52 protein-coding genes (1 of these 52 cut by a window edge) are annotated in these 55,944 nt (G+C 74.7%); 19 read left to right on the top strand and 33 right to left on the bottom strand.

Annotated features, from left to right (window positions below):
- Positions 1 to 1,032 carry the 5' portion of a class I adenylate-forming enzyme family protein gene (locus ACYVO2_RS19130; protein ID WP_461009084.1) on the bottom strand. The gene continues 555 nt to the left of window position 1, outside the view, so the window shows 1,032 of its 1,587 coding nt (coding positions 1-1,032); its start codon is at positions 1,030 to 1,032; its stop codon lies off the left edge, out of view.
- A 199-nt stretch (positions 1,033 to 1,231) separates the two neighbouring features.
- Positions 1,232 to 2,164, bottom strand: coding sequence for an RNA polymerase sigma factor SigJ (gene sigJ, locus ACYVO2_RS19135; RefSeq protein ID WP_461009085.1), 933 nt, complete (start codon positions 2,162 to 2,164; stop codon positions 1,232 to 1,234).
- Between the two features lie 214 nt (positions 2,165 to 2,378).
- On the opposite strand from sigJ, the gene ACYVO2_RS19140 reads away from it, so the two are divergent.
- Positions 2,379 to 2,753 carry a DoxX family protein gene (locus ACYVO2_RS19140; protein ID WP_461009086.1) on the top strand — a complete coding sequence of 125 codons (375 nt, stop codon included), beginning with the start codon at positions 2,379 to 2,381 and terminating at the stop codon, positions 2,751 to 2,753.
- 71 nt (positions 2,754 to 2,824) lie between these two features.
- Here ACYVO2_RS19140 and idi read toward each other — a convergent pair whose 3' ends face one another.
- The 9 genes from idi to ACYVO2_RS19185 all read right to left on the bottom strand — a co-directional run bounded on the left by idi (position 2,825) and on the right by ACYVO2_RS19185 (position 12,280).
- Positions 2,825 to 3,421, bottom strand: a complete 597-nt coding sequence (gene idi, locus ACYVO2_RS19145) for an isopentenyl-diphosphate Delta-isomerase (protein WP_461009087.1) — start codon at positions 3,419 to 3,421, stop codon at positions 2,825 to 2,827.
- A gap of 109 nt (positions 3,422 to 3,530) precedes the next feature.
- Positions 3,531 to 4,451, bottom strand: coding sequence for an aromatic prenyltransferase (locus tag ACYVO2_RS19150; protein WP_461009088.1), 921 nt, complete (start codon positions 4,449 to 4,451; stop codon positions 3,531 to 3,533).
- A 159-nt stretch (positions 4,452 to 4,610) separates the two neighbouring features.
- Positions 4,611 to 5,609, bottom strand: coding sequence for a methyltransferase (locus tag ACYVO2_RS19155; RefSeq protein WP_461009089.1), 999 nt, complete (start codon positions 5,607 to 5,609; stop codon positions 4,611 to 4,613).
- Complete coding sequence (locus ACYVO2_RS19160) at positions 5,606 to 6,769, bottom strand: DegT/DnrJ/EryC1/StrS family aminotransferase (RefSeq protein ID WP_461009090.1); 1,164 nt, start codon at positions 6,767 to 6,769, stop codon at positions 5,606 to 5,608. Before ACYVO2_RS19160 ends, ACYVO2_RS19155 begins: the two co-directional genes overlap by 4 nt.
- A gap of 5 nt (positions 6,770 to 6,774) precedes the next feature.
- Positions 6,775 to 7,329 (bottom strand): cupin domain-containing protein, encoded by a 555-nt coding sequence (locus ACYVO2_RS19165; RefSeq protein WP_461009091.1) that lies wholly within the window; start codon positions 7,327 to 7,329, stop codon positions 6,775 to 6,777.
- A gap of 87 nt (positions 7,330 to 7,416) precedes the next feature.
- Positions 7,417 to 8,517 carry a type III polyketide synthase gene (locus ACYVO2_RS19170; protein ID WP_461009092.1) on the bottom strand — a complete coding sequence of 367 codons (1,101 nt, stop codon included), beginning with the start codon at positions 8,515 to 8,517 and terminating at the stop codon, positions 7,417 to 7,419.
- Positions 8,518 to 9,565: 1,048 nt separating this feature from the next.
- Positions 9,566 to 9,754, bottom strand: a complete 189-nt coding sequence (locus ACYVO2_RS19175) for a hypothetical protein (protein WP_461009093.1) — start codon at positions 9,752 to 9,754, stop codon at positions 9,566 to 9,568.
- A complete protein-coding gene (locus ACYVO2_RS19180) occupies positions 9,744 to 10,286 on the bottom strand; it encodes a hypothetical protein (protein ID WP_461009094.1) in 543 nt (180 codons plus the stop codon). The genes ACYVO2_RS19175 and ACYVO2_RS19180 overlap by 11 nt, the downstream gene beginning before the upstream one ends.
- A gap of 1,319 nt (positions 10,287 to 11,605) precedes the next feature.
- Positions 11,606 to 12,280 (bottom strand): lytic polysaccharide monooxygenase auxiliary activity family 9 protein, encoded by a 675-nt coding sequence (locus ACYVO2_RS19185; RefSeq protein ID WP_461009095.1) that lies wholly within the window; start codon positions 12,278 to 12,280, stop codon positions 11,606 to 11,608.
- A 694-nt stretch (positions 12,281 to 12,974) separates the two neighbouring features.
- Between ACYVO2_RS19185 and ACYVO2_RS19190 the strand changes: the two genes are divergently transcribed.
- Complete coding sequence (locus tag ACYVO2_RS19190; RefSeq protein WP_461009096.1) at positions 12,975 to 13,742, top strand: calcium-binding protein; 768 nt, start codon at positions 12,975 to 12,977, stop codon at positions 13,740 to 13,742.
- Between the two features lie 230 nt (positions 13,743 to 13,972).
- On the opposite strand, the gene ACYVO2_RS19195 is transcribed toward ACYVO2_RS19190, so the two are convergent.
- Entirely contained in the window at positions 13,973 to 15,301 is a 1,329-nt protein-coding gene (locus tag ACYVO2_RS19195) for a class I SAM-dependent RNA methyltransferase (protein ID WP_461009097.1), read from the bottom strand.
- A gap of 183 nt (positions 15,302 to 15,484) precedes the next feature.
- Complete coding sequence (locus ACYVO2_RS19200) at positions 15,485 to 17,521, bottom strand: APC family permease (RefSeq protein WP_461009098.1); 2,037 nt, start codon at positions 17,519 to 17,521, stop codon at positions 15,485 to 15,487.
- Positions 17,522 to 17,790: 269 nt separating this feature from the next.
- Between ACYVO2_RS19200 and ACYVO2_RS19205 the strand changes: the two genes are divergently transcribed.
- Entirely contained in the window at positions 17,791 to 18,456 is a 666-nt protein-coding gene (locus ACYVO2_RS19205; RefSeq protein WP_461009099.1) for a potassium channel family protein, read from the top strand.
- 1 nt (position 18,457) lies between these two features.
- The gene (locus ACYVO2_RS19210; RefSeq protein ID WP_461009100.1) at positions 18,458 to 19,141 is read left to right on the top strand and encodes a potassium channel family protein; all 684 of its coding nucleotides are present in this window, start codon (positions 18,458 to 18,460) and stop codon (positions 19,139 to 19,141) included.
- A gap of 104 nt (positions 19,142 to 19,245) precedes the next feature.
- Here ACYVO2_RS19210 and ACYVO2_RS19215 read toward each other — a convergent pair whose 3' ends face one another.
- The 3 genes from ACYVO2_RS19215 to ACYVO2_RS19225 all read right to left on the bottom strand — a co-directional run bounded on the left by ACYVO2_RS19215 (position 19,246) and on the right by ACYVO2_RS19225 (position 21,584).
- Complete coding sequence (locus ACYVO2_RS19215; RefSeq protein WP_461009101.1) at positions 19,246 to 20,154, bottom strand: DUF3159 domain-containing protein; 909 nt, start codon at positions 20,152 to 20,154, stop codon at positions 19,246 to 19,248.
- Between the two features lie 2 nt (positions 20,155 to 20,156).
- Positions 20,157 to 20,555 carry an OB-fold nucleic acid binding domain-containing protein gene (locus tag ACYVO2_RS19220; RefSeq protein ID WP_461009102.1) on the bottom strand — a complete coding sequence of 133 codons (399 nt, stop codon included), beginning with the start codon at positions 20,553 to 20,555 and terminating at the stop codon, positions 20,157 to 20,159.
- A 162-nt stretch (positions 20,556 to 20,717) separates the two neighbouring features.
- Positions 20,718 to 21,584, bottom strand: coding sequence for an Fpg/Nei family DNA glycosylase (locus ACYVO2_RS19225; RefSeq protein ID WP_461009103.1), 867 nt, complete (start codon positions 21,582 to 21,584; stop codon positions 20,718 to 20,720).
- A gap of 181 nt (positions 21,585 to 21,765) precedes the next feature.
- Between ACYVO2_RS19225 and ACYVO2_RS19230 the strand changes: the two genes are divergently transcribed.
- From ACYVO2_RS19230 to ACYVO2_RS19250, 5 genes are all read left to right on the top strand, one after another.
- Positions 21,766 to 22,347: an NADAR family protein gene (locus ACYVO2_RS19230; protein WP_461009151.1), complete on the top strand. Its 582-nt coding sequence runs from the start codon at positions 21,766 to 21,768 to the stop codon at positions 22,345 to 22,347.
- 29 nt (positions 22,348 to 22,376) lie between these two features.
- Complete coding sequence (locus ACYVO2_RS19235) at positions 22,377 to 22,808, top strand: CU044_2847 family protein (RefSeq protein WP_461009104.1); 432 nt, start codon at positions 22,377 to 22,379, stop codon at positions 22,806 to 22,808.
- A 4-nt stretch (positions 22,809 to 22,812) separates the two neighbouring features.
- Positions 22,813 to 25,038 carry a VMAP-C domain-containing protein gene (locus ACYVO2_RS19240; RefSeq protein ID WP_461009105.1) on the top strand — a complete coding sequence of 742 codons (2,226 nt, stop codon included), beginning with the start codon at positions 22,813 to 22,815 and terminating at the stop codon, positions 25,036 to 25,038.
- A gap of 71 nt (positions 25,039 to 25,109) precedes the next feature.
- Positions 25,110 to 26,066 (top strand): AAA family ATPase, encoded by a 957-nt coding sequence (locus ACYVO2_RS19245; protein ID WP_461009106.1) that lies wholly within the window; start codon positions 25,110 to 25,112, stop codon positions 26,064 to 26,066.
- 2 nt (positions 26,067 to 26,068) lie between these two features.
- Positions 26,069 to 29,188 carry an SAV_2336 N-terminal domain-related protein gene (locus tag ACYVO2_RS19250; protein WP_461009107.1) on the top strand — a complete coding sequence of 1,040 codons (3,120 nt, stop codon included), beginning with the start codon at positions 26,069 to 26,071 and terminating at the stop codon, positions 29,186 to 29,188.
- A gap of 30 nt (positions 29,189 to 29,218) precedes the next feature.
- On the opposite strand, the gene ACYVO2_RS19255 is transcribed toward ACYVO2_RS19250, so the two are convergent.
- From ACYVO2_RS19255 to ACYVO2_RS19265, 3 genes are read right to left on the bottom strand one after another with little or no spacing between them, the layout of a single operon-like run.
- Positions 29,219 to 29,986 (bottom strand): DUF3710 domain-containing protein, encoded by a 768-nt coding sequence (locus ACYVO2_RS19255; protein ID WP_461009152.1) that lies wholly within the window; start codon positions 29,984 to 29,986, stop codon positions 29,219 to 29,221.
- 1 nt (position 29,987) lies between these two features.
- Positions 29,988 to 30,503, bottom strand: a complete 516-nt coding sequence (gene dut, locus ACYVO2_RS19260; RefSeq protein ID WP_461009108.1) for a dUTP diphosphatase — start codon at positions 30,501 to 30,503, stop codon at positions 29,988 to 29,990.
- Positions 30,500 to 31,132 carry a PaaI family thioesterase gene (locus ACYVO2_RS19265; protein ID WP_461009109.1) on the bottom strand — a complete coding sequence of 211 codons (633 nt, stop codon included), beginning with the start codon at positions 31,130 to 31,132 and terminating at the stop codon, positions 30,500 to 30,502. Before ACYVO2_RS19265 ends, dut begins: the two co-directional genes overlap by 4 nt.
- 209 nt (positions 31,133 to 31,341) lie before the next feature.
- Between ACYVO2_RS19265 and ACYVO2_RS19270 the strand changes: the two genes are divergently transcribed.
- Positions 31,342 to 32,223 carry an SDR family oxidoreductase gene (locus ACYVO2_RS19270; protein WP_461009110.1) on the top strand — a complete coding sequence of 294 codons (882 nt, stop codon included), beginning with the start codon at positions 31,342 to 31,344 and terminating at the stop codon, positions 32,221 to 32,223.
- Positions 32,224 to 32,251: 28 nt separating this feature from the next.
- The gene (locus ACYVO2_RS19275) at positions 32,252 to 32,710 is read left to right on the top strand and encodes a DUF3093 domain-containing protein (protein ID WP_461009111.1); all 459 of its coding nucleotides are present in this window, start codon (positions 32,252 to 32,254) and stop codon (positions 32,708 to 32,710) included.
- A 16-nt stretch (positions 32,711 to 32,726) separates the two neighbouring features.
- Here ACYVO2_RS19275 and ACYVO2_RS19280 read toward each other — a convergent pair whose 3' ends face one another.
- From ACYVO2_RS19280 to ACYVO2_RS19295, 4 genes are all read right to left on the bottom strand, one after another.
- The gene (locus ACYVO2_RS19280; protein ID WP_461009112.1) at positions 32,727 to 33,461 is read right to left on the bottom strand and encodes a hypothetical protein; all 735 of its coding nucleotides are present in this window, start codon (positions 33,459 to 33,461) and stop codon (positions 32,727 to 32,729) included.
- A gap of 176 nt (positions 33,462 to 33,637) precedes the next feature.
- Complete coding sequence (locus ACYVO2_RS19285) at positions 33,638 to 33,937, bottom strand: DUF4193 domain-containing protein (protein WP_461009113.1); 300 nt, start codon at positions 33,935 to 33,937, stop codon at positions 33,638 to 33,640.
- A gap of 577 nt (positions 33,938 to 34,514) precedes the next feature.
- Positions 34,515 to 35,687: a sensor histidine kinase gene (locus ACYVO2_RS19290; protein ID WP_461009153.1), complete on the bottom strand. Its 1,173-nt coding sequence runs from the start codon at positions 35,685 to 35,687 to the stop codon at positions 34,515 to 34,517.
- Between the two features lie 118 nt (positions 35,688 to 35,805).
- Entirely contained in the window at positions 35,806 to 36,459 is a 654-nt protein-coding gene (locus ACYVO2_RS19295) for a response regulator transcription factor (RefSeq protein WP_461009114.1), read from the bottom strand.
- A 325-nt stretch (positions 36,460 to 36,784) separates the two neighbouring features.
- Between ACYVO2_RS19295 and ACYVO2_RS19300 the strand changes: the two genes are divergently transcribed.
- Positions 36,785 to 36,967, top strand: coding sequence for a hypothetical protein (locus ACYVO2_RS19300; RefSeq protein WP_461009115.1), 183 nt, complete (start codon positions 36,785 to 36,787; stop codon positions 36,965 to 36,967).
- A gap of 66 nt (positions 36,968 to 37,033) precedes the next feature.
- Positions 37,034 to 37,204 (top strand): hypothetical protein, encoded by a 171-nt coding sequence (locus tag ACYVO2_RS19305; protein WP_461009116.1) that lies wholly within the window; start codon positions 37,034 to 37,036, stop codon positions 37,202 to 37,204.
- A gap of 155 nt (positions 37,205 to 37,359) precedes the next feature.
- Here ACYVO2_RS19305 and ACYVO2_RS19310 read toward each other — a convergent pair whose 3' ends face one another.
- Positions 37,360 to 38,160 (bottom strand): inositol monophosphatase family protein, encoded by an 801-nt coding sequence (locus ACYVO2_RS19310; protein WP_461009117.1) that lies wholly within the window; start codon positions 38,158 to 38,160, stop codon positions 37,360 to 37,362.
- Positions 38,161 to 38,231: 71 nt separating this feature from the next.
- The gene (locus tag ACYVO2_RS19315) at positions 38,232 to 39,362 is read right to left on the bottom strand and encodes a ferrochelatase (protein WP_461009118.1); all 1,131 of its coding nucleotides are present in this window, start codon (positions 39,360 to 39,362) and stop codon (positions 38,232 to 38,234) included.
- Positions 39,363 to 39,689: 327 nt separating this feature from the next.
- On the opposite strand from ACYVO2_RS19315, the gene ACYVO2_RS19320 reads away from it, so the two are divergent.
- From ACYVO2_RS19320 to sepH, 3 genes are all read left to right on the top strand, one after another.
- Positions 39,690 to 41,024: an MFS transporter gene (locus ACYVO2_RS19320; protein WP_461009119.1), complete on the top strand. Its 1,335-nt coding sequence runs from the start codon at positions 39,690 to 39,692 to the stop codon at positions 41,022 to 41,024.
- Complete coding sequence (locus ACYVO2_RS19325; RefSeq protein ID WP_461009154.1) at positions 40,966 to 42,291, top strand: D-arabinono-1,4-lactone oxidase; 1,326 nt, start codon at positions 40,966 to 40,968, stop codon at positions 42,289 to 42,291. The genes ACYVO2_RS19320 and ACYVO2_RS19325 overlap by 59 nt, the downstream gene beginning before the upstream one ends.
- A gap of 446 nt (positions 42,292 to 42,737) precedes the next feature.
- Positions 42,738 to 43,745, top strand: a complete 1,008-nt coding sequence (gene sepH, locus ACYVO2_RS19330; protein WP_461009120.1) for a septation protein SepH — start codon at positions 42,738 to 42,740, stop codon at positions 43,743 to 43,745.
- A 21-nt stretch (positions 43,746 to 43,766) separates the two neighbouring features.
- Here sepH and ACYVO2_RS19335 read toward each other — a convergent pair whose 3' ends face one another.
- On the bottom strand, positions 43,767 to 44,123 hold the full coding sequence (locus tag ACYVO2_RS19335; protein ID WP_461009121.1) for a winged helix-turn-helix transcriptional regulator: 357 nt from the start codon (positions 44,121 to 44,123) through the stop codon (positions 43,767 to 43,769).
- Positions 44,124 to 44,337: 214 nt separating this feature from the next.
- On the opposite strand from ACYVO2_RS19335, the gene ACYVO2_RS19340 reads away from it, so the two are divergent.
- The gene (locus tag ACYVO2_RS19340) at positions 44,338 to 45,294 is read left to right on the top strand and encodes an NADP-dependent oxidoreductase (protein ID WP_461009155.1); all 957 of its coding nucleotides are present in this window, start codon (positions 44,338 to 44,340) and stop codon (positions 45,292 to 45,294) included.
- Between the two features lie 19 nt (positions 45,295 to 45,313).
- On the opposite strand, the gene ACYVO2_RS19345 is transcribed toward ACYVO2_RS19340, so the two are convergent.
- The gene (locus ACYVO2_RS19345) at positions 45,314 to 46,150 is read right to left on the bottom strand and encodes a sulfurtransferase (protein WP_461009122.1); all 837 of its coding nucleotides are present in this window, start codon (positions 46,148 to 46,150) and stop codon (positions 45,314 to 45,316) included.
- A gap of 268 nt (positions 46,151 to 46,418) precedes the next feature.
- Between ACYVO2_RS19345 and ACYVO2_RS19350 the strand changes: the two genes are divergently transcribed.
- Positions 46,419 to 47,231 (top strand): VOC family protein, encoded by an 813-nt coding sequence (locus ACYVO2_RS19350; protein WP_461009123.1) that lies wholly within the window; start codon positions 46,419 to 46,421, stop codon positions 47,229 to 47,231.
- 8 nt (positions 47,232 to 47,239) lie between these two features.
- On the opposite strand, the gene ACYVO2_RS19355 is transcribed toward ACYVO2_RS19350, so the two are convergent.
- The 4 genes from ACYVO2_RS19355 to ACYVO2_RS19370 form a co-directional block, all read right to left on the bottom strand.
- The gene (locus ACYVO2_RS19355; RefSeq protein WP_461009124.1) at positions 47,240 to 47,920 is read right to left on the bottom strand and encodes a thymidine kinase; all 681 of its coding nucleotides are present in this window, start codon (positions 47,918 to 47,920) and stop codon (positions 47,240 to 47,242) included.
- A gap of 53 nt (positions 47,921 to 47,973) precedes the next feature.
- Positions 47,974 to 49,137, bottom strand: a complete 1,164-nt coding sequence (locus tag ACYVO2_RS19360) for an alkaline phosphatase family protein (protein ID WP_461009125.1) — start codon at positions 49,135 to 49,137, stop codon at positions 47,974 to 47,976.
- A gap of 18 nt (positions 49,138 to 49,155) precedes the next feature.
- Positions 49,156 to 49,743: a DUF5998 family protein gene (locus ACYVO2_RS19365; protein ID WP_461009126.1), complete on the bottom strand. Its 588-nt coding sequence runs from the start codon at positions 49,741 to 49,743 to the stop codon at positions 49,156 to 49,158.
- A 181-nt stretch (positions 49,744 to 49,924) separates the two neighbouring features.
- Complete coding sequence (locus ACYVO2_RS19370) at positions 49,925 to 52,687, bottom strand: bifunctional acetate--CoA ligase family protein/GNAT family N-acetyltransferase (protein WP_461009127.1); 2,763 nt, start codon at positions 52,685 to 52,687, stop codon at positions 49,925 to 49,927.
- A gap of 143 nt (positions 52,688 to 52,830) precedes the next feature.
- Between ACYVO2_RS19370 and ACYVO2_RS19375 the strand changes: the two genes are divergently transcribed.
- Positions 52,831 to 53,112: an HPr family phosphocarrier protein gene (locus ACYVO2_RS19375; protein WP_461009128.1), complete on the top strand. Its 282-nt coding sequence runs from the start codon at positions 52,831 to 52,833 to the stop codon at positions 53,110 to 53,112.
- Between the two features lie 535 nt (positions 53,113 to 53,647).
- Here the strand turns inward: ACYVO2_RS19375 and ACYVO2_RS19380 are convergent.
- Together ACYVO2_RS19380 and ACYVO2_RS19385 are read right to left on the bottom strand one after the other, a co-directional pair.
- Positions 53,648 to 54,352, bottom strand: a complete 705-nt coding sequence (locus ACYVO2_RS19380; protein WP_461009129.1) for a GntR family transcriptional regulator — start codon at positions 54,350 to 54,352, stop codon at positions 53,648 to 53,650.
- Positions 54,353 to 54,567: 215 nt separating this feature from the next.
- On the bottom strand, positions 54,568 to 55,935 hold the full coding sequence (locus ACYVO2_RS19385) for a M16 family metallopeptidase (RefSeq protein WP_461009156.1): 1,368 nt from the start codon (positions 55,933 to 55,935) through the stop codon (positions 54,568 to 54,570).
- Positions 55,936 to 55,944: the final 9 nt, after the last annotated feature.

Below are 55,944 nucleotides of genomic sequence, written 5' to 3' on the forward strand. Positions count from 1 at the left end.
GGACCGGCGGAAGTAGGGGCGGCCGACCGCGGGGCCGACCTCGCTCTGCCCGTAGATCTGGAAGAACAGCGCGCCCGGCCGCTCGGACGACTTCAGCAGCCGGCTCATCGTCCTGGGGTGGATCGCGTCGAACGTGCTGCTGAAGTACTTCACCGAGGCGAACGGCCGCCGCGGGTCGTCGGCCAGCCCCTCCCACTCCATCAGCGAGTTGGGCAGCGCCTCGATGAACCCGGGCCGGTGCTCGAGGAACAGATCGGCGACCGCTTCGGGCTCGGCCTCGTTCATGAGCAGGACGGGCATCTCCCGCAGCAGCGCCAGGGCCATCGCCGCGAACATCCGCGAGTGCACGAAGGAGATGTGGATCGCGACGGTCTCCCGCTTCCGCATCAGCGCCAGCAGCCGCCACTGCGGGGTGAGCCGGGCGCCCTGGGTCCGCGGCGTGTGCACCACGAGCTTGGGCAGTCCGGTGGTGCCGGAGGTGTGGGTGATCAGGGAGGGCTCGTCCATCGGCCGGAGCACCGGCTTGACCCGCGGGGCCCCGGCGAGCTCGGCCAGCGACACGGCGTCCGGGCTGCTGCCGGCGACGACGATCACCCGCTTGGCCAGGTCGGCCAGCGGCACGTCGGCCAGCGCGCCGTCGAGCTTGCGCACATCGGTGAGCAGCTTGGGCCGGTCCAGGCGGGCGAGCAGGGCGCCGACGGTCGCGCCGTCCAGGGCGGGCGAGAGCATCACGGGTATCGCCCCGACGCGCGCCGCCGCGGTGGCGAGCACCCACACGTCGGCGTTGGCGCTCTTGTAGACCGCCAGGTGCTCACCGGGCCGGACCCCGGCCGCCCACAGCCGTCCCGCCAGGTCGTCCACGTGCTCGGCGAGCTGGGCCATCGTCAGGCTCCGCCCCGCCTCGGGGAGGACGTCCAGGTCGTGGTCGAGGGTGAGCAGCGCCGAGCCGTTCCTGGCCGCGGCCCGCTGCGGCACCATGCCGAGATGCAGGCCGTTCCTCCGTATCCAGTTGTGGATCACGTAGCCCTTCATCGGGTCTCCTTCGCGGTGTTCGACGGACATGCGGGCCGCCGCCGGGTCGGCGCCGCGCGGGGGGCGCGTTCGACGAGCGCCGAGGTGACGTCGGCCGGTGCGGAAACGACGGCCTTGCGGATGCTTCGGGGACGACCCGGAGGGGTCGTCGGCGGTCAGGGCGGGGTCCGCGGCGGACCCGGGGAGGCGGGGGCGCGCATCAGGCCGCCCACGGCCGGAGCTTGTCGGGGTTGCGGACCGCCCAGACGTGCTTGATCCGGTCGCCCGCGAAGGCGAACGCCAGCACCACCACGGTGGCTCCGCCCTGACGGGCCACCAGGCCGGGCCGGCCGTTGACCGTGCGTTCCAGGACCGCCAGGTCGGGCGCCAGGCCAGCGATGTCGATGAAGGCGCGCGCGACCTGCTCGCCGCCGTGGATGGGGCGGAGCTCGGCGCTGACGAGGCCGCCGCCGTCGGCGACCGTCGTCGCGTCGGGGTCCAGGAGGCCGATGAGGGCGTCGATGTCCTTGGCCTCCCACGCCTGCTTGAAGTCCCTGACGATCCCGGCGCGCCGGGCCGCGGGGACGGCGGGAGCCTGCGCGGCGCGGACGCGGCGGCGGGCCGAGGAGGCCAGTTGGCGGCACGCCGCCGGGGTGCGGCCGACGATCTCGGCCACTTCGGCGAAGGAGTAGTGGAAGACGTCGTGCAGGATGAGCGCCACGCGCTCGGCCGGGGTCATCGACTCGAGCACCACGAGGAAGGCCATGTCGATCGACTCGTCGAGGGTGACCCGGTCGGCCGGGTCGGTCGCGACGCCGCCCGCCCGCCCGCTGATCCACTCCGTGCGGTCGGGCACGGGCTCGGGGATCCACTCGCCGACGTAGCTCTCCCGCCTGGCCCGCGCCGAGCCGAGCAGGTCCAGGCAGATGCGGCCGGCGACCTTCACCAGCCAGCCGCCGGGCGAGGCGATGGCCTCCTGCTGCCGCGGGGACATGGCGTACCAGCGGGCGCACGTCTCCTGCACCACGTCCTCGGCGTCGGTCAGCGAGCCGAGGAGCCGGTACGCGAGATTGATCAGCCGGCGCCGCTCGCTCAGAATCGCGCTCAGGCCGGGGTCGAGCCGGCCGGTGTCCGGCTCGGCTTGCGTGCTCATGCTGTCGCCGACTCCCTCGGTCGCTTCCGCACCCACCGATCCGCGGAGACCTCGCTCCGCGGCCGACGCGTCACCTCACATTGCGTGGGCCTGCGTCGTCGTACTGCTGAGGGGATTCGGCCGCACCTCCCCGGCCGTCCCCGCCCGGGACCCCGATCACCACCTCACGGCTCCGGCACCGGAGCCGCTCACCAACCCTGCATGGAGACCTCTCATGAACGTCACACTGTGGATCACCGCGGGCGTGCTGGCCGCGGCCTTCCTGGCCGGCGGCGCCATGAAGATGGCCCAGCCCAAGGAGAAGCTGGTCGCCTCCGGCATGGCCTGGGCCGACGACTTCGGCGACACCGCCGTCAAGGGCATCGGTGCCCTCGAGGTCCTGGCGGCGCTGGGCCTGATCCTGCCCGCCGCGCTGGACATCGCGCCGGTCCTGGTGCCACTGGCCGCCCTCGGTCTGGTGGTGGTGATGGCCGGCGGGTTCCTCACCCACCTGCGCCGCCGCGAGGCCCAGGGGATCGCGGTGACGCTGGTCCTGCTCGCCGTGTCCGCCTTCGTGGCATGGGGCCGCTTCGGCCCGCACTCCTTCTGACCCCGCCCGGGGCGCCGGGTGCGCCCCCGGCACTCGTGCCGGGGGCGCGCCGCGGCGCCGCCGACATCCCGTCAGCGCGCGGCGGCGGGCCCCGTCGCGGACCCGGCGAGCGCCGCGGCCACCGGCAGGCGTCCCGCGGCCTCGGTGGCCACCGCGACCACGCCGTGCAGCCAGGGGGCATACCGGTCCGGGTGGTCGGCCATGTCCTCGCGCAGCAGGTCCGGCTCCACCCAGCGGACGTCGGCCACCTCGGCCGGGTCCAGGTCCAGGGGCGCGTCCACCGGCACCCGGCCGACCAGCACGTGGTCGTACTCGTGCTCGACCCGACCCGTGTGCGGGTCCTCGGCCCGGTACAGGTACACCCCGGCCTCGTGCAGCGCCACCTGACGCACCCCGATCTCCTCGATCAGCCGCTGGGCGGCGGCGTCGAAGACGGTCTGGCCGGGCGCCGGGTGCCCGCAGCAGGCGTTGGCCCACCGCAGCGCGAACCGGGTCTTCACCTCGGCCCGCTGCTGGACCAGGACACGGCCCAGTTCGTCCAGCAGCATCACCGAGAACGCGCGGTGCAGCGTGCCCGGCGCGGTGTGCGCCTCGGCGACCGTGCAGGAACCGGCGACGCCGCCGTCCTCGTCGACGAGTTCCACAAGCTGCGATTCCCTGGCGACCATTGTCAGGTCACCTGCCCCTCCCGTGATCCGGGCGGCAGCGCACCGACCGGAGATGTGTACGAATCGACGGGCGTCCCGGCGGTCGTGCCGGTGTCCGCCCGGGCGTGCGCTATGCGGGCTCCTTGGCGGAGTCGTCCAGCAGCATCAGGTTCAGCATCCGGGGCCGCCACTGGTAGTACGACTGGAGCTTGTTGTACTCCCCCTTGGGCGACGAGGTGACCGCGTAGACGTACCTGCGGTCGGCCGCGTCCACCGTGGACGGGGCGGTCTTGACGAACCGCTCGACCGCCGGCTCCAGCGGAACGGGCAGCGCCGTCGGGTCCGGGGTCATCACCGCCAGGGTGAGCCGCTCGACCTTCGGGGAGTCCCAGCTCAGGGTGGTGTAGATGCCGAACGCCACCTCGCCGAGGCTCAGCATCTGCTCGCTGGGCTCGGGCAGCCCGTGCTCGCGGAGCATCGACCGGACGGTCTCCCGCTCGAAGACCTCGGCGGGCGGCTCGCCGAAGTACATGTTCACGGTCCGGTTCTTGTGGTCGATCCCGATCAGGCTCACCTTGTCGTCCAGGCCGTGCCGGGCGAAGAAGGGCACGTTCTCGCCCACGCTGCGCGGCATGGACGGGATGTCGGCGAGCTTCGCCAGGTCCTGGAGGTCGTCCGGGGAGAAGAACGACCAGGTCTTCTTGAAGCCGCCGACGACGCCGAAGTCGATGCCGTAGCAGTCGACGGGGAAGCGCTCGCGGATGTCCGCGAGCAGGGAGCCGACGGGGTGGTCCGTCTTCTCGGCGAGGCCCTCGGACACGGCGAGGTCGAGCGGATCGACGTCCCTGGGGAGCATCGTGAAGCGGCAGTCGAGCTCTCCGGCGCGGCGCTCCCCGGTCGCCACCCGGAAGGCGATCACGGACTGCGGGAGCGCGTCCCCGTACGCGGTCAGGAACGGCTGGACCTTCTCGGGCGAGCAGGGCGCGTCCACCAGCCGGGCCGCTTCCTCGATGGCCGCGTAAAGACCTGCCGTCTCGGCGGTCTCGGACATTCATCCTCCAAGTGCGTTCACGTCTGTTGCTTGAGGCCCGGTCTACGGCGGGGCGTCGTTCGGCACGGTGCGTTCGGCGGGGCGCCGGGGGCGCGGCCGGCCGGTCCGCCGCGGCGGTGACCGGCGGACGGCGGCGGCTTCCCCGGCGGCGCGGGCGGGCTACCGGGCGAAGACCAGGGTGGCGGGCGACGGCGTGGCCCGGAACGAGATGTCCTGGAAACCGGCCTTGGTGAGCCAGGCCTCGTAGTCGGCCCGGCGCCAGGTCCCGCCCTGCTTGCTCTTCAGCAGCATCTCCGAGGCGAAGATCAGCGGGAAGGGCGGGCCGCTGCGGTCGTCGTCCACGATGAAGTCGCAGATGACCAGGGTGCCGCCGGGCTTGAGGGCGTTCTTGAGCCGGGTGAGGATCGCGACGTTGTCCTCCGGCCCCTCCTGGTGGGCGATGTGGGAGTACACGGCGACGTCGTAGGCGCCGGTACCGAAGTCGGTGGTGTGGAAGTCACCGTCGACGCAGGTGAACCGGTCGCCCACGCCGCGCTCGGCCACCAGCCTGCGGGCGATCGCGTTGATCGGCCCCCAGTCGAGCTGGGTCGCGCGGGCGGCGGGGTTGCGCTCCAGCCAGATCGCCGAGTAGATGCCCGAGCCGCCGCCCACGTCGAGGATCGAGATCTCCCCGGCGTCGGCCAGCCCCAGCACGTCGGCGGCGACCTCCGCCACCGGAACGGACTGCCCGGCGATGGCCGGGACCACCTCCGCCCAGTGGGGGTTCTCGGCGACCTCCGTGGTCACGTCCGCCACCGGCCCCCCGGCGCGGACCACGTCGGGCAGGGCCGCCAGGCTGCCCATGTGGGTCAGCTTGAGCTTGGCGAAGGTGCTCAGGCAGGCGGGCTTGCCCTCGACCAGGTAGGTGGCCGCCTCCTCGGTGTTGCGGTAGCTGCCGCCGTGCAGCTCCACCAGGCCCAGGCTGACGAGGCCGTCGAGGAGGGTCTGGGCGCCCCGCTCGGAGATCCCGGCCTTGGCGGCCAGCCGGTCGGCGGTGTCCGCGCCCGCCTCCAGGTGGGTGAACAGCGCGTGGCTCGCCGCCGCGCCGAGGATGCCGGTGGCCCAGTAGCCGTTGATCAACTGCATGACCCGGTCCGGCGTCGGCTGATTGCTCTTCATGCTGCCCCCTCCTGGTTCCTGCCCGGACGCGCGTGGGCGCGGAGCGTGCCGCGCAGGGTCTCCGCGACCCGTTCGACCTGGTTCATGCTGAGCTCGGCGTGCATGGGTATGGCGAGGTTGCGCGCGAACAGGTCCGCCGAGACCGGGCACACCTGCTTGGTGTCGTACACGGGCTGCACGTGGCACGCCCATGTCCCGTGCCCGCAGCCGATGCCCTGCGCGCGCAGGTCGGCGGCCACCCCCGCCCGGTCCACGCTCTCGTCCAGCGTCACCATGTAGGACTGCCAGGCGTGAGTGCGGTCCTGCGGCACGTGCGGCAGCGTGAGGAGCTCCTCGTCGGCGAGGAGTTCGGCGTACCGCGCGGCGACGGCGCGGCGGCGCTCCAGCAGCTCGTCGATCCGGCCCAACTGCACCTGGAGGATCGCGGCGGCGATGTCGGACAGCTTGTAGTTGTAGCCGATCTCGGTGAACTCCGGTATCGGCAGGCCGACGACCTTCGCCTGGTCGAAGATGCTGCCGATGCCGAAGGACGACCGCACCCGCGCGTCGGCCGCGAGCGCCGGGTCGGCGGTGAGCAGCGCCCCGCCCTCACCGCTGCTGGCGCCCTTGCGCCCGTGGAAGGACAGGCACGCCACCGGGGCCAGCGCCCCGGCCTCCCGCCCCTGGTACGTCGCGCCGACCGCGCAGGCGGCGTCCTCGACGAGGAACAGGCCGTGGCGGTCGGCGATCGCCGTCAGCTCCGCGTAGTCGGCGGGCAGGCCGACCGTGTCCACCGCGATCACCCCGACCGTGCGCGGACCGACCAGGTCCGCCACCGCCTGCGGGTCCACGGTGCCGGTGTCGGCGCGCACGTCGGCGAAGACCGGGACCGCGCCCACGTAGCGCACCGCGTGGGCCGGGGCCGGGAAGGTGTAGTCGGCGACGATGACCTCGTCGCCCGGCTCCACGCCGAGGGCGAGCAGGGCCAGGTGGAGCGCGGCGCCGCAGTTGCTCAGCGCGACCGCGCCGCCCACTCCGTACCGCTCGGCGAGCTGGGCCTCCAGCGCCTTGCCCCGCGGGCCCTGACCGGCCGGCCAGCCGGAGGAGAACACCTCCGCGACGGCGGCCAGCTCCTTCTCGCCCAGACTCGCGTACACCAGGGGAATCGTGTCCGTGGACATCTCCGCTACGCCTCACCTTCTGCTCGACGGGAATTCGGGGAAGAGGGCGGCTCGTAGCGGAGCGGCGTGATCTGGTTGACGTCGTAGCGGTCGCGCAGCCGCTGCACCGCGTCGGGATCCACCGCCCCGCCGGCCGCCCAGATCTCGGCGATCTCCTCGAAGTAGCGCTCGTGATCGGGTGACGGGTAGCTCTGGAAGAGCATGCGCGCAGGCTTGTCGGTGGAGTTCCGGAACGCGTGCGGGCAGCCGGGGGGAACGAACATGCAGCTTCCCGCGCCCGCCCGGACGACGCGGTCCCCGCCGGCGGACTCCCACTCGTGCCAGCGGTCCTCCGTGCGCTTGGCCGGCTCGAACGCCAGCAGGTCCAGCTCGCCCTCCAGCACGTAGAAGAACTCCTGCGAGTGGTGATGGCTGTGCGCCCCGACGTCGAAGCCGGGCGGGACCACCACCTCGAAGGTCGAGACGACCGAGCCGTGCGCCTCGGTGACCTTGAAGGTGACCTCCTGCGCGCGTGTGACCAGCTTTCGACCCTGACCGGGTGGGACAATGAGGCCCGTCATGCGATTCGCTTCCTTGTCGTTCTGTGCTCTTTCGGCCCGAGGCTGTGCTCTGTCGGCCCGAGGCCGGACCGCCTGAGCCCGAATGGCTCAGGGCAGGACGCTGACGGACGCCGCCGGAGTCCGGTCCATGGCGCTCGGCACGTCGGCGGCCCATCGGCCCACCGCCATCTCGGCCGTGATGCCGGGGCCGAAGCCCGCGATCATGCCGGTGGCGCCCGGCATCGGCGCGTCCTCCTCGAAGAGCCTGCGCAGCGCGTCGAGCACGACGGCGCTGGCGATGTTCCCGTATTCGGTCAGGGTCGCCCAACTGTGGCGGAACATCTTGCGATCGACGTCGAGGAATTTGCTGAGGTCGTCGAGAATCCGCGGACCGCCGGCGTGGATGATGTAGAAGTCGAGATTGCGGACGTCCCAGCCGTGGTCCGTGGCGAGTTCGCGCAGCACCGGGGCGAGCGGTTCCATGGTCCCGGGCACCCGGCGGTCCAACTGGAAGTGGAAACCGGTGGACCGCACGGCGTAGGAAATCCAGTCCTCGGTGTTCGGGATGAGGTAGGAGGCATTGCGCTCCAGCGCCACACCGGTGCCGCCGCTGCCCCGCACGACCGCGGCCGCGACCGCGTCACCGAACAGCCCGTCCGAGAGCAGCGAGCCCACGCCGTCGTCCTCGGGCTGGTAGCACAGCGAGCACAGTTCGCACGAGACGATCAGGACATTGCTTCCGGGGTAGGCCGTGCAGAAGTCGTGGGCCCGGTTGATCGCCGCGCCGCCCGCCGCGCAGCCCAACTGCGCGATGGGTATCTGCCGGGTGTCGGACCGGAATCCCATGGCGTTGATCAGCCAGGCGGTGAGCGACGGCATCATGAAGCCGGTGCACGACACGTAGATGATCGCGTCGATGTCCCGCGCCGTGAGTTCGGCGTTCGCCAGGGCCTGTTCTATGACGCCGGGGCACCGCTTCTTCGATTCGAGCTCGTAGATGCGGTTGCGTTCCTCGAATCCCGGGTGGCGGAGCGTTTCCTCGATGGGCTGGACGATGTGCCGCTTCCGCACTCCGGTGTTCTGGATCAGGCGAAGCGCCAAAGGAAGCTGCGGCTTTCCGGCGTGTACTCCTCGGGCAAACTCCAGCGTCTCTTCCATGGTGATGACGTATTCCGGCACACTCACCGACGGCTTGCACAGTCTAGGCATGTCTGGAATCTACTTTCTTTAGAGTCTGCCTTCTGAGGTGAAAAGCTTCCTCACAGTCTCCCGATGCTGCCCGGTCGGGCCACGGCAAGGTCAGCCGTAACGGGGCTGCCACAGCGCACCTCCAGGATGGGGCTCGGGTATACACCCAGCACCGTCCCTCATCCCGCTAGCCATTGGCTTGATACCGCCTTGACTTGCCGTCGGTTCGAGGCAACGACCACCGAGGCACAGGCGGCTGCTGGTAGGGCGCGGCGCCGGTCGCGGGGCGCGGACCTCGGCGCGGTCCCCCGCCCGGGCGCGCGGGGCCGCGCGGCCCACCGACGGGGACGAGGGGCTGCCGCGGGGAGCGCGGCACGGGCGCGTGTGCGGGCGTGGACACGCACGACGGCGAAGGCGGTAGGGGCCGCGGCCGGCGCGGCGGACACGGCGGTGCCCGGGAGAGGTTCGCCGGCGCTCGCGGAAGTCGGCACGGGGGCCAGGCGCGCGATCGCGCCCGGCATGGGGCAATCAGGGGGTTTCACCCGGCCACTGCCCCTGCTCGGCGCCGTTCCGCGGCCGGGGACACGGCGATCCGCCCTCGCACCGCCTGGAACCATCCAGCGCGATGAGGGCGGACTCAGGGCTACTATTATATGTATAGATTCTTCGCTGCTGGTTGTCAACGATCGCACGTGTCGGTCCGTCACCCGCGGACTCCCCCTCACGAGCGCCCCGGGCGTTCCTCCGGACACCGGGTCGCGCCGCCACTGATGACAGGTCAGGTGCACCCGGGCGGTCGTGCTCGCCCCGGGTGTCGCAACATTTCGGTCATGGTTACGGGACACGGCGGCCAGCGGCCGCGGCGGACGCCGAGCACCGGGCGGCGAACCCCTCCTGCGCGCCCGGCCGGCCGGTCCGGCCGGACCCCGGCGCACCGCCGCGATCCCGTACGTCCACCCGGGTGAACCACCCGTGATCTGCGGGAACGCGGCGCCGGAGCTCCCCGCCACCCGCGGGGCCCGTCCGGCGGGTCCGACCCGGCGGCAGGCCACCGCGTCCTCGTCGTCCCCTACTCGTCCCTGGCTAATTGGTCGAGGGTGGCCGTGACATCGTCGGGATGGTAATAGGCGCGGCCAGTGTGCGTGTAGCGGCGCCACTGATATGTGTGCGCATAGCGGTAGACGGTGCCCTTGGGAATCCGCCAGACGGAGGCGATGTCATCGGCGGTCAGGCCGGCCGTCGCGATCTCACGCTTCAAGCACTCTCTCCTTGGCTCGTATCTGGCGGGCGAGCCTGGTCCACCAGGTGACCGGCCAGGAATGGCCGGGCGAGATGGTGCAAGCGATTTCGGAGGGAAGAACCTCGCCCTGCGGGCGGATGAAAGCGACCAGCTCACCACCGCAGTCGCCGTAGGGGCAGCCGCCGATCGGCACCCGCCGGACGCTGTTCGGATAAGCGATGCCGCGTGCGGTCCGCGTGAGTTCCTGGATCTCGCCCGCCATGTCGCCCGCGGCGGGGTGGCGGATCAGCCACTCGACATGCCGGCACAGGAATCGGGCGAGTGCCGGGACGTCCCGGGCCGGGGGATCCAGTCGGTGTTCTTTCACGACCAGGCCCGCCCAGGACGCCAGGACCGTACGCATGGCCGCTCGCACCTCGGCGGCCGCGGGATTGATGGTTTGCGTGGTGGCGCTTTTCCGGGGAACCTTCCGTATCACCCGCACCACTTCCGGGCCCGCGCCCGTGCCGCAGTCGGAATAGAGTGCCGGAATGTTCAGCAGATTCTTCACCAGACGGTCCCGGCACATCGTGCACAGGAATCGTCCGTCACCCGTACTTCCGGGTCCTTTTTCTGAATTTCGGCATGCTGCGGCTTGACACAGCCCCCGTCTTACCACTTGACATAGCCCCCGTCCTAACCAACATGAGCATGCCCTCGGGCCACTCAGTCGTGAATTGGCGCCTGCGCACCCCCTGACGCGCGGAGGATGCACGGGGCACTTACAGGACTGGGAACGGGCCGTACAAGGGCGGCAAACTCGCCATACGTTGGCCGGTCCACGATCTTCGAGAGCCGCAGCACTCGTCAAGGGGCCACCGGCATCTGCCGATGTGACAGGAAGCACACCGGTCGTGAATTGATCGTCCGTCAATCCTCTGGTATTCGGCGGCAATTCGGTCGATTATGGCGGGATCACCATAGCCCGGATGAGTGCGACGCCCGTCCGCCGGCGAATCGGCAGGTCGGCCCGCCGGGCGGATGGCCGCCCGCCGGCACTGCCGGCGCGCCGCCGGCGCGCTGTCGCACCGCGGCCGGTGCGGGACCGGCCAGATGTCGACCCGGTCAGGGCCCGCGCTGCGTAGCCGCCGCGGCCCATCCCGCCCGACGGCGCGGTGCAGTCTGCGCAGACGTTCCGGCGGCACCCCGCCACCCGGCGCCCCTCGCGCCCGCCCGCCTTCCCCGAACCGCCCCGGCCACACCTGGCGGAAGGCGGCCAACCCCCCTCCCCGACACGCATTTCCGCACCGGACGCGAACCCGGGGCGGCGGGACGGCTTTTCCGCCACCCGGCAGGAGTTCGGGACCAACCGCTATACGGCTTTGCCGTCCCAGCGCGGCAGAACCAGGCCCCCGATCCCACGGGCCGATCCCGTGCGCCCGCACCGCCGACGAGGTGAACACAACGCCCTCAGCCCCCGGTCCCGGACCACTCGAGTGGCGCGTCAATTGCAACCTGTCGCCTCATCGACAAAGGCGCACGGAACCGCCGCCGGTCGGTCAGCCGTCCCTTTCCGCGGATTGCGGGATCGCCACGCACTCCACATGCCGCGTCATCATCCCTGGGCCGCCGACCGGGGACCGGCCCTCCGCCCCCCTCTTCAGCCCCGCGCGGGTCCCTCGCCGCGGCGTCGTCGGCGAGGGTCGGACCACCTGCGCGGGTACGCCGGTGCGGCTGCCGCGCGATCGGGTGTGCTCGCACCGGGAGCACGGGTAGCCCCGTCGGGGCAGAGTGACCACATGGGTCCCCTGCCCCGACGGGGCTCGGTCGGCCGGGCGGCGGGTTACCGGCGCCCGGCGAAGCCCGGTGCCGTGTGCGGCGCTCTCCGGCTCAGCCGAAGTTCACGTCACTGCACCACATGTAGGCCTGGTCGAGGTGCGAGGCCTGCCAGATCACGAACAGGATGTGGTGTCCGGTGTAGCCCGATGTGTTGACGTTGAAGCTGATGTTCTGCGCCGGGGCGTAGCGGCCGGTCTGCGTGATGAAGTCGAGGTTGCCCCAGCCCAGGGTCTGGGTCTTGGGGTTGAAGCCCTGCTTGCTCACGTAGACCTTGAAGTAGTCGGCACCGTGGGACGCCTGGTCGTAGAGCTGGACCGTGAAGTTGTTGCTGACGTTGGTCGTCTTCCACGCCCCGGGCTTGTTCAGGCTGGCGTTCCGCGAGAGGTTGTTGCTGCACAGGGTCCCGTCGGGGGTCCGCGCCTGGAACTGGCCACCCAGACCGTCGCGCAGCGCGCTCATCCAGTTCCACATGGTGTCGGGATTGGCCTGGAACGCCTGGTAGCACATGGGGTCTTCGGTCTGCATGGCCGGGCTCGTGTGGTTGCTGCCCCACGTCTTCCAGCACTGGTACGCGCGGGTGGCGGGGTTGATGATGGTGCCGTGGGCCTGGGCGGGGGCCGACCAGGCCAGTGCGCCGACAACCATGGCGAACAGCATGACGAGCGCCTGGAGCGGACGGCGGACGGCGGACCGGGAACGCCCGGTTGATGGGCTCTGCATACGCATGTGGGGGGAACTCCTTCCAGGTGCGAAGCACTATGGGAGCGCTCCCAACGGTACGACTCGTCGGTGAAATGTCAATGAAACAAACGCAGTTGATTACCGGGGTGGGCGGCGAGCAGGGAATCTGCCGAGAGCCGGGAGTCGGCCCCCTTCCCGAACCCGGAAAGCGCGGAGGCGACCTGGACCGGCGGGCGGGGCGATGCCACGGAGGGACGTTCGCGGCACGGCGACGGGACCCGGTCCTGGCGTGGGGCTCCGGTCTCGCCGGGCAGGTTGCCTGGTGGGAGCGGTGACTGCATGGCGCGTCGGGCGGGGAACGCGGCCGACGTACACAGATCGACCTCAGCGCGCTCCAACGCACCCGGGCCGCCGCCGCGGCCTCGAGACGCTCGCCGAGCAGGTGCCGGAACACTTCCCCGGACCGTCGGCCGGGCCATGTGGCGCGGCCCCTGACTGGTCACGCCCGGGTCCGTTCACCGCGCGAATCCTGCCACGACGACACAGGGAGCACCCCTGACCAGCAGAAACCAACCAATCACAGCCGGCGGGGCATCGTCTCCCCATGACGACTCGTGAATACGGGGTCTTGCAGATCCTCCGGACCATCAGGGGAGACTGCCCCTCACGACCGTCCGCCCGGTCCCCCGGCAGCACCACGCCAAGCGGGTCGACCGTCCCCCCACCGAGATGAGGTCTCATGAACCGAAACCGAGCCACTGTCAGCGCGGTCGCCGTGACCCTGTTCGTCGCCGGCCTCGCCGCCGGCCCGGCAGCAGCCGCCCCCGCCGAGGCGAAGGCCCGCGTCGGCGCCGACTGGACGACTCAGTCGATCGTCTTCACCGCCGCCACAGGACAGACCAACGACCTCAACATATTCTCCATGTACACCGGTGACGGGGTCCGGCGGATCGGCATCAGCGACGTGGTCCCGCTCGCACCGGGCGACCACTGCGCGTACTCCAGGCCCGAGGACACCACCTCCGTCGTCTGCGAACTGCCCGTCGGCAGCTCACGGCCCGACAGGATCGACGTTTTCCTCGGCGACGGCAACGACACGATCGCCGCCTTCGACCCCGGGATGGGCACCGTCAGCGGCGGCCCCGGCGACGACGAACTGCACGCCCACACCGCACGCACGGTGCTGGGCGACGCGGGGAACGACATGGTCATGGGACACGCGGCCCTGCACGGCGGCGACGGCATGGACCACCTGATGGGTGACAGCAGCAACCAGCGGATGTGGGGCGGCCGGGGCGACGACATGATCGAGGGCTACGGCGGTGACGACACCGTGCACGCCGGTCCCGGCGACGACCACGCCATGGGCGGGGACGGCCGCGACATCCTCCTCGGCGGCCCCGGCAACGACACACTGCACGGCGAGGGCGGCGACGACCTCGTCTGGGGTGGCACCGGAAAGGACACCGTCGACGGCGGACCCGGCCGCAACATCGTCCTCCCGTAACCGCGCCTCCCTACCCGAAGGCCCTGGCCCGCGGCGCGAACAGCGTCGCGGGCACCGAACCGCCACCGTCGGCGACCCGCCACCCGAGCCGCGTCACCCCGCCGACGCCGCGGGCGGCAAGTCTCCGCGCGACCCGCGCAACCGGCCCGGAGGCGGGCCGGTGCGCGCGGATCGGCATCCCGCGGGCCGAAACCGGGCCGGACCCATCGAGGTCGCCGCGGAACCGCGGGTCAGGCGGCCTTCTCGGCCGGCTCCAGGATCGCCACGCACTCCACGTGCTGCGTCATCGGGAACAGGTCGAACGCGCGCAGCGACGCCGGGCGGTAGCCGTGTTCCGCGAAGAAGGAGAGGTCGCGGGAGAGGGCGGCGGGGTCGCAGGCCACGTAGGCGATGCGGCGGGGGGTGAGGCGGGTGATGTGGGCGACGGTCTCACGGCCCGCGCCCGCGCGCGGGGGGTCCAGGACGACCAGGTCGCACTCGGTGATGCCGGTGCGCGGCAGGACCTTCTCCACACGGCCCTGCTCGATCACGACATTGTCCAGGTCGCGCAGGTTGTGCCGGGCGTCCTCCACCGCCTGGCGGGAGGACTCCAGGCCGAGCACCGCGCGCACCCGCTCCGCCAGCGCGCCCGCGAACAGGCCCACGCCGCAGTACAGGTCGAGCGCGGAGTCGCCCCGCCGCGGGGCCAGGCCCTCCAGCACCGCGGAGACCAGCGTGTCGGGGGCGGCGGGGTGGACCTGCCAGAAGCCGCCCGCCCCGGCCCGCCAGGTGCGGCCCGCGGCGCGCTCCCGCACGAAGGGGCGGCCGTGGACGCGGTGCACGCCCCCCTGCTCGTCCACCCGCAGCACCGACACCGGCCGGTCCAGCTCCACCAGCGGCAGCCTGCCGCCGGGACGCGGGGTGATCACCACCTGGCGGTCGCCCGAGCCGGTGGCGGCGATGGCCTCCACCGTCGCGATGTCCGGCCAGCTCCGCGACTCCACGCCCAGCTCCTGCACGCCGGGCGCCGCGATCAGGCAGCGCGAGATCGGCTGCACCTCGTGGGAGCGGTGGCGGCGCAGCCCGGCGCGGCCTTCGGCGTCCACCGCGTACTGCACCCGGGTCCGCCAGGCGGGGACCTGCCCGGCCGGGACCTTGTCGTCCGGGTGCGGCTCCACGCTGCCGTCCCAGCCCGCCGCCTGCGGGGTGAGCCCGGCCAGGCGGGCCAACTGCTCGGTGATCACCTCCACCTTCAGGCGCCGCTGGGCGCCGGGGGTGGCGTGCTGCCAGTCGCAGCCGCCGCACCTGCCGGGCCCGGAGAACGGGCACGGGGCGGGGATGCGGTCCCGGGAGGCGGTGATGATCTCCACCGCGTCGGCCCGCAGATAGCGGGACTCCTCGGTGCCCTCGGTCACCTCGGCGACGACCCGCTCGCCGGGCAGGCTGTGGCGGACGAACAGCACCCGGCTGCGCCCGTCCTCGCCGGGGGCGGTCCTGGCCACGCAGTGCCCGCCGTGCGCCACGGGGCCGACCTCGACCTCGTACCGTTCGCCGACCAGGGAGCGGGGGTGGTTCTGCACGGAGCTCTGCTTTCGGGGTCGGGGCTTTCGGGGTCGGGGCTTTCGGGTCGGGCTTTCGCGTCGGGCCCGCCTTCGGGGCCCCGCCGGACGGGGCTTTCGGGTGCGCGGGGCGCGGGCGGGCCGAGGTGGGGAGGGTTCAGTGTACGGCGGGGCGGTGGCCTCCGTGGGCGGGGGTGGGCCCCGTCAGGCCGTGTCCTTCGGGCCTCCACGGGCGCCGGCGCGGGGCTCGCCGCGGCGCACCGAGCCCGGCGCGGCCCACTCGCGCGGCGGCCTGCGCCGGGCGGACGAGGCCAACTGCCACGGCACGGAGGTGACCATCACGCCCGGCTTGAACAGCAGACGGCCCTTGAGCCGCAGCGCGCTCTGGTTGTGCAGCAGGTGCTCCCACCAGTGGCCGACGACGTACTCGGGGATGTACACGGACACCACGTCGCGCGGGCTGGAGCGGCGCAGGTTCCGGACGTAGTCCACGACCGGGTCGGTGACCTCGCGGAACGGGGAGTCGAGGATCTTCAGCGGCACGTCGATGCCGCGGTCCTCCCACTCCTTCTTCAGCGCCGCGGTCTCGGCCGGGTCCACGTTGACCGTGACCGCCTCCAGGGTGTCGGAGCGGAACAGCTTGGCGTAGGCCAGGGCCCGCAGCGTGGGCTTGTGCACCTTGGAGACCAGGACGATGGAGTGCACCCGGGACGGCACGATGCCCTCCTCGGCGGTGCCGGCCGCCGCCAGCTCGTCCGAGACCCGGCTGTAGTGCTGCCGGATGCCGCGCATGATCAGGTAGAAGACGGCCATGGCGACCAGCGAGATCCACGCGCCGTGCGTGAACTTCGTGATCAGCACCACCACCAGCACCAGGCCGGTGAAGAACGCGCCGAAGCCGTTGATCGCCCGGGAGCGCACCATGCGGCGCCGCCGCTCGGGGTTGGTCTCGGTGGCCAGCAGGCGGTTCCAGTGCCGGACCATGCCGGTCTGGCTGAGGGTGAAGGAGACGAACACGCCGACGATGTACAACTGGATCAGCCGGTTGGTGTTGGCGCCGAACGCGTACACCAGCACCCCGGCGAAGGCGGCGAGCAGCACGATGCCGTTGCTGAACGCGAGCCGGTCGCCGCGGGTGTGCAGTTGGCGCGGCAGGTAGCGGTCCTGGGCGAGGATCGAGCCGAGGACCGGGAAGCCGTTGTACGCGGTGTTCGCGGCCAGGAACAGCACCAGCGCGGTCATCACCGCCAGGTAGATGAACATCAGCGAGCCGTCCCCGAACACCGCGGCCGCCACTTGGGCGATCACCGGCTCCTGGTGGTAGCCCTCGCCGGCCGGCTGCCCGTCGATGAGGATGTCCTTCGCCGGGTCCTCGGCCATGCGCACGTCCGAGTACAGGGCGAGCCCGATGACGCCGCAGAACATGGTGACGGCGATGCCGCCCATCAGCGCCAGCGTGGTCGCGGCGTTCTTCGACTTCGGCTTGCGGAACGCGGGCACGCCGTTGCTGATCGCCTCGACGCCGGTGAGCGCCGCGCAGCCGGAGGAGAAGGTGCGCAGCAGCAGGAAGACCAGCGCCAGGCCGGTGAGCCCGGTCTGCTCGGCGTGGATCTCGTAGTCGGCGGTGGGGGCGCGCATCTCGTCGTCCAGCACCAGGGCGCGGAAGACACCCCACGCGATCATGCCGAAGACCCCGGCCACGAAGGCGTAGGTGGGGACGGCGAACACCGAGCCGGACTCGCGCACGCCGCGCAGGTTCATCAGCATCAGCACGGCGATGATGGCCAGCGCCATCAGCGTCTTGTTCTCGGCGAAGAACGGCACCGCGGAGCCGAGGTTCTCCACGCCGGAGGACACCGAGACGGCGACGGTGAGCACGTAGTCCACCAGCAGGGCGCTGGCCACGGTCAGGCCCGCGCGCCGGCCCAGGTTGGTGGTGGCGACCTCGTAGTCGCCGCCGCCGCTGGGGTAGGCGTGCACGTTCTGCCGGTAGGAGGCGACCACGGTGAACATGAGCACCACCACGGCCGCGGCGATCCACGGGCTGTAGTGGTACGCCGACACGCCGGTGACGGACAGCACCAGCAGGACCTCGCCCGGCGCGTAGGCGACGGACGACAGCGGGTCCGAGGCGAAGACGGGCAGGGCGATCCGCTTGGGCAGGAGGGTCTCCCCCAGGCGGTCGCTGCGCAGGGCCCGGCCGATGAGGATCCGTTTCGGCAGGTCGGTCAGTTTGGACACGCCCTGGATCGTAAGCGGTCATCCGTACGGGGACACAGCCGCACCGGCGGCGAGCCCGCAGGTGTTCGCAGCGCGTTCCGCGCCGCGCGCGCCCCTCTCCCGCGCGGACGCGGCGGGTGTGTAGCTTGGGCGGCTGTCTGAGAACCTGGAAAGGCCCGCGGGAGCTCGCCGAGGAGTTCTTGCCGGACCTTGTGAGAACTTTAGGCAGATTTGGGGCTGCCTTGGCAGCGCCTTGGCGTGCGGATCGGCACTGAGCCGGAAGGACGGTCGTGCACATCGTCATCATGGGCTGCGGGAGAGTGGGAGCCGCTCTCGCGCAGACCCTGGAACAACAGGGGCACACGGTCGCGGTGATCGACCAGGACCCGACGGCGTTCCGCCGCCTGGGTGCCGGGTTCGCCGGGCGGCGGGTCACCGGCGTCGGTTTCGACCAGGACACCCTGCGCGAGGCGGGCATCGAGGAGGCCGGGGCGTTCGCCGCGGTCAGCAGCGGCGACAACTCCAACATCATCGCCGCCCGGGTGGCGCGCGAGATGTTCGGCATCGAGAACGTGGCCGCCCGGATCTACGACCCGCGGCGCGCCGAGGTGTACCAGCGCCTGGGCATCCCCACGGTCGCCACCGTCCGCTGGACCGCCGACCAGATGCTGCGGCGGCTGCTGCCCGCGGGCTCGGAGGCGCTGTGGCGGGACCCGAGCGGCGGGGTGCAGCTCGCCGAGGTGCACGCCTCCTCCGCCTGGGTGGGCCAGCGGATCAACCGGCTCCAGGAGGAGGCGGGCGTGCGGGTGGCGTTCCTCACCCGGCTCGGCGAGGCGATGCTGCCGACGTCCGACACGGTCCTCCAGGAGGGTGACCTGGTGCACGTGATGATGCGCACCGACCAGGTCGCCCAGGTGGAGGCGGTCTTCGCCAAGGGTCCCGAGGGGGGGCACTGAGATGAGGGTCGCCATCGCCGGAGCGGGCGCGGTCGGGCGCTCCATCGCCGGGGAGCTGCTGGAGAACGGCCACGAGGTGCTGCTCGTCGACAAGGCGCCCAGCGCCATCTCGGTGGAGCGGGTGCCGCAGGCCGAGTGGCTGCTGGCCGACGCCTGCGAGATCACCTCGCTGGACGAGGCCGCGCTCCAGCGCTGCAACGTGGTCATCGCCGCCACCGGCGACGACAAGGTCAACCTGGTCGTCTCGCTGCTGGCGAAGACCGAGTACGGGGTGCCCCGGGTCGTCGCCCGGGTGAACAACCCCAAGAACGAGTGGCTGTTCAACGAGGCGTGGGGGGTGGACGTGGCCGTGTCCACGCCGCGCCTGATGTCGGCGCTGGTCGAGGAGGCCGTCAGCGTCGGCGACCTGGTGCGGCTGCTGCGCTTCAGCCAGGGCGACGCGAACCTGGTGGAGCTGACGCTGCCGCCGGAGGCCGCGCTGGTCGGCACCCGGGTGGGGGACGTCACCTGGCCGGAGGACACCGCGCTGGTGACGATCATCCGGGGCCGCCGGGTGCTGACCCCGGGCAAGGACGACGCGCTGGAGGCCGGCGACGAGCTGCTGTTCGTGGCGGCGCAGGCGCGGGAGGAGCAGCTCGAGGACCTGCTGTCGGTGCAGCGGGGAGTGGGCGAGGACGAGGAGTAGGCCGCGACAGGCAAGAGTGAGGGCCCGGGAGCACCGCTCCCGGGCCCTCACCTTTCGCGTCCGCCTCCGCCGGTGGCCGCCGCGGGGCGTTCGGCGGGGGTCGTTCAGCGGGGCGCCGCCCCGTCGGTCTCCTTCGCCGCTCCCGGCACGGGCCCGGCGGACGGGGCTGCGGTGGAGGGGGCTGGGGTGGACGGGGCGGGGGCGGACGGGGCGGCGGCCGGCGCGGCTTCGCCGTCCTCCGCCGCGGCGTCCCCGGTCCGCGCCTCGCCGTCCTCGCCGTCCTCGCCGTCCTCGCCCTCCTCGTCGTCGTACACCACTTTGATCGGCGGCGGCGCGGTCGCCAGGATCCGCCAGGTGATGTACAGCGCCAGCAGGTACGGCGGGATGCCCAGGGCGACCTTCAGCCAGCCCAGCAGCGTCGCGTCGTGGGCGAAGTACACCGGGAACAGCACGGCGGGCTTGATCGCGGTGAGCCCCGCCCACACCCAGGTGGCCTTCAGATACGCGCGGTACCGGCCCGGGTTCTTCTTCTTCCAGGTGAGGTTCTCGCCGAGGATCGGCCCGAGCAGCACGCCCACCATCGGCCAGCGGACCAGCGCGGAGACCACGAAGGCGCCGGTGTAGGCGACGTTCCAGATCAGTCCGGGCAGGTAGAAGTTCTCCGCCCGACCGGAGCGGGTGGCGATGAACGCGCCGATGGCGACGCCGAACACCCCGCTCAGGGCGTGCTGGAGGGTCTCCCGCCGCAGCAGCCGCACCACCGCGAACGCGGCGGCGAGGCCGAACGCGGACCACGAGGAGGTGCCCACGTCCTTGGTGATGGTGAAGACGAGCACGAACACCAGGCCGGGCAGGGTGGCGTCGATCATGCCGCGCACACCGCCGAACGCCTTGACGAGGGTGGCGGCCGCCTCGCGGTTCGCCGCCTCCGCGGCTTCGCGCCGCTCCCGCTCGTCCGGCTCCTCAGCCGTGCCCGCCGCCGGGGCGGCCGTGCTGTCCTGGGCGTTGGCCATGCTCACTCCTGACCCACCGGGCGCAGTTCGTATCGGGGATTGAACAGCACGGGACGGCCCCGGTTCATCGAGATCCGGCCCGAGGCGATCAGCCGGCGGCCGGGCTCTATCCCGGCGATGGCCCGGCGTCCGAGCCAGACCACGTCCAGGGCCGCCGAGCCGTCGAACAGCTCCGCCTCCAGCGCGGGCACACCGGCGCGGGGGCGCAGCGTCACCGTGCGCAGCGTGCCGGTCACGGTGACGACCTGCCGGTCGCCGCAGGTGGCGATGGGTGTGCAGCCCGCCGCGGCGGCGTCCTGCTGGAGCTCCGCGGCCTGGAGCTCCTCGGGGGAGGACGCCAGCCGGTCGAGCATCCGGCGGAAGCGTCCCTTCGGGCGCTCGGATCCGGTCGCACCTGTCATGCGGGAAGGGTACCCGGATCGGCCGGGGAGGAGTCAGGGCCGCGCGACGCCGGGGGGTGGCGGGGTGGTGGCCGCGTTGACGTGCGGCGGGGGCCGGCGGCCGCGCCGGGCGCGGGCCGCCGCCCGGGCGCCGCTCCCCCTCCGGCCCGCCTCACCCCGGTCTCACTTCAGCAGCCGGGACAGGCGCCGGTCCGCCAGGGTGCGGCCGCCGGTCTGGCAGGTGGGGCAGTACTGGAGGGAGGAGTCGGAGAAGCGGACCGAGCGGACGGTGTCCCCGCACACCGGGCACGGCTGCCCGTCCCTGCCGTGCACCCGCATGCCCTCCCGCTTCTCCGCCTTCAGGTTCCGCGCCGCCACCCCGGCCGCCCGCTCCACGGCGGCGCCGAGCACCTGGCGGATCGCGGTGTGCAGACGGGCGGCCCGCTCCTCGTCCAGGGAGGAGGCCATGGCGTACGGGGAGAGGCGGGCGGTGTGCAGGATCTCGTCCGAGTAGGCGTTGCCGATGCCCGCGAGCACGGCCTGGTCGGTGAGGAACGTCTTCAGCCGGTGGCGGCTGCCCGACGCCAGGGACGCCAGCCTCTCCGCGGTGAACGGCTCCGCCAGCGGGTCCGCGCCCAGCCGGGCCACCCCGGGCACCCGCAGCGGGTCGCGCACCACGTAGGCGGCGACGGCCTTGGTGGTGCCCTGCTCGGTGACCTGGAAGCCGGACCCGTCGTCCAGCACCACCCGCAGCGCCACCGGGCCGCGGGCGCGCCGGGGCCCGGCCTCGGCGGGGAAGTCCTCCCGGTACTGGATCCACCCGGCGCGGGCCAGGTGCAGCACCAGGTGCGGCCCGCCGCCGGTGGCCAGGTCCAGGAACTTGCCGTGCCGGGTCACCGCGGTGACCTCGCGCCCGCACAGCTCGGCGAGCGGCGGGTCGAACGTCTTCAGGGCGGACACGGACAGCACGTCCACCCGGGTGACGGTCCGCCCGGTGACGCGGGCGGCGAGGTGGTCGGCGAGGGCCTGCACCTCGGGCAGTTCGGGCACGGGTCCAGTGTGGGACGCGGGGCGGGGCGGCGCACGTCGGGCGGCCGCTCCCCCGCCGTGCCCCGTGGACGACGCGTGGCCCCTGTCGGTGGCGGCTGGGAGACTCACCGTGTGCCCCCGGCGACCGCGGGGGCGTGGGGGCGCGGAGCCCGATACCGGAGGGGGTGTGCGGGTGACGGAGGTGTCCGCCGCGGCCGAGCCGCGGTCCGTGGCCGAGCTGATCGCGCTGGAAGAGCGCGGGGAGCGGCTGAAGTACCTGGCGTTCTGGGGCCACCGCCCGCCGAAGGACGGCGGTGTGGGGCGCGGCTGCCTCAGCCAGTGGTACCCCTCGCCGTTCACCGTGGACGGCGTGCGGTACGCCACCGCGGAGCACTGGATGATGGCGGGCAAGGCACGGCTGTTCGGCGACGAGGCCGGGCTGCGGGAGGTGCTGGCCGCCGGCCACCCGCGGGAGGCGAAGGCGGCGGGCGGGCGGGTCCGCGGCTTCGACGACGCCACCTGGGCCGCGCACCGGTTCGCGATCGTGGCCGAGGGCAACGTCCACAAGTTCGAGCAGCACCCGGCGCTGCGGGAATTCCTGCTCGGCACCGGCGACCGGATACTCGTCGAGGCCAGCCCCATGGACCGCAAGTGGGGCATCGGCCTGGCGGCGGACGACGAGCGGGTGACCGACCCGCGGCGCTGGCGGGGCCTGAACCTGCTGGGCTTCGCGCTGATGGAGGCCCGGGCACGGCTGCGCGGGGGCGGGGCCGAACGAGGTTGATCACCCCGGTCGCCGCGCCGGGGCACAATATGACGGTGTCCGACTACGCAGAGATCCGGCTCGACGACGAGACGTCAGTGCGTGTGCAGCTCGCCCCGGTCGGGACGGCCCCGCCGGTGCCCGACCCGAGGGACGGCTCCGCCCCGCCCGCGGACGACGTGCCCGACGGCTTCGGCGGGGTGACGCCGGTGGGGCGCCGCGGCCCGTCCGCGTTCGCGGTGGACGCGCTGCGCGGGGTGCTGCGCCCGCTCGGGCCGCTGCTCCAGGAGGTGCACGACGCGGTGGCCGCCACCCCCGACCGGCCGCGCGAGGTCACGGTCACCTTCGGGGTGCAGGTCGGCCAGGACCTCAAGCTCGGCATCGTGGGGTCCTCCGGGCAGGGCAGCCTGACGGTGTCGGCCACCTGGGAGCTGCCCCCGCGGGACGGCTCGCGGCCCTCCGGCGCGCCGGGAGGCGGCTGAGCCCATGGGCTGGTTCCGCCGCACCCCGGGCTCCGGCGGCGACGCCGTGCGGGCGGCGCTCGCCGGGGTGTTCGGCACGGGCGGGGCGCGCACGGCGGGGGCGGGCGTGTACCTGGCCGAACGCACCGTCCTGACCTGCGCGCACGTGGTCAACGACGCGCTGGGCCGCGGCCCGTTCCGGCACGAGCACCCCGGGGACGCCGCCCTGGAGGTGGCGTTCCCCTGCGCCGACCCCGCCGCCCGGCACCCGGCGCGGCTCACCGTGTGGGTGCCGCCGCGCGACGAGGCGGGCGGCCCGGTGCCCGCCGGCGCCCGGGAGTGGGCCGGCGACCTGGCGCTGCTCAAGCTCCAGGGCCCGCCCCCGTCCTCGGTGCGCCCGCCGGCGTGGGAGGCGATGGCCGAGGGGCAGCGGGTGCGCGCCTGGTACGGCGGCGGCCAGCGGTTCTCCTACGCCGACGGCGAGGTGGGCACCTGCGACGGCCGGATCGGCTACTTCGACGGGGCGCTGTCCGGCGCGGCCGTCGGCCCCGGCTACAGCGGGGGGCCGCTGTGGTGCCCGAAGCTGGGCGCCGTGGTCGGCCTGGTGGCCGGGCAGGTCTCGCCCGCGGAGGGGGCGTTCCGGGCCGGGCACGTGGTGCGGCGCGGTTGGGCCGTGCCGTGGCAGGCGGTGCGCGCGGAGCTGGAGCGCGGCGGCGCCGCCCACCTGCTGCCCGCGCCCGCGCCGCCCGCCGCGCCCGGCGGTCCCGCACCCGGCGCGGGGCACCGGCTGCTGCCCGCCCTGACCGCGCTGCTCGGCGACCCGGGGCGCCGCGCCGACCGGGCCCGCGCCCTGGCCGTCCACTGCGGCCTCGGCACCCCGGGCGACGGCTCGGTGCCCGGGGTGGAGGAGATCGCCGCCGTCCTCGCCGAGGAGCCCCGGGCGCTGGCCACGCTCACCGAGCTGCTGGCCCCCGTCACCGGCCCGCAGGGCCGCCCCCACCTGGACCAACTGCTCGCCGTCGGCCGGTTGCTGCGCCCGCAGTGGCTGCTGTCGCACGGCGAGCACCGGCGGCTGCTCGAGCTGCTGCGGCAACTGGCGGGCAGCGACCCGGCGCTGCTGCCGCGGGCGGTGCGCGGGGCCCTGCCGTACCTGGAGCTGCCGGGGCCGCTGCGCGCCCCGCACCTGGGGGCGGACGCGGTGGAGGCCGCCGTCGCCGCGCTGGAGGAGTTCCCCGGTGACAGCACCCCCGTGCCCACCGGCAGCCCCCGGGTGCCGGCGCTGCTGCGCGTCGCCGAGTACCTGGCGGCGGTGGCGGGCGAGCCGTTCCGGGCCGGGCTGCGGGAGTGGACCGGCGATGTGGCCTGCCGCCTGGGCATCCACGACTCCGCGCTGCACGAGCGCCGCGCGGACGCCGACGCCTGGGCGCGCCGCGCCCGGGCCGGGCGGCGGACCCGGCTGACGGTGCGGCTGCGCCGCCAGTCCGGGGACCCGCAGGACACCTTCCGCTGCGCCCTGTGGCGGGCCCGCGGCGACGGTTCCGCGGCCCGGGTGTCCATCGGCGAGGACCGGCCGCGCACCGCGGCCGAGATCGCCCGCCTGGTGCGGGACGAGGCCACGGCGGGCGCGGACGGCTCGCCCGAGGTGCCGGTGGTGGAGTTCGTGGTGGACCGCGCCGACCTGCACCTGCCGGTCGACGAGTGGGACGGCGCGGACCCCGGCGAGGCCGACCCCGACGATGTGCTCGCCCTGCTCGGCGGCGCCCAGGCCCTCGGCGAGGACTACCACGTGGTGCTGCGCTCCCACGGGCTGCGCCGCGCGCCGGGCGAGGCGGCCTGGCCCCGCCGCTGGGCCGAGCGCGGCCGGTGCGCCCCGCTGGTGGTGGACGCCTCCTACCCGGACGCCCGCGCGGTGCTGGCCGAGCTGAAGACCACGCACCGGGACTGCGGCCACGTGGTGGTGCACGGCCCGCCCGCGCTGCGCGCCCAGTTGGTGGAGGTGTGCGTGGCGATGGGCGTGCCGGTGGTGCTGTGGGACCGCGCCGCCTCGGGCCACGAGCACGCGGCGCACCTGGCGGCGGTGGAGCCGGACAAGGCGGTGGACGGGCTGCCGGAGCGGGTGCGGTGCCACCGGGCCAAGGCGGCGGCGCACCCGCTGGACCACCCGGCGCGGCCCGCGCTGGTGTGGGAGGACGCGGACCGGCCGGTGCCGGGCGAGCTCACGCTCGCCGACCCGGGCGGGGCCGGGGGGTGAGCGCACCGGCGCACGCCGGGGGCGGACCGGCCCGGGGACAGCGGTACGGCGACAGGAGGGGCACGGCGGGGATGACGGGCGACGACAACTGGCGGCTGTTCCGCGGCGACGGCGAGGTGCGGCGGGTGGAGTTCCCGGAGGCGCCGCCGTGGCGCGCCTTCACCCGCGGCGGCTCCCCCGGCGCACGGGGCCCGCGCCCTTACCTGATCTCCCGGGAGCACGCGGACGTGGTCAACGCGGCGCTGCACCTGCGGCGGCCGCTGCTGGTCACCGGCCACCCCGGCACCGGCAAGTCGTCGCTGGCACAGGCGATCGCGCACGAGCTGGAGCTGGGCCGGGTGCTGCGCTGGCCGGTGAACAGCCGCTCCACGCTCGCCGACGCGCTGTACCGGTACGACGCGATCGGCAGGCTGCGGGAGGCCGGGCTGCGCCGGGACGCGGCGGGCCCGGCCGAGGAGCCGGACATCGGCGCCTATCTGCGGCTCGGACCGCTGGGCACGGCCCTGCTGCCGGCCGCCCGGCCGCGGGTGCTGCTGGTGGACGAGCTGGACAAGGGCGACGTCGACCTGCCGAACGACCTGCTGACGGTGTTCGAGGACGGCGAGTTCGAGATCCCGGAGCTGGCCCGGCTGCCGGAGGAGCGCTCCCGGGTGGAGGTGCTGACCGCCGACCCGGGCGGGCGGGTGCCGGTGGAGCGCGGCCTGGTGCGCTGCCGCGAGTTCCCCGTGGTGGTGATCACCAGCAACGGGGAGCGGGACTTCCCGCCCGCGTTCCTGCGCCGCTGCGTCCGCCTGGACCTGCCGGACCCGGACGAGCGGCAGTTGCGCGAGATCGTCGCCGCCCACCTCGGCGAGGACGCGCTGGAGCGGGTGGACACCCTCCTCCAGGCGTTCCTCAACCGCCGCGCCCCCGGCGAGCTGGCCACCGACCAGTTGCTGAACGCGGTGTTCCTGCGCATGGGCGGCGTGGACCTGGACGCCGAGGGCCTGCTCGACGCGGTGCTGCACCGGCTCGGCGGGGCGGTGTAGGGGTGCCGGGCCGGCTGGCGCGGGCGCTGCGCGACTGCGGGGTGGACCTGTCCTCGCAGGAGCTGCTGGACGTCCTGTGGCTGGCCGCCCGTCTGCCGCGGGACGCCTCCGCGCCGCTGGCCCGCGCCGCGGGCGCCGCGGCGCGGGAGGGCGCGCGGGAGCCGGGGCGCGCGGGGGACGGCGCCGGGGCTGGTGCGCGCCCCGCCGACGGCGCCGGGCCCGCGCCGGAAGCCGGGTGCCCGCCCGGGGAGCCGGAGGACGGCGCCGGTGCCGCGCTGCACGCCGCCGCCGGTCCCGCCGCCGCCGGGCCCGCCCCCGCGGCCCGCCGGGCGCTGGCCCCGCGCGTCCCCGAGGACAAGGCGCTGGCCGCCGAGCTGCCCCTGGGCCGGGCGCTGCGGCCGCTGAAGCGGCAGCGCCCGGGGGGCCGCGGCTTCGAGGAGATCGACGAGGAGGCCACCGTCCGCGTGGTCGCGGAGACCGGGCTGCCGGACGTGGTGCCGCGCCCCGGCCGCGAGCGCTGGCTGGATCTGGCGCTGCTGGTGGACGACGGGGTGTCCATGCTGCTGTGGCGCCGGCTCTGCGCCGAGCTGCGCGCCCTGCTGGAGCGGATCGGCGCCTTCCGCACCGTGCGGGTGTACGGGCTGCGCAGCCGCGGACCCGGCGCGCCCCGGCTGTCCGGCCGCCCGTGGAGCGGCGAGGCGACGCTGGACGCGGGCGCGGCCTGCGACCCGTCGGGCCGCACCCTGGTGCTGGTGGTCAGCGACGGGGTGGGCGCGATGTGGCGGGACGGGCGGATGCGCGCCGCCCTGGAGCGGTGGGCGCGCCGGGGCCCCACGGCGGTGGTGCACACGCTGCCGCCGCGCATGTGGCCGGGTTCGGGCATCCGCGCCGAACCGTGGCAGGTCACGGTGCGGCAGGCGGGCGCCGCCAACGACACGTGGCGGGTGGCCGACCCGGTGCTGCCGCCGGAGCTCGCCGCGTTCGACGGCGTGCCGGTGCCCGTGCTGGAGCCCGAGCCGTCCGCGGTGGGCGCCTGGGCGCGCCTGGTGTCGTCCGAGGGCGGTTGCGCGGTGCTGCCGCTGCTGGCGCCGCACGAGCCGGCCGCCGCGCCGGGCCCCGCCCCGGAGCCGGACGACGCGCTGCTGCGCTTCCGCGACGCCGCCTCGCCCGAGGCGTACCGTCTCGCGGCCCACCTGGCGGCCGTCGCCCCCGTCTCCGTGCCCGTGATGCGGCTGGTGCAGGCGGCCGTGCCGTGGCGGGCGGAGACCGCGCACCTGGCGGAGGTGTTCCTCGGCGGCCTGATGCGGCGCGGCTCCGACGAGGGCCTGCCGCCCCGGTTCCAGCGCTTCGACTTCGACGAGCGGGCCAGGACGGCGCTGCTGGACGCCGTGCCCGCGGCTGAGCTGCTGGCCACCGCGAGGGCCGTCACCGGCCGGCTCGCCGCCCTGGCGGGCCGCTCCCCCGACTTCCCCGCGTGGCTGGCCCACCCGGACGGCGAGGACGCCCTGCCGGGCGGGGCGCGGCCGTTCGCGTGGGTGGGGCGGGGGCTGCTGACGCACTTCGGGGTGGAGGGGCCCGCGGCCGGGGAGGAGCCCGCGGCCGGGGAGGGGGACGGGCCGGCCGGGGAGGGGCCGCGGGCGGCGCTGGTGGCGACGCGGCACCTGGCCGCGGCGCCCTCGCCCTGGCGGCGGGCGCGCGAGGGCTCGCGTGTCGGGCCCTACCTGCCGGTGCTGCGCAACGCGGCCGGGCGCACGGAGAACTACCTGGCCGAGGACGCGGCGGGGCGGCGGGTGCTGGTGCAGGTCCCGCTGCTGTCCGGCGCCGACCCGGAGAGCGGCCGCGAGGAGGTGCGGACGATCCGGGCGGCCCTGGAGCGGATGGCCGGGCGGCACGCCCCCGCGCTGGTGGCCGCGGACCCCGAGGGCGGCCCGCCGTGGGTGGCGATGGAGCCGGAGCTCACCCGCTCCGGCAGGCCCGCGCCGACGCTGCGGGAGCTGATGGCGGTGCGGGGCTGGCGGCTGTCCCCGGAGTCGTTCGCGCTGCTCGGCGTCCAACTGGCCGAGGCGCTGGCCGTCTGCCACGCCGAGGGGATGGCGCACGGCTCGCTGAGCCCCGACACGGTGCTGGTGTCCGAGGACCGGATCCGGGTGGTGGGGTGGGCGAGGACCCGGTTCGGCGGGGGCCGTCTGATCACCGAGGACCTGCGGGCCCTGGGCCGCACGCTGCTGGCGCCGGCGCGGACGCACCTGGCGGCGCCCCTGCCCGACCCGGCGCACGACGTCCTGCGGCACTGCCTCATGCCGGACCCCACCGACGTGCCCGCCGCCGCGCGGGTCGCCCGCGCCCTCGCCTCGCTGCTGCCCCCGCCGCGGGAGCTCCCCCGGCGGTCGGAACCGCCGCGCGAGGGGCCCGTCCCCGAGCCCCCCCCGCCGCCGCCCGCCGCCCGTCTGGCCGCCGTGCTCGACCTGTCCCGCCCGCAGGAGCGCGGCACCACGACCGCGGTCCTCGGGATGCTGCTCGCCCAGGTCCCCGGCCGGCGGGTGCTCGCGGTCAACGCCGCCCCCGCGGTGAGCGCGCTGGACAACCGGATCCGCTGCCCGGAGCCGGTCCGCGCCCAGCGGCTCGACGTGGCCGGGGCCAGGGCGTTCGTGGCCCGGCACCGCTCGGGGCTGCACGTGCTGACGTACACGCCGCGCGGCGCGGCCGGGGCGATCGTCCGGGACGAGCGCTTCACCGCGGCGGCCGGCGCCGCGTACACCGCGGTGCTGCTGGAGCCGGGCGACGCCGGCCTGGACGCGGCCCGGGTCGCCGACCGGCTGCTGCTCGTCGTGCCGTACACCGCGGACGGGTTCGACCGGGCGGAGCGCACCCTGAACCGCCTGGCCGCCACCGGGCACGCCCACCTCGCCGCGAACGCCGTGGTGGCGGTGCAGCAGGGGGACGGCGCCGGCGGGCCGCAGCCCGCCCTGTGGGCCGCCGAGGCCCGTATAAGGGACCGCTGCCGGGCCCTGGTCTTCCTCCCGGCCGACCGCGAGCTGGGCCGGGGCGTGCTCGACACCACCCGGCTGCCGGCGGGCGTGCTGAACGCCCACCGGGTGGTCCTGACCGCCCTCGGCCTGTGACCCGGGGCGCGTGGCGTCCCGGGCCCGCCGCTACCGGACCTCGGTGATCTCCGGGCCGCGCCGGAACGGGTCGAGACCCTCCGCCTGGAACCGGCCGCCGCCCTCCTGGCTCACCGCGTCCGGGACCATCTGGGCGTCCTCGGGCAGCTTCAGCACGATCGGGTCGCGCGGCGCCATCGGGGCGTCGCCCCGCACCACGACCGTGTCGCGGAGGATCTGCTCCAGCACGCCCGCGGTCTCCGGCTGCACGGCGCCCTGCCCGGAGATCACGCCGCGCAGGAACCACCGCGGCCCGTCCACCCCGACGAAGCGCACCAACTGCACGCCGTGGGTGCCGTCGGGCAACTGCACGGGCACCTGCGCCCGCAGCTCCCAGCCGAGCGGCCCCTCGACCTCGTCGATCACCCCGCCCTGCTGGGTGATGCCGGCGGCGATCTCGGCGCGGACCTCGCCCCAGATGCCCTCGGAGCGGGGCGCGGCGAACGCCTGGAGCTGGATGGCGCTGTTGTTGATCACGACGGTGGCGGCGACGATGGAGTCGCCCGCGACCTCGACCCGCAGCTCCATGCCCTCGACCCCGGGCACGTAGAGGCCACCGAGGTTGACCCGGCCCTCGCCGGGCGCGCTCACCTCGGAGATGTCCCACGGGCCGTCGGGGCGCGGAGCGGGCGGCAGGTTCACCCGGCGCCCCTCGGACTCGGCGGTCTCCTCGGCGTCGTTCGCCGACTCGTCCTGGCCGAGCTTGTCTTCGAGCTGCTCAGGCGCGTCTTCACTCTGCTTGCGGCGACGACGGAACACGTCACTGTCCTTCCCGGTCTGCAACGACCGAAGAGTATCCATTCCCGCCCGTCTGGCCGCCAACCGCGGCGTGGCCGCCGGTCGAGCCGAAACCGTTCCCGGCCCTGGCCGATCCGGGCAGCACCGCCACCTCGTGGAAGCGCACCTTCTCGACCCGCTGGACGACCAGCTGGGCGATCCGGTCCCCCCGCTGGAAGACGACCCGCTCGCGCGGGTCCAGGTTGACCACGATCACCTTGATCTCACCACGGTACCCGGCATCCACGGTTCCCGGCGTGTTCACCAGCGATACGCCGCAGCGGGCGGCCAGGCCGGAGCGCGGGTGGACGAACGCGGCGTACCCGTCGGGCAGCGCGATGGCGATGCCGGTGCGCAGCACGGCGCGCTCCCCCGGCTCCAGCTCGGCGTCCTCCGCGGTGCGCAGGTCCATCCCGGCGTCGCCGGGGTGCTCGTAGGCGGGCAGCGGCAGGTCCGCGTCGAGCCGCCGGATCAGGACGTCCACGGGCGGATGGGTCACGGGTTCACCTCGAAGGCACGCATGATCTTCAGTTGGTCCCCTTCGCCCCGCCGCGCGGCGTCGATCACGGCCTGCACGTCCTCGGCCCTGCCGTGCTCGGTGAAGTGCTTCACGGGCACCTCCACGAACACCGCGTCGGCGCGCACCGCGACCGGCCCGCCGGGGCCGCCGGCCCGCCCCTCGGCGGTGGCGTAGATCTTGCGGCCGTGCACGGCCAGGCAGCGCGCGGTCAGGTGCAGCACGGTGCCCACCGGCACGGGCCGCAGGAAGTCCGTCTCCAGGCGGCCGGTGACGGCGATGACGCGCAGCAGCCAGTTCAGCGAGCCGAGGGTCTCGTCGAGCGCCGCGGCCAGCACTCCGCCGTGGGCGAGGCCGGGCGCGCCCTGGTGCCCGGAAGCGACGGTGAACTCGGCGGTGACGCTCACGCCCTCGCCCGCCCTGGCCACCAGGCGCAGGCCGTGCGGCTGCTCCCCGCCGCAGCCGAAGCACTGCTCGTAGTGCGCGCCCAGCGGGGTGCCGGGTGCCGGGGCGTCGGGGTGGCGCACCGGGGGCCGGGCGTCCGGCGGCGGCGTCACCGACGGGCCTCGCCCGGCCGCCTCGGGCGCGTCGGATGCGGTTGGTCCACTCACAGGCGCTGACACTACCGTCGGTGGCGCGCCGCGGCGGCGGCAGGATCTTTTCCCGCCCGGCGTCCGTTGCCTGAAGTCGGGTGCGCCGCCCGGGGCCGGGTTCCGGCGGGCGCGCACGCGCACCCCCTGTCCCACGTACCCCGGTGCGAGTACCGCGCCCCGCGGGGCCGGCACACGGCGCACGTCCCGTCCCATCCCCGGAGTCGCCCATGCCTTCCAAGTCCGTCGTCGTCACGGGTGCCAGCAGCGGCATCGGCCTGGCCACCGCGCTCGAGCTGGCGCGCGCCGGGTTCGACGTGATCGGCACCGCCCGCACCGAGGAGAAGGCCGCGGCGCTGCGGCGGCGGGCGGAGGGCGTCGGGGCGCCGGTGCGGACGGTGCTGCTCGACGTCACGGACAGCACCTCCGCGGTGCGGGCCTTCACCGAGATCGCCGAGCTGACCGGCGGCGGCCCGTGGGCGGTGGTGAACAACGCGGGCCTGGCGCAGCCCGGCGCGGTGGAGGACGTGGACGACGAGCGGGTGCGCCGCCAGTTGGAGACCAACCTGGTCGCCCCGGCGCGGATCGCCCGCCTGGTGCTGCCCCAGATGCGGCAGCGGCGCAGCGGCCGGATCGTGAACGTCTCCTCCGTCTCCGGCCGGATCTCGCTGCCGCTGCTCGGCTGGTACTGCGCCAGCAAGCAGGGCCTGGGGGCGCTGACGGACGCGCTGCGGATGGAGGTGGCACCGTTCGGGGTGAAGGTGTCGCTGGTGGAGCCGGGCGCGTTCGGCACCGGCATCTGGGAGCGCGCGGTGGCGATGCTGCCGCGGGGCGGGTCGGCGTACCAGGACCAGTACGACGCCGCCCAGGAGGTGCTGCGCGGCGCCAAGGAGCTGCCGGGGCCGCGCCCGGTGGCGAGGGCGGTGCTGCGGGCCCTGCTGGCCAGGCATCCGCAGCCGCGGTACGTGGTGGGCGGCCGGGCCAGGGCGCAGGTGGTGCTGGACGCGCTGGCGCCGACCGCGGCCTCGGACTGGGCCAAGTCGGTGGGGACGGGGCTGCGCACGCCCCCGCCGCGCCTCACCCGCGCGGTGGAGCGCCTCCGGGGCAGGTGACCGCGGGCGGGCGTGCCAAGCTTGGGGCATGCAGTCCGGTACGCAGTCCTACGACGAACGCCTCTCCGCGCCCCGCCTGTGGTGGGTGCTCGCCGTCGCGCTCGGGGCGAGCCTGGGGCTCGCCGCCCTGCCGCTGGGCGTGGTGCCCATGCTGGTGGCGCTGGTCGGCGGTGTGGTGGCGGCCCTGCTGGCGGTGAGCGCGTACGGCTCGGCGCGGATCCGGGTGGTCGCGGGGTCCCTGGTCGCCGGGGACGCGCGGATCCCCGTGGAGGCGCTGGGCCGGGCGTACGCGCTGGACCGGGAGGAGGCGGCGGCCTGGCGTTCGCACCGGGCCGACCCGCGGGCGTTCATGCTGCTGCGCGCCTACATCCCGACGGCGGTCCGGGTGGAGATCACCGACCCGGAGGACCCGACCCCTTACGTGTACCTCTCGACGCGGCACCCGGCGCGCCTGGTGGAGGCGCTGTCGCGGGTGGCGAGGGCCTGACGGGCCGGCCCCGGGGCTACTCGGGGCGCTCGTGCTGCTCGGGGGTGTCGTTCCCGGCGGGGCCCCGGCCGAGCTCGGGGCGGGTCGCGGCGGGGTCGGGCCACTGCCGCGGCAGGGCGGCACCTTCCGCCTGGTCGAGCCGCTCCCAGGACACGGCGCGGGAGCGCAGGTCGGTGCGTATCTCCTCGGCGAGCCTGCGGGTGTCGCGGCGGTTGACGATGCCGCCGATGGCCGCGCCGATCAGGAACGGGCTGAGCGTCGGCAGGTTGCGGAGGGTGCGCTTGAGCAGGCGCTGGCGCAGCTCGCGCTTGAGCTGGCCGCTGATGGCTGAGGCGACGCCGCCGTGCTTGAGCACGTCGACGCCCCTGCGGTTGGCCCAGGAGGCGACGTAGGCGTAGGCGCGCTGGGTGGTGTTGCCCGGCGGGCGCAGGCCGTAGACCTCGTGCAGCTCGGCGATCAGCTTGATCTCCACGGCGGCCACGCCGAGCGTCTCGGCGGCGAGCTCGACCGTCATGGCGGGCGGCACGGGCAGGGCCGCCGCGGCGCCGACGCCCGCGCCGACCGTGGCGCTGCCCTTGACGGCGGCCGACACGAGCTTGTCGGCCAGCTCCTCGGGGCCGAGCCCGGGGAACTGCCGGCGCAGGGTCGCCAGGTCCCGGACGGGGATGCGGGGCGCGGTCTCCGCGAGGCGCTCGGTGAGCGTGGCCAGGCCGACCCGTGCGCCCTGGCCGGCTTTCGCCCTCGCGCGCAAGCCCGCGAGCGAGGCCGGGAGCCGTCCTCGCCCGCTCCCTGTCGCTGCGGGGTCCTCCGTGGTGGGCGGCGCCGCCTCCCCGGGCGTCCGGGCGGCGGGGAGGGCGGAGGAGTCCGCCGGGCCGCCGCCCTCGCGGCTGAAGCGGAAACGGTGCGGGCCTGCCACGGCTGCCCCGCTCAGGCCGCGCAGTCGCGGCAGACCGGCTGGCCGTTCTTCTCCTCCGCGAGCTGGCTCCTGTGGTGCACCAGGAAGCAGCTCATGCAGGTGAACTCGTCCGCCTGCCGCGGCAGCACGCGAACGGACAGCTCCTCGTTCGACAGGTCCGCGCCGGGCAGCTCCAGACTCTCGGCCTGCTCGAACTCGTCCACGTCGACCGTGGAGGCGGACTTGTCGTTCCGCCGGGCCTTCAGCTCTTCGATGCTGTCCTCGTTGAGGTCGTCATCGGTCTTGCGTGGGGTGTCGTAGTCCGTTGCCATGTCGCCTTCTCCCCCTCCGGGTGTTTGCGGTGTCTCCAGCGCACGTAACGCGTGAGAGGCCGGACTTGTGCCCGACCCGAAGCGGAGATTTTGCCCTAACTCAAGGCCTGTTACTCAATCGACACCCAACCGCACCCCCGAAGAGGTGACCGGCGCCGGGTGCCGCGGGCACCGAGGGCGGTGCGCCGGAACCGCCGACGGGGCGCTTCACCGTGTACTTCCCGTGATCGGACGGGTGGGAAACGTCCCCACCCCGGCCGTCCTGGCGGCGCCCCCCACGGGGGCGCGCGCCCCAGTCCGCCCTTGGATCCGGGGCCCGCCACCGCGCGCCGGGCGCGCCTGCGGCGCACACCACGCGGGCGGTCCGCGCCGTTACGCGCCGTAGCCGACCGGGTCGGCTCACCGCGCGGCACGATGGGCGACCACTGTCACCGCTCGCGCTCGCATCATCACACCATGCGAGGAAAGCGTTTGACTGGAAACACATGTGTGATCCATCACATCCCCATCGACACGCGGAAGGAATCCCGTTATACGCCCATTTCCCCCGCACCGGAACACCCGGCCCGTGACCGGCTCAGACGGGGATCGTGACCCTCATGACAAGGCCGCCGCCCTCCCTCGGCACCGCCGTGATGGTGCCACCGTGCGCCCGCACCACCGAACGGACGATGGAAAGGCCGAGTCCCACGCCCCTGTCGCTGCCCGTGCGCTCCGTGCGGAGCCTGCGGAACGGCTCGAAGAGGTTCTCCAGCTCGTAGCCGGGGACCAGCGGACCGGTGTTGGACACCTCCAGCACCGCGTGCCCGGGCGCCGGACCCGCCACAACGTCCACCCAGCCGTTTTCGGCCACGTTGTAGCGCACCGCGTTCTGCACCAGGTTCAGCGCCACCCGCTCCAGCAGCACCCCGTTCCCCTGCACCGTCACCGGCTCCAGGCGGGCCCGCACCGCCACGTTCTTCGCCTGGGCCTCGCCGCGGGTCTGCTCCACCGCCTGGGTGGCCACCTCCGCCAGGTCCACCGGCTTGCGCTCGGTCAGCTCGTTCTCGCTGCGGGCGAGCAGCAGCAGGCCCTCCACGAGCTGCTCGCTGCGCTCGTTGGTGGCCAGCAGCGTCCTGCCGAGCTGCACCAGGTCCGGGGAGGCGTCGGGGTCGGAGAGCTGGACCTCGAGCAGGGTGCGGTTGATCGCCAGCGGGGTGCGCAGCTCGTGGGAGGCGTTGGCGACGAACCTGCGCTGGGAGTCGAAGGAGCGGTCCAGCCGGTCCAGCATGTCGTCGAAGGTGTCGGCGAGCTCCTTCAGCTCGTCGTCCGGCCCGTCCAACTCGATCCTGCGGTGCAGGTCGGAGCCGGCCACCGTGCGGGCCATCCGGGTGATGCGGCCCAGCGGGTGCAGCACCCGGCCCGCCATCACGTAGCCGAACGCGAACGCGGCCACGGTCAGCCCCAGCAGCGCCACCAGCGACTTGCGCAGCAGCGAGTCCAGCGCCTCGTCGCGCTGGAGCGCCATGAAGTCGGCGGTGCACCGCTGGAGGTCGGCGTTGTCCACCGTGTTGCCCGCGTACTGGGAGCACACCTCGCTGGTGAAGCGCACGGCGCTGCCCGACTCGATCTCGAACGGCAGCGGGCTGCTGATCTGGACGCTCTGCGCCACCAGCAGGTAGATCAGCGAAAGCAGCAGCACGCCCGCCATCAGGAACATGCCGCCGTACAGGACGGTGAGCCGGAACCTGATCGTCGGGCGCGGCCACATGCCCGCCGGCGCCTGCGGGTCCCAGGTGGGCTTGGGCGGCACCGGGCGCGGCGGCGCGGCACCCGGGGCGCCGCCGGGGGGCCGCGCCGGGGAGGGGGGAGGGAGCGTCGTCACGTGATCAGATCCGGTAGCCGGAGCCGGGCACGGTCAGGATCACCGGCGGCTCGCCGAGCTTGCGGCGCAGCGTCATCACGGTGACCCGGACGACGTTGGTGAACGGGTCGGTGTGCTCGTCCCACGCCTTCTCCAGCAGTTGCTCCGCCGACACCACCGCTCCCTCGCTGCGCATGAGCACCTCCAGCACCGCGAACTCCTTGGGCGCGAGCTGCACCGGCCTGCCGTCGCGGTGCACCTCCCGGCGGTTGGGATCCAGCCGTATCCCGGCGCGCTCCAGCACCGGGGGCAGCGCGGTGGTGGCGCGGCGCCCCAGGGCCCGCACCCGGGCCACCAGCTCGGTGAAGGCGAACGGCTTGGGCAGGTAGTCGTCCGCGCCCAGCTCCAGGCCCTCCACGCGGTCGCTGACGTCGCCGGAGGCGGTGAGCATCAGCACCCGGGTGGGCAGGGCCCTGCCGACGAGTTCACGGCAGACCTCGTCGCCGTGCACCAGCGGCAGGTCGCGGTCGAGCACCACGACGTCGTAGTCGTTGACGCCGATGCGCTCCAGGGCGGCCGCGCCGTCGTAGACGACGTCCACGGCCATGGCCTGCCGGCGCAGTCCGGTGGCCACAGCATCGGCGAGCAACTGCTCGTCCTCGACGACGAGAACCCGCAACGGGCTGTCCTTCCTGTGTGTTCCTGTGCGTGACCGCCCGCGGCGGTCCGTGGCCGTCCCGGCCGCTGCCGGGCCTCGTGCGCGGCGCGCTCGGTGGACCACCGGCCCGGCTCACGGCAGCCTCGCGGCATCCCGGCGCGAGGCGGCCGGCCCTCCCCCGCGGGGCCGAGCAGGACCGGTGGTGCCTCCATCGTCCCTCGCGGCACCGTAAAACGGAGGTAAGCCGCCGCGGCGGGCGACCCCGCGGGGCGTGGAAGCGGGGTCGCGGAAGGGGAGCGGCCGGATCCGTGCGGGGGCTGCCCGAAACGGCGGGCGAGGGTCCACCATGGAGTCGGAAGCGGTGGAAAAAAGGCGCTTTTTTCCCCGCGAGAATCAGGTTTCCACCCCGAAAACTGGGGGGAAGACCACTGCAATCCACGATCAGCCCTTCCGCACCGGGCGCCACAGCGCACGGTCGGTGGACAGCGAGGACGCGCTGACCCGCAGGGCCATCACGCAGCACACCTGAACCGGGCACGTGGGAGACGTGCCACCGATGACGTGACCCAACCAGAACCATGTAGGGGGCGCCACCATGGACGCGTTCACCGCAGACATCCTGCAGCGCATACGCACGACCGAGTCCGAGCTGCGCGACGCCCGTCAGTCGGGCGACGAGTTCCTCGCCGAGGTCGAGCAGGCCGAGCTCGAGGACCTGCGCCGGCTCGCCGCCGAGCACGGTGTGCGAGTGCCCCAGGGCGCCTGAGACCCCACCGCCTCGACCGCTCGCCGGCGCCCGGACACCCTCGCGGTGTCCGGGCGCTGCTGTGTCCTGGCGGACAGGCGGACGGCTGACGGCTGACGGGAACGGCGGACGGGGGCACCGCGTCGTTCCGGGGTGCCCCGCCCCGCGGAGGGCGCCTAATCGTGCCAGGCGCCCAGTTCCTCCAGGGCCGCCTGGAGCTCCTCGAAGACGCCCGGCACCGCGGCCACCGTCAGCTCACCGGACGGCTCCTCGCCCGGCCGGCCGCCGACCAGCGCGCCGGCCTCGCGGGCGAACAGGGCGCCCGCGGCGAAGTCCCAGGGGTTGAGGCCGCGCTCGTAGTAGCCGTCCAGCCGCCCGCAGCCCACGTCGCACAGGTCGATCGCGGCGGCCCCGGCCCTGCGGATGTCCCGCACCCGCGGCAGCAGGGCGCCCACCACCCGTGCCTGGTGCACCCGCCGCTCGGCGCGGTAGCCGAACCCGGTGCCGATCAGGCACTGCTCGAACGGCGGGGTGGGGCGGCAGTGGACGCGCTCGCCGTCCCGGTAGGCGCCCCGGCCCTCCACGGCGTGGTAGACCTCCCCGCGCATCGGCGCGGCCACCACGCCCACCACGGCCCGCCCGTCCACCTCGGCGGCGATGCTCACCGCCCAGGCCGGCAGCCCGTACAGGTAGTTCACCGTCCCGTCCAGGGGATCGACCACCCAGCGCACGCCGCTGGTGCCGGCCGAGCTCGCCCCCTCCTCGCCGAGGAACCCGTCGTCGGGCCGCCGCCGCCCGACGCAGTCGGCGATCAGCTTCTCGGCGGCGATGTCCATCTCGGTGACGACGTCTATGGGGCTGGTCTTGGTGGCCGCGACGCCGAGGTCGGCCGGGCGGCCGGTGCGCAGCAGCTCGCCCGCCCGCCGCGCGGCCTCCAGCGCGACGTCCAGCAGTTCGGTCCTGAGGGCTTCGGTCACGGGTGTTCCCGTCCTGTCGTGTCTCGCCGTGGTGGGTTGCGGGGCGGGCCGCCGGGCGGCCCCGGCGGCGTTCAGTCCCGCCCGGCCGCCGCGGGGCGCGGGGCGCGCGGGTTGGGGCAGCAGCCGGCCGGGCACACGTCGTGGCTCGGCCCGAGCGCGCCCAGCGCGCAGCGCGCGGGCGCCTGCCTCCGCTCGGCCGCGGCCCGCTCCAGCACCAGCTCCCGCACCGCGGCGGCGAACCGGGGGTCGGCGCCGACCGTGCGGGCCCTGGACACCGGCAGGCCGAGCTCGGCCGCCTTGGCCGCGGCCTCGGTGTCGAGGTCGTACTTGACCTCCATGTGGTCGGAGACGAAGCCGATGGGCACCATCACCACGGCCTCGGCGCCGGCCTGGGACAGCGCCTGGAGGTGGTCGCAGATGTCCGGCTCCAGCCACGGGATGTGCGGGGCGCCGCTGCGGCTCTGGTAGACGAGCTCCCACGGGCGGTCCGCGACCCCGGTGGCCTCCGCGACGGCGTCCGCGACCAGCCGGGCCACCTCCAGGTGCTGGGCGACGTAGGCGCCGCCGTCGCCGTGGACCTCCGCCGGCCCCGAGGTGTCGGCGGCCGCGACCGGGATGGAGTGCGTGGTGAACGCCAGGTGGGCCCGGTCGCGCACCCGCTCGGGGAGCTCGGCCAGCGCGGCCAGGGTGGAGTCGACCATGGGCGCGACGAACCCGGGGTGGTTGAAGTAGTGGCGCAGCTTGTCCACGGTCAGCTCCGGGTGGCCCTCGGCCGCGAGCATCGCCAGGGCGTCGGCGAGGTTCTCCCGGTACTGGCGGCAGCCCGAGTAGGAGGCGTAGGCGCTGGTGGCCAGGACCAGCACCCGCCGCACCCCGTCCGCGGCCATCTGCCGCAGGGTGTCCACCAGGTACGGGGACCAGTTGCGGTTGCCCCAGTGGACGGGGAGGCCGACGCCGTGCGCGGCGAAGTCCTCGCGCAGGGCGGCGAGCAGCTCCCGGCACTGCTCGTTGATCGGGCTGACCCCGCCGAACATGAAGTAGTGCTGCCCCACCTCGACGAGCCGCTCCCTGGGAATGCCGCGGCCCCTGGTCACGTTCTCCAGGAACGGGACGACGTCGTCGGGGCCCTCGGGCCCGCCGAAGGACAGCAGGAGCAGGGCGTCGTAGGGGGCGGTGTCGGCCGCGGTGCTCGGTTCGGGCATGCTCCGATCCTCGCATCCGGCCCGCCCCGTCCCCCCACCCACCCGCGCCCACGCCACCCGCACGCCGCACGCCCGGGGAGCCGGGGGCGCCCCGCCCGCAACCGCGCGCCGGGCCCGACACCGCGCGCCCCCGAGCCCCCGCCTCGGGCGGCAGCGCTCCCCCGTTCCCGCCGCCGCCCCCGCGACGCCGCCCCGCTCCCGTGCCCCTCCTCCGCGCCCCTTAATTGCCTTGCCATGCTCGGTAACCTGTAAAAGCTGCTCATACGCCTTACGGACAATCGGCCCATCGCATCGTCCGACCCACCCCCGTCCCGCCGTGGAGTACCTGTGCTCACCCCCTACCGCGCGATCTTCGCCGCCCCGGGCGCCAAGGCCTTCTCCGCCGCCGGGCTCGTCGCCCGGATGCCGCTGTCCATGCTCGGCATCGGCATCGTCACGATGGTCTCCGAGCTCACCGGCGAGTACGGCACCGCCGGCGCCCTCGCCGCCACCCTGGCCGTTTCTTTCGGGCTGATCGGCCCGCAGGTCTCCCGGCTGGTGGACCGCTTCGGCCAGCGGCGGGTGCTGCGCCCGGCCATGCTGGTCACGGTGGCGGCCGTCACCGCCCTGGTGCTCTGCGCGAGCCTGGACGCGCCGACGTGGACCCTGTTCGTGTGCACCGCCGTCGCCGGGTGCACCCCGAGCATCGGCTCGATGGTGCGGGCCCGCTGGGCGCATCTGTACGGCGGGACCCCGCAGTTGCACACCGCCTACTCCTTCGAGGCCGTCCTGGACGAGGTGTGCTTCATCGTCGGCCCGGTGCTGTCCATCGGCCTGTCCACCGCCGTGCTCCCCGCGGCGGGCCCGATCCTCGCGGTGGGCTTCCTCGCGGTCGGCGTGTTCGCGATCACGGCGCAGCGCGCCACCGAGCCGCCGCCGCACCCGGTGAAGCGCGGTGACACGGGTTCTGCGCTGCGCTCGCCGGGGCTGCGGATGCTGGTGGGCACGTTCGTGGCGACGGGGGCGATCTTCGGCAGCATCGAAGTGATCACCGTGGCGTTCGCCGAGGAGAAGGGGCACAAGGCGGCCTCCAGCCTGGTGCTCGCCGCCTACGCGCTCGGCTCCTGCCTGGCCGGGATAGCCTTCGGGCTGCTGCGGCCCAAGGGCCCGGAGCACCGCAGGTTCCTGATCGGCGTCGCCGCGCTGAGCCTGAGCATGGTGCCGCTGCTGCTGGTGAACAGCCTGGTCACCCTCGGGGTGGCGGTGTTCGTCTCCGGCCTGTCCATCGCCCCGACGATGGTGACCACCATGGCGCTGGTGGAGCGGCTGGTGCCCAGGGCCAGGCTCACCGAGGGGATGACCTGGGTCAGCACGGGCCTGGCCGGGGGCGTGGCGCTCGGGGCCTCGGTCGCGGGGCGGGCGGTGGACGAGACGGGCGCGGCGGACGCGTTCGCCGTACCGGCCGCCGCGGGCGCCCTGACGCTGCTGTTGGCGCTGTTCGGGGTGCGGCACCTGGTTCCCAAAACCGCCGCGACCCGGAACGATGCCCGTCAGATTCCGGGGCCGGGGGCGGAGCCCCCGCGCCGGGCCGGGAGCGACGCGAGCACTGGAGGGCAGCGTGAGCGTGACGGTGACCAGGGCGGGGCGGGCGAGCGCGGGGACCTGGAGCAACTGGGCGGGTAACGTCCGGGTGTGCCCCGCGCGCACGGTGGCGCCCGCGAGCACGGCGGAGCTGGCGGCCGCGGTGCGGGACGCCGCCGAGCGGGGGCTGCGGGTGAAGGCGGCGGGCACCGGGCACTCCTTCACCGCCGCCGCGGCCACCGACGGACTGCTGGTCCTGCCGCACCGGCTGACCGGCATCCGCGAGGTGGACCGGGCGGCGGGCACGGTGACGGTGGAGGCGGGGCTGCCCCTGAAGCGGCTGAATCGTTTCCTCGCCGCGGAGGGCCTGGCCCTGGCCAACATGGGCGACATCATGGAGCAGACGGTCGCCGGGGCCACCAGCACCGGCACCCACGGCACCGGACGGGACTCCGGCTCGCTGTCCGCGCAGGTGCGCGCGGTGGAGCTGGTGCTCGCCGACGGCTCGGTGGTCACCACGTCCGCGCGGGAGCGGCCCGAGCTGTTCGACGCGGCCCGCCTGGGGCTGGGCGCGCTCGGCGTGGTGAGCGCGCTCACCTTCGCCGTCGAGCCCGCGTTCCTGCTCACCGCCCGCGAGGAGCCGATGCGGTTCGACCGGGTCCTCGCCGAGTTCGACCGGCTGGTCGCCGAGAACGACCATTTCGAGTTCTACTGGTTCCCGCACACCGACGGCTGCAACACCAAGCGCAACAACCGCACCGACGGTCCCGCCGCCCCGCTGCCCCGGGTGCGCGGCTGGGTGGACGACGAGCTGCTGTCCAACGGGGTCTTCCAGGCGGCCTGCGCCCTCGGCCGCACCCTGCCCGGCGCGATACCGGCGATCGCCCAGGTCTCCAGCCGCGCCCTGTCCGCCCGCACCTACACCGACACCTCCTACAAGGTGTTCACCTCGCCCCGCCGGGTGCGCTTCGTCGAGATGGAGTACGCGCTGCCGCGCCGGGCCGCGGTGCCGGCGCTGCGCGAGCTGAAGGCGCTCGTGGAGCGGTCGGACTGGCGGATCAGCTTCCCCGTGGAGGTCCGGGTGGTGCCGGGCGACGACGTGTGGCTGTCCACCGCGCACGGCAGGGACACCGTGTACATCGCGGTGCACGTCTACCGCGGCTCGGCGTACCGGGAGTACTTCACCGCCGTGGAGCGGATCATGGTCGCGCACCGGGGGCGGCCGCACTGGGGGAAGCTGCACAGCCGTGACGCTGAGTATCTGGCGGAGGTGTATCCGCGCCTCGCCGACTTCACCGCGCTGCGGGACCGGCTCGACCCCGATCGGCGCTTCGGGAACGACTATCTGCGCCGGGTGCTGGGCGCGTAGGGCGGCCCGGCGCGGGCCCGGGACGGGACGGGCGCTCCTCGCACCGTCGGACCAGTACATCGGATGACCGCGAGAAGAGGGGATTTGCCCCGTACGGCGGTGTTTCGCGCATCTGAACACCGTTGCGGGGCAACGCCCAATCAGGGCAGGCTGTCAACTCCAGGCCGTATGCGGCGGTTCGACGGCGCGGTGGTCCACCGACATGGCCCGAATGGAGTACTGTGCCCAAGGTGTCGCGGCAAAGGTTGGAAAGGAGCGGCGCCGGGTGGCAGCAGACGTCACGCAGCGTTGCGAACAGGTAACCGTGCCATAACGGCGAGTCGTGGCACCGCCCGACACGCCAGGCAAGTCCGCAAGGTTGTGGCAGGCTGCACCCGGGCAGGCCACACTCGTCCAACGGGAGCAGCGACGCGAGACACGTCGGCAGGCGCCACCGGGAGGTCCCCATGCCCGAACTGCGTGTCGTGGCCGTCAGCAACGACGGCACACGACTGGTGCTGAAGGCTGCCGACAGCACGGAGTACACGCTTCCGATCGACGAGCGCCTGCGCGCCGCCGTGCGCAACGACCGCGCGCGCCTGGGCCAGATCGAGATCGAGGTCGAGAGCCACCTGCGGCCGCGCGACATCCAGGCGCGGATAAGAGCGGGCGCGACCGCCGAGGAGGTCGCCCAGTTGGCCGGCATCCCGGTGGAGCGGGTCCGCCGCTTCGAGGGACCGGTGCTGGCCGAGCGCGCCTTCATGGCCGAGCGCGCCCGCAAGACCCCGGTGCGGCGCCACGGCGAGAGCACCGGGCCGATGCTGGGTGACGCGGTCGCCGAGCGGCTGCTGCTGCGCGGCGCCGAGAAGGACTCCGTGCAGTGGGACTCCTGGCGGCGCGACGACGGCACCTGGGAGGTGCTGCTCGTCTACCGGATCGCCGGCGAGCCCCACTCCGCGAGCTGGAGCTACGACCCGCCGCGCCGCCTTGTGCAGGCGTGCGACGACGAGGCGCGCAGGCTGATCGGGGAGAGCGCCGAGCAGCCCGAGCCGAGCCTGCCGTTCGTCCCCAGGATCGCCCGGCTGCCCCGCGACCGCTCCGACCGGGAGCGCGACCGGGACCGCGACCGCACGCCCGCCGCGGAGCGCGGCGAGGACGAGCGCGACTCGCTGACCAGCCTGCTGGACGTGGTGCCGAACTTCCGCGGCGACATGGTGGTGCCCGACACCGCCGAGGACCCCGCGGCCGAGGCGGAGGAGGCGCAGGTCGCCGAGGCGGCTCCGCCCGCGGCCAGCGCCGGCGCGGGCGCCGCTTACGCGGACGTGCTGATGCCGCGCACCGTGGCCGGGCACCGCGACCGGCTGGTCGGCAGCACGGACCGCCAGGCCGAGGCCGACGGCGTGCGCCCGGGCCGCCGGGCGACGGTGCCGAGCTGGGACGAGATCGTCTTCGGCAGCCGCAGGAAGAAGGAGTAGCGCCGGGCGGGCCCGCCCCGTTCACCCGATCCGGTGCAGGTTCTCCTCCGCCCAGGTGCGCAGGTCGGCCAGCGGCCGGGCGGCGCCGCGGCCCAGTGCGGTGAGCTCGTACTCGACGTGCGGCGGAACGGCCGGGTAGACCGTCCGCTCCACCAGGCCGGCGTCCTCCAGGCGGCGCAGCGTCCTGGTCAGCACCTTGGGACTGACGCCCTCCAGCCTGCGCTGGAGGGCGCCGAACCGGACCGGCCCGTCCTCGAGTGCGCCGATGGCCAGTGCCGACCACTTGTTGGCCAGCAGGTCGAGCAGCGCCCGGCAGGGGCACTGGGCCGCGTAGACGTCGTGCTTGTCGTGCCGGCCGGTTTCGCAGCCCGCTGCCATGGAACCTTCCTCCCGTGCCGCCGGGCACCCCTGGACGCACTACCCGGAAGATAGTTGTTTCCCCCAGGGTAGTAGGGGCCCTTGCGGGTCACCGCGGCGGGCCGCCTACCGTGTCGCGCGGCGGCCGGCTCCGTGCCCGGTCCCCTCCCCCTCCCTTCGTCCGAGGAGCATCGCCTTGTCCGAGCAGAACGGAACGATCTCTTCCGCACCCGTGATGCGCGCGGTGACCCAGCACGCCTTCGGCGGCCCCGAGGTGCTCGTCCCCGCCGAGGTCCCCCGCCCGGCTCCGCTGCCCACCGAGGTGCTGGTGCGCGTGGTCGCCGCAGGCGTCAACCCGGTGGACCGCAAGACCCGCGAGGGCGGCGGCATGGCCGGGGTGCTCGGCGAGCCGCCCTTCGTCCTCGGCTGGGACGTCTCCGGCGTGGTGGAGGAGGTCGGCTTCGGCGTGACCACCCTCGAGCCGGGCGACGAGGTGTACGGCATGCCGTGGTTCCCGCGCGCCGCGGGCGCCTACGCCGAGTACGTGACCGCGCCGTCCCGCCAGTTCGCCGTCAAGCCGGCCTCGCTCGGCCACGAGGAGGCCGCGGCCGTGCCGCTGGCGGCGCTGACGGCCTGGCAGGTGCTGGTGGACACCGCCCGGGTCACACCGGGTCAGCGGGTGCTGGTGCACGCCGCGAACGGCGGGGTGGGCCACTTCGCGGTCCAGCTCGCCAAGCACCTGGGGGCGCACGTCGTCGCCACCGCCAGGGCCCGCCACCACGACTGGCTGCGCTCGCTGGGCGCGGACGAGCTGGTCGACCACACCGAGGGCCCCTTCGAGGAGCGGATCTCGGACATGGACGTGGTGGTGGACCTGGTCGGCGACGAGGGCGACCGCACCAGCACCCGCTCGCTGTCCGTGCTCTCCCCCGGCGGCCTGCTGGTGGCCGTGCCCTCCGGCGCCGCCGCCGACCTGGGCCGGGTGGCCGAGCGGGCCGGGGTGCGCGCCACCGGGTTCCTGGTGGAGCCGGACGGCCCCGCGCTGGCGCGCCTGGCCGAACTCGTCGACGACGGCCGCGTCGCGGTGGCCGTCCAGGAGGTGTTCCCGCTGGAGCGGGCCGCGGACGCCCACCGCAGGCTCGCCGAGGGCGGGATGCGGGGCAAGCTCGTGCTGCGGGTGGCCGCCGGCTGAGCCCGCCCCGCGCCGCGGCTCAGCCCGGCTCCGCGCCCGTCGCCACCGGGCGGGAGGAGTCCGCGGTCCACTCGCTCCAGGAGCCGACGTACAGCGCGGCCGGCACCCCCGCCAGCTCCAGGGCCAGCACCTGCTGGGCCGCGCTGACACCGGATCCGCAGTAGACGCCGACCGGCGCGGAGCCGTCGGCGCCGAGCGCGGCGAAGCGCGCGGCCAGCTCCTCGCGCGGGCGGAACCGGCCGTCCCCGGCGAGGTTCCCCGCGGTCGGCGCGCTCACCGCGCCGGGGATGTGCCCGGCCACGGGGTCGATCGGCTCGACCTCGCCCCGGTAGCGCTCCCCGGCGCGGGCGTCGAGGAGCAGCCCGGAGCGGGCCAGCGCGGCGGCCTCGTCCGCGGTGAGGGACGGCATGCCGCCGGGCCGCGCGGTGAAGTCGCCGTCCTCCGCTGCGGGCACCGCGCTCTCCAGCGGGAGCCCGGCGTCGTTCCAGGCCCGCAGGCCGCCGTCGAGCACCCGCACCCGGGCGTGGCCGGTCCAGCGCAGCAGCCACCAGGCGCGCGCGGCCGCCCACCCGTCGGCCGCGTCGTAGGCGACCACCTCGCGGCCGGACCGCACCCCCGCCCGCCGCATCGCCGCCTGGAAGACCGCCAGGTCCGGCAGGGGGTGGCGGCCCCGCTCGCCGGGCGGGCCGGCCAGCTCGCCCTCCAGGTCGACGAAGTGGGCCCCGGGGACGTGGCCCGCCTCGTACTCGGGCCTGCCGTGCGGGCCGCCGAGCCGGTAGCGCACGTCCAGGACGGCGGGCGGGTCGTCCGCGCGCAGCGCCCGGGCCAGCTCGTCGGTGGTGATGATGGGTTCCATGGGCCCATTGTGGTCCCCGGCGGGGGATGCGATGGTTCCTTGGGCGGGGTCGGCGACACACCCCCTTTCGCTCCCTTAGGCTCCTTTTGTTCGGTATTGCCGCTCGGTATTGCCGCTGTTCGGCATTGCCGCTGTTCGGTGTCGCTGTTCGGTGTTGCCGCTCGGTGTTGCCGCTCGGTGTTGCTGCTCGGTGTTGCTGCTCGGGGCCGCTCCCGGTGGGCAGGAGATCTCCCGGACGGCGAGCGTTCGAGGTTGCGAGGAGAGTGCGATGAGCGAGGTCCCCGCCCGGCCGGTGCACGGCACCCCCTGCTGGGTCAGCCTGCTGGTGCGCGACCTGCCGGCCGCCGAGCGGTTCTACGGCGCCCTGTTCGGGTGGGAGTTCCGGCCCGGGCCGCAGCGCCTGGGCCCGTACACCCGGGCGGTGCTCGGCGGGCGCGAGGTGGCGGGCATGGCGCAGATCCCGCGGGACCGCCGCATGCCGGTGTCCTGGACGGTGTACCTCGCCGGCGACGACGCGGACGCGACGGCCGAGCGGGTGCGGGAGGCCGGGGGCACGGTGGCGGTGGGGCCCATCGAGGTGGACTCGGCCGGGCGGATGGCGATCGCCTCCGACCCCGCGGGCGCCGTCTTCGGGATCTGGGAGCCCCACGAGCGCGTCGGCACCGACCTGGCCCCCGAGCCGGGCCGCCTGGTGTGGAACGAGCTGATCACCCGGGACCCGTCCTGGATCGACACCTTCTACATCGCCGTGTTCGGCTACACCACCGAGCAGGTGCCGAGCCCTTTCGAGTCCCGGATGCTGCTGTGCCTGAAGGACCGGCCGGTCGCCGGGATCAGCGGGGTGGGCGACCGCCTGCCCCGCACCCGCCCCCCGTACTGGATGTCGTACTTCTCCGTGTCCGACGCCGACGCCACCGCGGCGCGCGTGCGCGACCTGGGCGGCAGCGTGCTGCGGGAGCCCCGGGACTCCCCGTACGGGCGCCAGGTCGTCCTCGCCGACCCGGAGGGCGCCCGCTTCGCGGTCGTGCAGGGCCCCGAGCCCCTGGCCGAACCGGACCCCCTGCCCCCGCCCGGCGCCTGAGCGCCCGGCTAGCCCGCCACCGGGGCCTGCGCCCCCTCGCCCGCGGCGTCCACCGGCAGGACGTCGGGGGACAGGGCGCCCGCCCGCGCGGAGGCGGCCGTCATGCGGCGGCGGTGGTGCCTGCGGCACAGCACCTCGTAGCCGACCTCGCCCGCGGGCCGGCCCACGTCGCCGACGACGACCTGCGCGCCCTCGACCACCATCGCCCCGCCTACGGTGCGGGCGTTGTGCGTGGCCCTGGCCCCGCACCAGCACAGCGCCTCCACCTGGAGGGTCTCCAGACGGTCCGCGAGCTCCACCAGGCGCTGCGAGCCGGGGAAGAGCCGGGCGCGGAAGTCGGTGGTGATGCCGAACGCGAACACGTCGATGCCGAGGTCGTCCACCACCCGGGCCAGTTGGTCCACCTGCGCCGGGGTGAAGAACTGGGCCTCGTCGGCGATCACGTAGTCGGCGCGCCCGCCCGCCGACAGATGGCCGACGACGTGCGCGTAGAAGTCGAAGGAGTCGGTGACCTCCACGGCGCGGGTGGCCAGGCCCAGGCGGCTGGAGAGCACGCCCTCCCCGGCCCGGTCGTTCCTGGTGAAGATCAGGCCCTCGCGGCCCCGCGCGGAGTGGTTGTGGTCCATCTGGAGGGCGAGCGTGCTCTTGCCGCAGTCCATGGTTCCGTTGAAGAACACAAGTTCGGGCATGGCGGGCGCGGGCCTTCCTTCGGGGTCGAGCGGGCGGGTGGGCGGAACGGCGGTCAGGTGCGCAGTTCGAGCAGGGGGACGAGCTGCTCGACCGGCGTCATCGAGCCGTGCAGGCCCACCATGGAGGACTCGCCCGGCTCGCTCCTGCTGGCGATCACCGCCATGTCGTCGCGGGCGGCGGCCACCACGTCGCCGATCCTGCCGTACACGCGCGGGTCCACCACCGGGCCGAACCAGCCCGCGGCGATCGCCTCGTCGCGGGTGGCCACCCACATGCGGTCGCCGAGCACCTCGCTCCACACCGCGTACACGTCGCCCGCGGCGCCCGGCACCGCGTACACGTGCCGGGCCCGGCCCTCGCCGCCGAGTTCGGCAACGCCGGCGCGCAGCTCCCAGTCGTCGTCGAAGTCCACCCGGTGCTCCGGCGCGATGTCGATCATGCCGTGGTCGGCGGTGACGTACAGCGCCGAGCGCGGCGGGAGCTGCTCGGCCAGGCGCTGCGCGAGCTGGTCCACCCGGGAGAGCTGCCACCGCCACTGGTCGGAGTCCACGCCGTGCCGGTGGCCGGTGCCGTCCAGGTCGCTGTAATAGGTGTAGACCAGGGTGCGGTCGGCCGCGGCGAGCCGCTCGGCGGCCAGGTCCATCCGCTCCTCGCCGGTCAGCCGCCCGAAGAACGTGCCCCCGGACAGCGCCACCCGTGTCAGCGGCGTGTGCTCGAACAGCGGCGAGGAGACCTGGCAGGTCTCGATGCCCGCCGCGTGCGCGCGCTCGAACACGGTCGGATAGGGCTGCCACTCGGCCGGGTCGGTGTACGGCTGCCAGCGCAACTGGTTCATCAGCGTGCGCGTGCCCGGCACCAGCACCATGTACCCGGCCAGGCCGTGCGCGCCCGGCGGCAGGCCGGTGCCCACCGAGGCCAGGGAGGTGGCGGTGGTGGAGGGGAATCCCGCGGTCAGGGGGCGGCCGGTGCCGCCGAGGGACGTCTCCAGCAGGGAGGTCAGGAACGGCGCCTGTTCGGGGTGGGCGCGCAGCAGCTCCCAGCCGAGGCCGTCCACCAGGAACAGGCAGGCCCGGTCGGCGGGCTCCAGCGCCAGGCCGCCGTCGGGGCCGGGCAGGCCGAGGCCGCGGGCGATGGCGGGCAGCACGTCGGCCAGGGAGGCGGAGCCGTACAGCGGGGCGGGCGCGGCCTGGGGGTCTGCGGGTGCGGGGTGGTTCATCTGCGGGTGCGGCGCCGCTCAGCCCGCGGCCTGGGCCGTGGCCTCGGACAGCGCCTGGGCGAACGCCAGGGTCTGGGTGACCGTCTCGGGTCCGTCCCCGGCCTCGCTGACGCGCAGGCTCAGGTCGTCGGAGGTGGAGGAGCCGGTGTAGCCGTGGTCGGCCTCGCAGTTGGGGTCGCCGCAGGCGGCGGGCTCCAGGTCGAGGCGGTTGACGGCGCCCCAGCCGATGGTCAGGACGACCTCGCGGGGCAGGGTGCCGGGGGTGTACGACTCGGGGTTGGCCACGACGCGGCTGAGCACCACCGAGGAGATCCGGGAGAGCTTCACCGACTCGGTGGAGGTGGTGGCGTAGGGCGAGGGCGAGGTGTCGTCGGCGGCCTGCTCGTCGGTGTGGCTGACGATGAACCTGGTGCCGGTGAGGACCAGCACGGTCACGTGCCTGCGCACCTCGTTGGCGTCGAACGTGGTCTCCTGGTGCACCAGGTAGGACACGACCGGCTCGTTGCCGACCGCGGACTCCACCGCCTCCGCGACGAGCGCGGGGTAGTAGCCGCTGCGCTCGATGGCCGTGCGCAGGCCCTGGGTCGTCGTACCGGTCTTCGCCATGAGGTCCATCCTAGGCCGTAACGGGCCGCGGGACAGACACGCCGGGCAAGGCCCCAGGGGCGCCCGGCGCCCGCTCGCGGGCCGTCCGCGCCCTCCCCCGCGGCCGTGCGCGCCCCGCCGTCCGGCCGTCCGGGCCCCGCCGTCGGGCCGCGCGCGCCGCGGCGGCCGGGCCGGTGCGGCGTCAGTACCGCGACAGGCTGCGCGGGCCCAGGTCGTCGCGGGCCGGCGGCCGGGCCAGGCACACCGAGGCGCCGAGCACGGCCAGGCCCCGGGGAGCGACGACGACCGGCTCCAGGTCGACGAGCGCCACCTCCGGCAGGTCGTGGACCAGCAGCGACACCCGCAGCAGCAGCTCCTCCAGGGCGGCGGTGTCCACCGGCTCCGCCCCCCGGTAGCCGAACAGCAGCGGCGCCGCCCCGATGGAGCGCACCAGCTCGGCGACGTCCCGGTCGGTGGCCGGGACCAGCCGGTGGGCGACGTCGCCGAGCAGCTCGGACGCGGGCCCGGCCAGGCCGAACGACAGCACCGCGCCGACGGCCGGGTCCACCGCGGCCCGCACCACGGTGTCCACCCCGCGCGGCGCCATGGCCTGGACCACCGGGCGGAGGCCGCCGGGGTCGCCCAGGGTCCGGGTCAGCTCGCGGAACGCGCGCCGCAGGTCGTCCTCGTCGGCGAGGTCGAGCCGCACCCCGCCGAGGTCGGGGCGGTGCCGCAGCCGCTCCGCCGTGGTCTTCAGCGCCACGGGGTAGCCCAGTCGCCCGGCGGCCTCGGCGGCGGCGTCCGCGGTGGGCGCGGGCAGGGCGGGGCGCACCCGGATCCCGTAGCGGGCCAGCAGCCGGGCGGCCTCCGCGTCGTCGGCCACCAGGGGCGCGTCCGGCCGCTCACCCGCCTCGTGGGCGGTCAGCAGCGCGGCGACCCGGGCGCGGGCGGCGGGCACGTCCACGTCGTCGTAGGCGGGGACCCGGCCGGGGTCGGCCTCGGCGCGGCGCCAGGCGGCGTGCCGCACCGCCTCGGCCAGCGCCCGCACGGCCCGCTCCGCGGCCGGGTAGGTGGGCAGCCTGGGGCCGCCCTCGTCGCCGGTGAGCAGCTCCGGCAGGTCGTCCAGGGCCAGGTGGACGACCAGGACGGGCTTGTCCGCGCCGTCCGCCGCGGCGCGCAGGGCGCGGGCGAGCGCGGGCGCGTCCCACGGCTCGTGCGCGCCGTCGCCGCCGACCGGGGGTATCGCGGTGACCAGGACGGCGTCGGTGCCGTCGTCGGCGAGCGCGGCGGCGAGCGCGGCGCGGAAGTCCTCGGGGGTGGCGGCGGTGGTCAGGTCGCGGGGCGGGGACGGCTCGAGGGACGCGGTCAGGCAGGCGTCCTGGGCGAGCACGCCGAGGGACTCGGAGTTGCCGAGGATCGCGACCCGGCCGCCCGCGGGCAGCGGGCGGCAGTCCAGCAGCAGCCCGACGTCCAGCAGTTCGGTGACGGTGTCCACGCGGATCACCCCGGCCTGGCGGAACAGGGCGTCCACGGTGGCGTCGGGGATGCGCGGGGCGGGCACGGCGTGCCCGGCGGGGACGCCGCTGGCGGTGTGCCGCCCGGCCTTGACCACCACGACGGGCTTGGCGCGGGCGGTGCGGCGGGCGAGGCGGGTGAACTTGCGCGGGTTGCCGAACGACTCCAGGTACATCAGCACCACGCCGGTGGCCGGGTCCTCGTGCCAGTACTGGAGCAGGTCGTTGCCGGAGACGTCGGCGCGGTTCCCGGCCGAGACGAACGACGACAGGCCGAGCCCGCGCCGGTGCAGGCCCGCCAGCAGCGCTATGCCGATCGCGCCGGACTGGGTGAACAGGCCGATCCGGCCGGTCGAGGGCAGCCGCGGGGCGAGGGAGGCGTTCAGCCGGACGTCCGGCGCGGTGTTCCCGACGCCGAACGCGTTGGGGCCGATGACGCGCATGCCGGCGGCGCGGGCCAGGCGCACCAGCTCCCGCTGCCGGGCGCGGCCCGGCTCGCCGGACTCCGCGTAGCCCGCGGCGACCACGACCAGGCCCTGCACGCCGTGGGCGCCGCAGTCGGCGACGGCCTCGTGAGCGCGCTCGGCGGGCACCGCGATGACGGCGAGGTCCACCGGCTCGGGGATGTCGTGCACCGAGCGGTGGGCGGGCACGCCCTCGGGCTCCAGGGTCGTGCAGTCCTCGGGGAACGCGCTGTTGACGGCGTGGACGCGGCCGGTGAAGCCCGCGTCGAGCAGCCCGCCGAGCAGGGCGCGCCCCACACCGCCGGGGCGGCGCCCGGTGCCGACCACCGCCACCGAGCGCGGGGCGAGCAGGCGGCGCACGGAGCGGGCCTCGGCGCGCAGCTCGCGGGCGCGCATCACCTCCACCGACGCCTCGGTGGGCTCCAGTCCGAACTCCAGGCGCACCACGCCGTCCTCGAAGCTGCGGTGCTGGGTGTACCCGGCGTCGGTGAACACCTTGATCATCCGGCGGTTGGACGGCAGCACCTCGGCGACGAAGCGGCGGATGCCGCGCTCCCGGGCGACGGCGGCGATGTGCTCGAGCAGCGCGGAGGCGACCCCGCGGCCCTGGTGGGCGTCCTGCACCAGGAACGCCACCTCGGCCTGGTCGCCGCCCTCCTGCCCCCGCCGGCCGATCCGGTCGTAGCGGACGGTGGCGATGAACTCGTCGCCGACGACGGCGGCCAGGCCCACCCGGTCCACGTAGTCGTGGTGCGTGAAGCGGCGCACGTCGCGGTCGGACAGACGCGGGTAGGGCGCGAAGAACCGCAGGTACTTGGACTCGTCGGAGACCTCGGCGTAGAAGGCCACCAGGCGGTCGGCGTCGTCCGGGGCGATGGGGCGGATGTGCGCGGTGCCGCCGTCGCGCAGCACGACGTCCGCCTCCCAGTGCTCGGGATAGCGCCTCTCCGGCGGGTGCTCCCCGGCCTGCCCGCTGCTGACTGCCATTGTGCCAGCGTATGCCGTAAATCACGGTCGGGCGGTGTCCGAGGGCCGCGGCCGGTTTGAGAGAGTGGGGGCGGGCCGGGCCCGGGGTGCCGCCGCGTCCGCCCGGCCCGGACAACCCCGCATTCTCCGTGAAGGGCTACACCATGGTCGAGCGCCGTGTCACCGTCGGTTGGGCCGAGGGCCTGCACGCACGCCCCGCCTCCCTCTTCGTCCGCGCCGCGACCGCGGCGGGCGTCCCCGTGACGATCGCCAAGGCCGGGGGCACCCCGGTCAACGCCGCCAGCATGCTGGGCGTCCTGGGTCTGGGCGCGCAGGGCGGCGAGGAGGTCGTGCTGGCCTCCGAGGCGGACGGCGCCGAGGCCGCCCTCGACCGCCTGGCGAAGCTGGTCGCCGAGGGCCTGGACGAGCTGCCCGAGACGGTCTGAGCGGCGGCACCGCCCCGCGTGAAGGCGCGCCCCCTCGCCGGGGCGCGCCTTCACGCGCATACGGGGCGGGGCGGCGGCTGCGCACGGGGGTCGCGCTCGGGCCGGCGCGGGGCGGCGGGGCGTTCGGGGGTTCCCGGGCCTTGTTCCGGCTTCCGTCTCCATCGCCGGCTCCGGTCTCCGCTCCCGGCCCCCGCTCTGCTCTCCGTTCCCGGCTGCGGTCTCCGGCCCCGGTCCCGGCCGCGTTCCCGCCCCACGTGTCCGGCCGCCGTTCCCGGCCCTCCCTCCCCCGCCGTCTCCGTTCCCGGCTCATTTCCCCGGCCCGGCCCACGGCCCCGTGCCCGCCCGTCGTATCCGGCCGCCGTTGTCGGCTCCGTTCCGGACCCGACGCCCCCATTCCCGGCTCCGTCCCCGCCCCGCCTGTCCGGCCGCCGTTCCCGTCTCCGTTCCCGCCCCCGATAATTCGCCGGGCGCCGTTGTATACAGCAGAACCGTTGAATACGAGGACACCGCCTGTTCCGGGCGTGTTTCGTTCTCCTCACCGCCGGCTGGCGCTGCCCGTGCCCTTCGGGGACCGCCCGTTCTGCCGGGGCATGCGGCGCAGCCGGTACGCCGCGGCCGACCGCTCCACGTGCAGCGCCGCGAGCCGCCGCGCCCGCTCGGCGTCGCCGCGGGCCACCGCGTCCGCGATGGCCGCGTGCTCGCCCCAGGACTCCTCGGCGCGCATCGGCAGCTCCACCGAGTACACCCACGTCAGCTTGTGCCGGAGCTGGGTGAGCAGTTGCGCGAGGCTGGTGCTGCCCGACGCCTGCGCGAGCGTCTCGTGGAACCAGCCGTCGAGCGACGGCAGATCGGACAACTGCCGCTGCTGCGCCCGCTCCTGACCGAGTTTCACCAGCCCGCGCAGCACTTTCACATGCGCCTGCGTGCGGCGCTGCGCGGCGCGGGCGGCACCCAGCGGCTCCAGCAGGGCGCGGATCTCCAGCAGGTCGGCGGACTCCTCCTCGGTGAGCTCGGCCACCGAGGCGCCCGCGTGCCTGCGGGTGCGGACGAAGCCCTCGGACTCCAGGGTGCGCAGGGCCTCGCGGACCGGGACGCGGGAGACGCCGTACCGCTTGGCCAGCAGCTCCTCGGCCAGCCGGCTGCCGGGCGGGAAGTGGCCCTTGATGATGTCGTCGCGGATCGCGGCGCAGACCGCCTGCGCGGAAATCCGCCCGCCCGACGCCGCGCCCGTCCCGTTCACACCCGTCCCCGCATGGCCGGCCCTTTTCCTTAATGGCCGCGTAACGCGGCGTATCCACTTTCTTTCGCGACTCTATTTCAGGAATGCTCCGGCCCGATGAACAGGAGGAAACATCGCAGGCCGGAACCGGACACAAGCGGGGGAAACGCGTGCCCCGGCACGCGTGGCGCGCGCCGGGGCACATGGCGGGCCGGACGGAGCCGGTCAGCGGCCGCTCAGGGGCCGATCACCCGCACCGGGCCGATGCCGAGCTCCTCCACGGGGCCCGCAATCGCGGAGGCGTCGCCGACCAGCACCGTGACCAGCCGGTCCGGCGGGAACGCCCGCACCACGGCGGCCGTGGCCTCCACCGTGCCGACCTCGGTGAGCCGCTCGTAGAAGCGGGCCTGGAAGTCGTCGGGCAGCTCCTGCTCGACCTGGTCGGCGAGGGTGGCCGCGACCGAGGACGCCGTCTCGTACTTCAGCGGCGCCACCCCGACCAGGTTCTGCACCGCGGCCTCCCGCTCCTGCTCGGTGAGGCCGCCCTCGGCCAGCTCCCGCAGCACCCGCCAGGTGTCGGCGAGCGCGGGTCCGGTGACGTCGGTGGCCACCGAGCCGCTGATGGCGAGCATGGAGGCGCCCGAGCCGTCCACGGCGGAGCGCAGCACCTGGCCGAAGGCGCGCACGCCGTAGGTGTAGCCCTTCTCCTCGCGCAGCACCCGGTCGAGACGGGAGGTGAGGGTGCCGCCGAGGCAGTAGGTGCCGAGCACCTGCGCGGGCCAGGCCGGATCGTGCCGGTCGGTGCCGACCCGGCCGATGAGCAACTGCGTCTGCACCGCCCCCGGCCGGTCCACGACGATCACGCGGGCCGTGTCGTCGCCGACGATCGCCGGGCGGGCCCAGGGGGCGGCCTGCCCGCCCGTCCAGGCGCCCAGGGTCGAGCCGAGCGCGGCGCCCAGGTCGATGCCGGTGAGGTCGCCGACCACGACGGCCGTGGCGGTGGAGGGCCGCACATGCGCGGTGTAGAAGTCCCGGACCGCCCCGGGGGTGATCCGGGCCACCGACTCCTGGGTGCCCTGGCGGGGGCGGGAGATGCGCTGCTCGCCGGGGAACAGGTCGGCGTACAGGGCGACGGCCGCGCGCCGCGCCGGGTTGGCCAGCTCGTGCGGGATCTCGTCCAGCCGGTTGGCGACGAGGCGCTCGACCTCGTCCGGGACGAACGCCGGGGCCCGCAGCGCGTCGGCGAGCAGCCCGAGCGCCCGCTCCAGGCGGGAGGCGGGCACCTCCAGGGAGACCCGCACGCCGGAGTGGTCGGCGTGCGCGTCCAAGGTGGCGCCGCAGCGCTCCAGTTCGGCGGCGAACTCCTCGGCGGAGTGCCGGTCGGTGCCCTCGGACAGCGCCCTGGCCATGATCGTGGCCACGCCGTCCAGGCCCTCGGGCTCGGCGGCCAGCGGCGCGTCGAGCAGCACCTCGACGGCGACGATCTTCTGCCCGGGGCGGTGGCAGTGCAGCACCGTCACCCCGTTGGGCAGGGCGGAGCGGGCGGGGGCGGGGAAGTCCCACGGCTTGGCGGGGCCCGCCTCGGGCCGCGGGTGGAACGTCATGCTGGGCGT

This window comes from Streptomyces capparidis (genome assembly GCF_054782095.1).

Coding starts and splice junctions, on each gene's coding strand:
- ACYVO2_RS19370 (WP_461009127.1), bottom strand. CDS start 52,687: ATGGCAGTCAGCAGCGGGCAGGCCGGGGAGCACCCGCCGGAGAGGCGC.
- ACYVO2_RS19375 (WP_461009128.1), top strand. CDS start 52,831: ATGGTCGAGCGCCGTGTCACCGTCGGTTGGGCCGAGGGCCTGCACGCA.
- ACYVO2_RS19350 (WP_461009123.1), top strand. CDS start 46,419: ATGAGCGAGGTCCCCGCCCGGCCGGTGCACGGCACCCCCTGCTGGGTC.
- ACYVO2_RS19140 (WP_461009086.1), top strand. CDS start 2,379: ATGAACGTCACACTGTGGATCACCGCGGGCGTGCTGGCCGCGGCCTTC.
- ACYVO2_RS19270 (WP_461009110.1), top strand. CDS start 31,342: ATGCCTTCCAAGTCCGTCGTCGTCACGGGTGCCAGCAGCGGCATCGGC.
- ACYVO2_RS19335 (WP_461009121.1), bottom strand. CDS start 44,123: ATGGCAGCGGGCTGCGAAACCGGCCGGCACGACAAGCACGACGTCTAC.
- ACYVO2_RS19365 (WP_461009126.1), bottom strand. CDS start 49,743: ATGGCGAAGACCGGTACGACGACCCAGGGCCTGCGCACGGCCATCGAG.
- ACYVO2_RS19160 (WP_461009090.1), bottom strand. CDS start 6,769: ATGTCCACGGACACGATTCCCCTGGTGTACGCGAGTCTGGGCGAGAAG.
- ACYVO2_RS19215 (WP_461009101.1), bottom strand. CDS start 20,154: ATGGCCAACGCCCAGGACAGCACGGCCGCCCCGGCGGCGGGCACGGCT.
- ACYVO2_RS19155 (WP_461009089.1), bottom strand. CDS start 5,609: ATGAAGAGCAATCAGCCGACGCCGGACCGGGTCATGCAGTTGATCAAC.
- ACYVO2_RS19315 (WP_461009118.1), bottom strand. CDS start 39,362: ATGCCCGAACCGAGCACCGCGGCCGACACCGCCCCCTACGACGCCCTG.
- ACYVO2_RS19235 (WP_461009104.1), top strand. CDS start 22,377: ATGACGGTGTCCGACTACGCAGAGATCCGGCTCGACGACGAGACGTCA.
- ACYVO2_RS19345 (WP_461009122.1), bottom strand. CDS start 46,150: ATGGAACCCATCATCACCACCGACGAGCTGGCCCGGGCGCTGCGCGCG.
- ACYVO2_RS19360 (WP_461009125.1), bottom strand. CDS start 49,137: ATGAACCACCCCGCACCCGCAGACCCCCAGGCCGCGCCCGCCCCGCTG.
- ACYVO2_RS19170 (WP_461009092.1), bottom strand. CDS start 8,517: ATGCCTAGACTGTGCAAGCCGTCGGTGAGTGTGCCGGAATACGTCATC.
- ACYVO2_RS19285 (WP_461009113.1), bottom strand. CDS start 33,937: ATGGCAACGGACTACGACACCCCACGCAAGACCGATGACGACCTCAAC.
- ACYVO2_RS19275 (WP_461009111.1), top strand. CDS start 32,252: ATGCAGTCCGGTACGCAGTCCTACGACGAACGCCTCTCCGCGCCCCGC.
- ACYVO2_RS19240 (WP_461009105.1), top strand. CDS start 22,813: ATGGGCTGGTTCCGCCGCACCCCGGGCTCCGGCGGCGACGCCGTGCGG.
- ACYVO2_RS19385 (WP_461009156.1), bottom strand. CDS start 55,935: ATGACGTTCCACCCGCGGCCCGAGGCGGGCCCCGCCAAGCCGTGGGAC.
- ACYVO2_RS19355 (WP_461009124.1), bottom strand. CDS start 47,920: ATGCCCGAACTTGTGTTCTTCAACGGAACCATGGACTGCGGCAAGAGC.
- ACYVO2_RS19290 (WP_461009153.1), bottom strand. CDS start 35,687: ATGTGGCCGCGCCCGACGATCAGGTTCCGGCTCACCGTCCTGTACGGC.
- idi (WP_461009087.1), bottom strand. CDS start 3,421: ATGGTCGCCAGGGAATCGCAGCTTGTGGAACTCGTCGACGAGGACGGC.
- ACYVO2_RS19150 (WP_461009088.1), bottom strand. CDS start 4,451: ATGTCCGAGACCGCCGAGACGGCAGGTCTTTACGCGGCCATCGAGGAA.
- ACYVO2_RS19220 (WP_461009102.1), bottom strand. CDS start 20,555: ATGACAGGTGCGACCGGATCCGAGCGCCCGAAGGGACGCTTCCGCCGG.
- ACYVO2_RS19340 (WP_461009155.1), top strand. CDS start 44,338: ATGCGCGCGGTGACCCAGCACGCCTTCGGCGGCCCCGAGGTGCTCGTC.
- sepH (WP_461009120.1), top strand. CDS start 42,738: ATGCCCGAACTGCGTGTCGTGGCCGTCAGCAACGACGGCACACGACTG.
- ACYVO2_RS19185 (WP_461009095.1), bottom strand. CDS start 12,280: ATGCGTATGCAGAGCCCATCAACCGGGCGTTCCCGGTCCGCCGTCCGC.
- ACYVO2_RS19245 (WP_461009106.1), top strand. CDS start 25,110: ATGACGGGCGACGACAACTGGCGGCTGTTCCGCGGCGACGGCGAGGTG.
- ACYVO2_RS19190 (WP_461009096.1), top strand. CDS start 12,975: ATGAACCGAAACCGAGCCACTGTCAGCGCGGTCGCCGTGACCCTGTTC.
- sigJ (WP_461009085.1), bottom strand. CDS start 2,164: ATGAGCACGCAAGCCGAGCCGGACACCGGCCGGCTCGACCCCGGCCTG.
- ACYVO2_RS19300 (WP_461009115.1), top strand. CDS start 36,785: ATGGAGTCGGAAGCGGTGGAAAAAAGGCGCTTTTTTCCCCGCGAGAAT.
- ACYVO2_RS19165 (WP_461009091.1), bottom strand. CDS start 7,329: ATGACGGGCCTCATTGTCCCACCCGGTCAGGGTCGAAAGCTGGTCACA.
- ACYVO2_RS19210 (WP_461009100.1), top strand. CDS start 18,458: ATGAGGGTCGCCATCGCCGGAGCGGGCGCGGTCGGGCGCTCCATCGCC.
- ACYVO2_RS19305 (WP_461009116.1), top strand. CDS start 37,034: ATGGACGCGTTCACCGCAGACATCCTGCAGCGCATACGCACGACCGAG.